This is a genomic window from Tardiphaga sp. 862_B3_N4_1, from assembly GCF_051811085.1.
GTDB classification, from domain to species: domain Bacteria; phylum Pseudomonadota; class Alphaproteobacteria; order Rhizobiales; family Xanthobacteraceae; genus Tardiphaga; species Tardiphaga robiniae.
The window spans coordinates 3128127-3183280 of sequence record NZ_JBPWQB010000001.1; the positions used below are offsets into that span (position 1 = coordinate 3128127).

Annotated in this window: 62 protein-coding genes and 1 tRNA gene (2 of these 63 cut by a window edge); 28 read left to right on the forward strand and 35 right to left on the reverse strand. The window is 62.0% G+C overall.

Annotated elements, in window-relative coordinates; genetic code table 11:
- Positions 1–57, reverse strand: partial view of a transglycosylase SLT domain-containing protein gene (locus tag AB8B02_RS14920; RefSeq protein WP_093762052.1) — the beginning only. Its footprint begins 933 nt before the window's first position; only the first 57 of its 990 coding nucleotides appear in the window; the start codon lies at positions 55–57; the stop codon falls past the left edge of the window.
- 226 nt (positions 58–283) lie between these two features.
- On the opposite strand from AB8B02_RS14920, the gene AB8B02_RS14925 reads away from it, so the two are divergent.
- The gene (locus AB8B02_RS14925) at positions 284–979 is read left to right on the forward strand and encodes a hypothetical protein (RefSeq protein WP_439064297.1); all 696 of its coding nucleotides are present in this window, start codon (positions 284–286) and stop codon (positions 977–979) included.
- An 18-nt stretch (positions 980–997) separates the two neighbouring features.
- On the opposite strand, the gene hisI is transcribed toward AB8B02_RS14925, so the two are convergent.
- Both hisI and folE read right to left on the reverse strand, forming a co-directional pair.
- On the reverse strand, positions 998–1438 hold the full coding sequence (gene hisI / locus AB8B02_RS14930) for a phosphoribosyl-AMP cyclohydrolase (protein ID WP_231080212.1): 441 nt from the start codon (positions 1436–1438) through the stop codon (positions 998–1000).
- A 103-nt stretch (positions 1439–1541) separates the two neighbouring features.
- Complete coding sequence (gene folE / locus AB8B02_RS14935) at positions 1542–2264, reverse strand: GTP cyclohydrolase I FolE (RefSeq protein ID WP_089264896.1); 723 nt, start codon at positions 2262–2264, stop codon at positions 1542–1544.
- A gap of 487 nt (positions 2265–2751) precedes the next feature.
- Here folE and AB8B02_RS14940 point away from each other — a divergent pair, with 487 nt between their 5' ends.
- Together AB8B02_RS14940 and AB8B02_RS14945 are read left to right on the forward strand one after the other, a co-directional pair.
- Positions 2752–3282 (forward strand): hypothetical protein, encoded by a 531-nt coding sequence (locus tag AB8B02_RS14940; protein ID WP_439064298.1) that lies wholly within the window; start codon positions 2752–2754, stop codon positions 3280–3282.
- Positions 3283–3621: 339 nt separating this feature from the next.
- Positions 3622–4086 (forward strand): iron-sulfur cluster assembly scaffold protein, encoded by a 465-nt coding sequence (locus tag AB8B02_RS14945; RefSeq protein WP_439064299.1) that lies wholly within the window; start codon positions 3622–3624, stop codon positions 4084–4086.
- A gap of 11 nt (positions 4087–4097) precedes the next feature.
- Here AB8B02_RS14945 and AB8B02_RS14950 read toward each other — a convergent pair whose 3' ends face one another.
- Entirely contained in the window at positions 4098–5036 is a 939-nt protein-coding gene (locus AB8B02_RS14950) for a hypothetical protein (protein ID WP_439064648.1), read from the reverse strand.
- 237 nt (positions 5037–5273) lie between these two features.
- Between AB8B02_RS14950 and yidD the strand changes: the two genes are divergently transcribed.
- Positions 5274–5612 carry a membrane protein insertion efficiency factor YidD gene (yidD, locus tag AB8B02_RS14955; protein WP_093762046.1) on the forward strand — a complete coding sequence of 113 codons (339 nt, stop codon included), beginning with the start codon at positions 5274–5276 and terminating at the stop codon, positions 5610–5612.
- Here yidD and AB8B02_RS14960 read toward each other — a convergent pair.
- Positions 5609–6055: a DUF3574 domain-containing protein gene (locus tag AB8B02_RS14960; RefSeq protein WP_439064300.1), complete on the reverse strand. Its 447-nt coding sequence runs from the start codon at positions 6053–6055 to the stop codon at positions 5609–5611. The genes yidD and AB8B02_RS14960 overlap by 4 nt on opposite strands.
- Positions 6056–6182: 127 nt before the next feature.
- Between AB8B02_RS14960 and AB8B02_RS14965 the strand changes: the two genes are divergently transcribed.
- Positions 6183–6509 carry a GrlR family regulatory protein gene (locus tag AB8B02_RS14965; RefSeq protein WP_093762042.1) on the forward strand — a complete coding sequence of 109 codons (327 nt, stop codon included), beginning with the start codon at positions 6183–6185 and terminating at the stop codon, positions 6507–6509.
- Here AB8B02_RS14965 and AB8B02_RS14970 read toward each other — a convergent pair.
- The gene (locus AB8B02_RS14970; RefSeq protein WP_439064649.1) at positions 6506–7630 is read right to left on the reverse strand and encodes an MFS transporter; all 1125 of its coding nucleotides are present in this window, start codon (positions 7628–7630) and stop codon (positions 6506–6508) included. The two genes, AB8B02_RS14965 and AB8B02_RS14970, sit on opposite strands and share 4 nt — an antisense overlap.
- Positions 7631–7827: 197 nt before the next feature.
- Between AB8B02_RS14970 and thrS the strand changes: the two genes are divergently transcribed.
- From thrS to AB8B02_RS14985, 3 genes are all read left to right on the forward strand, one after another.
- Entirely contained in the window at positions 7828–9861 is a 2034-nt protein-coding gene (gene thrS / locus AB8B02_RS14975) for a threonine--tRNA ligase (protein ID WP_439064301.1), read from the forward strand.
- A gap of 4 nt (positions 9862–9865) precedes the next feature.
- Entirely contained in the window at positions 9866–10078 is a 213-nt protein-coding gene (locus AB8B02_RS14980; protein WP_439064302.1) for a hypothetical protein, read from the forward strand.
- A gap of 124 nt (positions 10079–10202) precedes the next feature.
- Positions 10203–10769, forward strand: a complete 567-nt coding sequence (locus tag AB8B02_RS14985; protein ID WP_439064303.1) for a nitroreductase family protein — start codon at positions 10203–10205, stop codon at positions 10767–10769.
- Positions 10770–10776: 7 nt separating this feature from the next.
- Here AB8B02_RS14985 and AB8B02_RS14990 read toward each other — a convergent pair whose 3' ends face one another.
- Positions 10777–13245: a putative bifunctional diguanylate cyclase/phosphodiesterase gene (locus AB8B02_RS14990; RefSeq protein ID WP_439064304.1), complete on the reverse strand. Its 2469-nt coding sequence runs from the start codon at positions 13243–13245 to the stop codon at positions 10777–10779.
- A gap of 239 nt (positions 13246–13484) precedes the next feature.
- The gene (locus AB8B02_RS14995; RefSeq protein WP_439064650.1) at positions 13485–14495 is read right to left on the reverse strand and encodes a hypothetical protein; all 1011 of its coding nucleotides are present in this window, start codon (positions 14493–14495) and stop codon (positions 13485–13487) included.
- 287 nt (positions 14496–14782) lie between these two features.
- Here AB8B02_RS14995 and AB8B02_RS15000 point away from each other — a divergent pair, with 287 nt between their 5' ends.
- Positions 14783–15835 (forward strand): patatin-like phospholipase family protein, encoded by a 1053-nt coding sequence (locus tag AB8B02_RS15000; protein ID WP_170849844.1) that lies wholly within the window; start codon positions 14783–14785, stop codon positions 15833–15835.
- An 11-nt stretch (positions 15836–15846) separates the two neighbouring features.
- Here AB8B02_RS15000 and AB8B02_RS15005 read toward each other — a convergent pair whose 3' ends face one another.
- Both AB8B02_RS15005 and AB8B02_RS15010 read right to left on the reverse strand, forming a co-directional pair.
- On the reverse strand, positions 15847–16275 hold the full coding sequence (locus tag AB8B02_RS15005) for a CBS domain-containing protein (RefSeq protein ID WP_093762031.1): 429 nt from the start codon (positions 16273–16275) through the stop codon (positions 15847–15849).
- Between the two features lie 237 nt (positions 16276–16512).
- A complete protein-coding gene (locus AB8B02_RS15010) occupies positions 16513–17295 on the reverse strand; it encodes a rhomboid family intramembrane serine protease (protein ID WP_210269010.1) in 783 nt (260 codons plus the stop codon).
- A gap of 579 nt (positions 17296–17874) precedes the next feature.
- Between AB8B02_RS15010 and AB8B02_RS15015 the strand changes: the two genes are divergently transcribed.
- From AB8B02_RS15015 to AB8B02_RS15025, 3 genes are all read left to right on the forward strand, one after another.
- Positions 17875–18432: a PAS domain-containing protein gene (locus tag AB8B02_RS15015; protein WP_439064305.1), complete on the forward strand. Its 558-nt coding sequence runs from the start codon at positions 17875–17877 to the stop codon at positions 18430–18432.
- 149 nt (positions 18433–18581) lie between these two features.
- The gene (locus AB8B02_RS15020) at positions 18582–19196 is read left to right on the forward strand and encodes a PilZ domain-containing protein (protein WP_093762168.1); all 615 of its coding nucleotides are present in this window, start codon (positions 18582–18584) and stop codon (positions 19194–19196) included.
- 331 nt (positions 19197–19527) lie between these two features.
- On the forward strand, positions 19528–20151 hold the full coding sequence (locus AB8B02_RS15025; RefSeq protein WP_439064306.1) for a transglutaminase-like cysteine peptidase: 624 nt from the start codon (positions 19528–19530) through the stop codon (positions 20149–20151).
- A 249-nt stretch (positions 20152–20400) separates the two neighbouring features.
- Here the strand turns inward: AB8B02_RS15025 and AB8B02_RS15030 are convergent, their stop codons facing one another.
- The 3 genes from AB8B02_RS15030 to AB8B02_RS15040 all read right to left on the reverse strand — a co-directional run bounded on the left by AB8B02_RS15030 (position 20401) and on the right by AB8B02_RS15040 (position 21529).
- Complete coding sequence (locus tag AB8B02_RS15030) at positions 20401–20640, reverse strand: hypothetical protein (RefSeq protein WP_439064307.1); 240 nt, start codon at positions 20638–20640, stop codon at positions 20401–20403.
- A 65-nt stretch (positions 20641–20705) separates the two neighbouring features.
- The gene (locus AB8B02_RS15035; protein WP_309944835.1) at positions 20706–21077 is read right to left on the reverse strand and encodes a hypothetical protein; all 372 of its coding nucleotides are present in this window, start codon (positions 21075–21077) and stop codon (positions 20706–20708) included.
- 155 nt (positions 21078–21232) lie between these two features.
- On the reverse strand, positions 21233–21529 hold the full coding sequence (locus AB8B02_RS15040; RefSeq protein ID WP_175365517.1) for a hypothetical protein: 297 nt from the start codon (positions 21527–21529) through the stop codon (positions 21233–21235).
- Positions 21530–21637: 108 nt separating this feature from the next.
- Between AB8B02_RS15040 and AB8B02_RS15045 the strand changes: the two genes are divergently transcribed.
- Genes AB8B02_RS15045 through AB8B02_RS15055 form a run of 3 tightly spaced genes read left to right on the forward strand, consistent with a single transcriptional unit; the run spans position 21638 to position 22348 of the window.
- Positions 21638–21919 carry a hypothetical protein gene (locus tag AB8B02_RS15045; RefSeq protein WP_439064308.1) on the forward strand — a complete coding sequence of 94 codons (282 nt, stop codon included), beginning with the start codon at positions 21638–21640 and terminating at the stop codon, positions 21917–21919.
- Between the two features lie 8 nt (positions 21920–21927).
- Positions 21928–22206 carry a hypothetical protein gene (locus AB8B02_RS15050; RefSeq protein ID WP_439064309.1) on the forward strand — a complete coding sequence of 93 codons (279 nt, stop codon included), beginning with the start codon at positions 21928–21930 and terminating at the stop codon, positions 22204–22206.
- Positions 22175–22348, forward strand: coding sequence for a hypothetical protein (locus AB8B02_RS15055; RefSeq protein WP_170849843.1), 174 nt, complete (start codon positions 22175–22177; stop codon positions 22346–22348). Before AB8B02_RS15050 ends, AB8B02_RS15055 begins: the two co-directional genes overlap by 32 nt.
- A gap of 119 nt (positions 22349–22467) precedes the next feature.
- On the opposite strand, the gene AB8B02_RS15060 is transcribed toward AB8B02_RS15055, so the two are convergent.
- Together AB8B02_RS15060 and AB8B02_RS15065 are read right to left on the reverse strand one after the other, a co-directional pair.
- Positions 22468–22998, reverse strand: a complete 531-nt coding sequence (locus AB8B02_RS15060; RefSeq protein ID WP_089264916.1) for a gamma carbonic anhydrase family protein — start codon at positions 22996–22998, stop codon at positions 22468–22470.
- Between the two features lie 48 nt (positions 22999–23046).
- Positions 23047–23376, reverse strand: a complete 330-nt coding sequence (locus tag AB8B02_RS15065) for a DUF6949 family protein (RefSeq protein WP_093762015.1) — start codon at positions 23374–23376, stop codon at positions 23047–23049.
- Positions 23377–23605: 229 nt separating this feature from the next.
- On the opposite strand from AB8B02_RS15065, the gene AB8B02_RS15070 reads away from it, so the two are divergent.
- Complete coding sequence (locus tag AB8B02_RS15070; protein ID WP_439064310.1) at positions 23606–24313, forward strand: hypothetical protein; 708 nt, start codon at positions 23606–23608, stop codon at positions 24311–24313.
- 764 nt (positions 24314–25077) lie between these two features.
- On the opposite strand, the gene AB8B02_RS15075 is transcribed toward AB8B02_RS15070, so the two are convergent.
- From AB8B02_RS15075 to AB8B02_RS15085, 3 genes are read right to left on the reverse strand one after another with little or no spacing between them, the layout of a single operon-like run.
- On the reverse strand, positions 25078–25683 hold the full coding sequence (locus AB8B02_RS15075; protein ID WP_175365772.1) for a hypothetical protein: 606 nt from the start codon (positions 25681–25683) through the stop codon (positions 25078–25080).
- Positions 25684–25687: 4 nt separating this feature from the next.
- Positions 25688–26326, reverse strand: coding sequence for a hypothetical protein (locus AB8B02_RS15080; protein WP_439064311.1), 639 nt, complete (start codon positions 26324–26326; stop codon positions 25688–25690).
- Positions 26323–27084, reverse strand: a complete 762-nt coding sequence (locus AB8B02_RS15085; protein WP_244628575.1) for a MotA/TolQ/ExbB proton channel family protein — start codon at positions 27082–27084, stop codon at positions 26323–26325. Before AB8B02_RS15085 ends, AB8B02_RS15080 begins: the two co-directional genes overlap by 4 nt.
- 194 nt (positions 27085–27278) lie before the next feature.
- Here AB8B02_RS15085 and AB8B02_RS15090 point away from each other — a divergent pair, with 194 nt between their 5' ends.
- Positions 27279–28658 (forward strand): histidine kinase, encoded by a 1380-nt coding sequence (locus tag AB8B02_RS15090; RefSeq protein WP_439064312.1) that lies wholly within the window; start codon positions 27279–27281, stop codon positions 28656–28658.
- Positions 28655–29305: a response regulator gene (locus AB8B02_RS15095; RefSeq protein WP_439064313.1), complete on the forward strand. Its 651-nt coding sequence runs from the start codon at positions 28655–28657 to the stop codon at positions 29303–29305. Before AB8B02_RS15090 ends, AB8B02_RS15095 begins: the two co-directional genes overlap by 4 nt.
- A gap of 78 nt (positions 29306–29383) precedes the next feature.
- Here AB8B02_RS15095 and AB8B02_RS15100 read toward each other — a convergent pair whose 3' ends face one another.
- The 4 genes from AB8B02_RS15100 to AB8B02_RS15115 all read right to left on the reverse strand — a co-directional run bounded on the left by AB8B02_RS15100 (position 29384) and on the right by AB8B02_RS15115 (position 32862).
- Positions 29384–29602, reverse strand: coding sequence for a DUF3126 family protein (locus tag AB8B02_RS15100; protein WP_068736180.1), 219 nt, complete (start codon positions 29600–29602; stop codon positions 29384–29386).
- A gap of 174 nt (positions 29603–29776) precedes the next feature.
- On the reverse strand, positions 29777–30604 hold the full coding sequence (cysE, locus tag AB8B02_RS15105) for a serine O-acetyltransferase (protein ID WP_068736178.1): 828 nt from the start codon (positions 30602–30604) through the stop codon (positions 29777–29779).
- Positions 30605–30830: 226 nt separating this feature from the next.
- Positions 30831–31583, reverse strand: coding sequence for an alpha/beta fold hydrolase (locus tag AB8B02_RS15110; RefSeq protein ID WP_115029528.1), 753 nt, complete (start codon positions 31581–31583; stop codon positions 30831–30833).
- Between the two features lie 70 nt (positions 31584–31653).
- Positions 31654–32862, reverse strand: coding sequence for a hypothetical protein (locus AB8B02_RS15115; RefSeq protein WP_439064314.1), 1209 nt, complete (start codon positions 32860–32862; stop codon positions 31654–31656).
- 229 nt (positions 32863–33091) lie between these two features.
- Here AB8B02_RS15115 and AB8B02_RS15120 point away from each other — a divergent pair, with 229 nt between their 5' ends.
- Positions 33092–33337 carry a zinc-finger domain-containing protein gene (locus tag AB8B02_RS15120; RefSeq protein ID WP_089265655.1) on the forward strand — a complete coding sequence of 82 codons (246 nt, stop codon included), beginning with the start codon at positions 33092–33094 and terminating at the stop codon, positions 33335–33337.
- A 9-nt stretch (positions 33338–33346) separates the two neighbouring features.
- Entirely contained in the window at positions 33347–34513 is a 1167-nt protein-coding gene (locus tag AB8B02_RS15125; protein ID WP_439064315.1) for an FAD-dependent monooxygenase, read from the forward strand.
- 11 nt (positions 34514–34524) lie between these two features.
- Here AB8B02_RS15125 and AB8B02_RS15130 read toward each other — a convergent pair whose 3' ends face one another.
- From AB8B02_RS15130 to AB8B02_RS15175, 10 genes are all read right to left on the reverse strand, one after another.
- Positions 34525–34941 carry a twin-arginine translocation pathway signal gene (locus AB8B02_RS15130; protein WP_244558362.1) on the reverse strand — a complete coding sequence of 139 codons (417 nt, stop codon included), beginning with the start codon at positions 34939–34941 and terminating at the stop codon, positions 34525–34527.
- Positions 34942–35023: 82 nt separating this feature from the next.
- A tRNA-Leu gene (locus tag AB8B02_RS15135) sits at positions 35024–35110 on the reverse strand.
- A 77-nt stretch (positions 35111–35187) separates the two neighbouring features.
- Complete coding sequence (locus AB8B02_RS15140; protein WP_439064316.1) at positions 35188–35952, reverse strand: DeoR/GlpR family DNA-binding transcription regulator; 765 nt, start codon at positions 35950–35952, stop codon at positions 35188–35190.
- A gap of 148 nt (positions 35953–36100) precedes the next feature.
- Entirely contained in the window at positions 36101–37102 is a 1002-nt protein-coding gene (gene pdxA / locus AB8B02_RS15145) for a 4-hydroxythreonine-4-phosphate dehydrogenase PdxA (protein WP_439064317.1), read from the reverse strand.
- Positions 37099–38349 carry a four-carbon acid sugar kinase family protein gene (locus AB8B02_RS15150; protein ID WP_439064318.1) on the reverse strand — a complete coding sequence of 417 codons (1251 nt, stop codon included), beginning with the start codon at positions 38347–38349 and terminating at the stop codon, positions 37099–37101. Before AB8B02_RS15150 ends, pdxA begins: the two co-directional genes overlap by 4 nt.
- A 1-nt stretch (position 38350) precedes the next feature.
- Positions 38351–39379 carry a 2-keto-3-deoxygluconate permease gene (locus AB8B02_RS15155; protein WP_089264931.1) on the reverse strand — a complete coding sequence of 343 codons (1029 nt, stop codon included), beginning with the start codon at positions 39377–39379 and terminating at the stop codon, positions 38351–38353.
- Between the two features lie 287 nt (positions 39380–39666).
- Complete coding sequence (locus tag AB8B02_RS15160; protein ID WP_439064319.1) at positions 39667–40623, reverse strand: PDR/VanB family oxidoreductase; 957 nt, start codon at positions 40621–40623, stop codon at positions 39667–39669.
- Positions 40620–41141, reverse strand: coding sequence for an MOSC domain-containing protein (locus tag AB8B02_RS15165; protein ID WP_439064320.1), 522 nt, complete (start codon positions 41139–41141; stop codon positions 40620–40622). Before AB8B02_RS15165 ends, AB8B02_RS15160 begins: the two co-directional genes overlap by 4 nt.
- A gap of 87 nt (positions 41142–41228) precedes the next feature.
- Positions 41229–42485, reverse strand: coding sequence for an MFS transporter (locus AB8B02_RS15170; protein ID WP_439064651.1), 1257 nt, complete (start codon positions 42483–42485; stop codon positions 41229–41231).
- 221 nt (positions 42486–42706) lie between these two features.
- Entirely contained in the window at positions 42707–43054 is a 348-nt protein-coding gene (locus AB8B02_RS15175; protein WP_093756398.1) for a RidA family protein, read from the reverse strand.
- A 329-nt stretch (positions 43055–43383) separates the two neighbouring features.
- Here AB8B02_RS15175 and AB8B02_RS15180 point away from each other — a divergent pair, with 329 nt between their 5' ends.
- Entirely contained in the window at positions 43384–43941 is a 558-nt protein-coding gene (locus AB8B02_RS15180; RefSeq protein ID WP_120292626.1) for a cupin domain-containing protein, read from the forward strand.
- An 11-nt stretch (positions 43942–43952) separates the two neighbouring features.
- Here AB8B02_RS15180 and AB8B02_RS15185 read toward each other — a convergent pair whose 3' ends face one another.
- Complete coding sequence (locus tag AB8B02_RS15185) at positions 43953–44150, reverse strand: hypothetical protein (protein WP_439064321.1); 198 nt, start codon at positions 44148–44150, stop codon at positions 43953–43955.
- A 212-nt stretch (positions 44151–44362) separates the two neighbouring features.
- A complete protein-coding gene (locus AB8B02_RS15190) occupies positions 44363–45988 on the reverse strand; it encodes an ABC transporter substrate-binding protein (RefSeq protein WP_439064322.1) in 1626 nt (541 codons plus the stop codon).
- 169 nt (positions 45989–46157) lie between these two features.
- On the opposite strand from AB8B02_RS15190, the gene AB8B02_RS15195 reads away from it, so the two are divergent.
- The gene (locus AB8B02_RS15195; RefSeq protein WP_439064323.1) at positions 46158–46388 is read left to right on the forward strand and encodes a hypothetical protein; all 231 of its coding nucleotides are present in this window, start codon (positions 46158–46160) and stop codon (positions 46386–46388) included.
- Here the strand turns inward: AB8B02_RS15195 and AB8B02_RS15200 are convergent.
- Positions 46385–48004 (reverse strand): ABC transporter substrate-binding protein, encoded by a 1620-nt coding sequence (locus AB8B02_RS15200; RefSeq protein ID WP_439064652.1) that lies wholly within the window; start codon positions 48002–48004, stop codon positions 46385–46387. The two genes, AB8B02_RS15195 and AB8B02_RS15200, sit on opposite strands and share 4 nt — an antisense overlap.
- 330 nt (positions 48005–48334) lie before the next feature.
- Between AB8B02_RS15200 and AB8B02_RS15205 the strand changes: the two genes are divergently transcribed.
- The 6 genes from AB8B02_RS15205 to AB8B02_RS15230 all read left to right on the forward strand — a co-directional run.
- Positions 48335–49468, forward strand: a complete 1134-nt coding sequence (locus tag AB8B02_RS15205) for a M20/M25/M40 family metallo-hydrolase (protein ID WP_439064324.1) — start codon at positions 48335–48337, stop codon at positions 49466–49468.
- Positions 49469–49714: 246 nt separating this feature from the next.
- The gene (locus AB8B02_RS15210) at positions 49715–50656 is read left to right on the forward strand and encodes an ABC transporter permease (protein ID WP_093756403.1); all 942 of its coding nucleotides are present in this window, start codon (positions 49715–49717) and stop codon (positions 50654–50656) included.
- 13 nt (positions 50657–50669) lie between these two features.
- Positions 50670–51554, forward strand: a complete 885-nt coding sequence (locus AB8B02_RS15215) for an ABC transporter permease (RefSeq protein WP_089264943.1) — start codon at positions 50670–50672, stop codon at positions 51552–51554.
- On the forward strand, positions 51551–53236 hold the full coding sequence (locus tag AB8B02_RS15220) for an ABC transporter ATP-binding protein (protein WP_420878637.1): 1686 nt from the start codon (positions 51551–51553) through the stop codon (positions 53234–53236). The genes AB8B02_RS15215 and AB8B02_RS15220 overlap by 4 nt, the downstream gene beginning before the upstream one ends.
- Positions 53237–53266: 30 nt before the next feature.
- A complete protein-coding gene (locus AB8B02_RS15225) occupies positions 53267–54790 on the forward strand; it encodes a M81 family metallopeptidase (protein ID WP_439064325.1) in 1524 nt (507 codons plus the stop codon).
- Positions 54791–54802: 12 nt separating this feature from the next.
- Positions 54803–55154 carry the beginning of a M20 aminoacylase family protein gene (locus AB8B02_RS15230; protein ID WP_089264945.1) on the forward strand. 809 nt of this gene lie beyond the right edge of the window, so 352 of the gene's 1161 nt are visible here — the first part of the coding sequence; the start codon lies at positions 54803–54805; its stop codon lies beyond the right edge, outside the window.

Sequence of the window (55154 nt, forward strand, 5' to 3'; positions counted from 1 at the left end):
CACCTGACTGCGCGTTGACGAGAGTGCTGATGCGAGGTTGGTCGCGTCGACCGCCATAGTGTGGTGCCCCGCTGCCGCGACATGACCACCGGGAATCGTGCCCTGTCAGCCGTGCGGAAGCCGCGGACACAGTGGGACATTCATGGTTAACGAAACGCTAAGGCGGTTTTGGCGCCCAACACCTCCATCCATGGTTGAATATTTTACAGAGCATTAACGCGAGGGTGTTTCCGTATGTGTCTGACGGAGATTCGCTCCGTCGGCAGCGGGAATGGAGCTCACGATGGTTGCGGTCGCAAACGGCGCAAACGCGCATTCGACGTCGACCCAACAGTGGGACAAAGCGGCCCCCGCCGCCGTTGCGCCCGCCAAGCCATCCGTCTCATCCGACAAGCCTGCATCTGCGCCGACAGCCCCTGCCGCCTTCGTATCGCTGTCAGACCGCGCCAAGGCGATTATCGAAAAGGCCAAGGCCGATCAGGCCGCGACCGAGGGACTCACCGATACATTCGACGAAATGCTGACGAAGCGGACCGACGCCCTGGCCGACCGCCTCTCCAAAGCGTTCGAGAAAATGAACATCCCGCCGGAATATGCGACGCATATGAAGGTCGACAAATTCGGCAACGTGACTGCCGAAGGCCCCTGGAAGGCCAAGATAGAGAAGATGTTCAGCGACGATCCGGCGCTCGCTAAGGAGATGAAGGAAGTCTCGGGCCTGAATGCCCTGAAGGCGGCGCAAGCTTCGCTCGATCTCTATAACGAGCAGAAAAAATCGACCAATAGTGAAGCGAAACAGGCGGAAGCCTGGAAGAACTACAATATCCGTTCGATGAACATCCAGACCCTGTCTGGCGTCATGACCATGAAGGACGGCAAGCTCCGGTCGGCGGCGGTCGATTACATGAACATGATCGCCGATCCAACCGGCATCAGCGCCGCCAAATCCCGGCAGGATTTCGCCAGCCGGCTGGCGTGACCCAAGATCGGAGCCAGTTCAGCTTCCGTAGACCGACGCCGGATCGAACACCTTGTCCGCATCGATGAACGAGACCTTCGCTGCCCCGCCCTCGCCCTTGGTGATCGCGCGGTAGAAGCATGAGCGACGGCCGGTGTGGCAGGCGGCTCCGCCGATCTGCTCGACCTTGATCCAGATCGCATCCTGGTCGCAATCCATCCGCATCTCGACCACGCGCTGGGTCTTGCCCGAGCTCTCGCCCTTGCGCCATAGCGCCTTGCGCGAACGGCTATAATACCAGGCATCGCCGGTTTCGATAGTGTTGCGCAGCGCCTCTTCATTCATATGCGCCACCATCAACACGTCGCCATTCGCCACGTCGGTCGTCACGACGGTAACGAGACCGGCAGCGTCGAATTTCGGCGTGAGCACGAGGCCTTCTTCGAGATCATGGCTGTGCGCGTGCGATGTATTGGACACGGGAAAATCTCTCGCTGTGGTCGTCAAACGAAAATCGGGCGCCTGATGCGCCCGATAGTCTAGCAGCAAATCACGATCGTCGCGCGATCAGCGCGACGTGGGTTTAGCGCGACATGGACTGGATCATCGACATGAACCGCGCCTGCTCGGCAGGATTGTCGCGGAAATTGCCGGTGAAACGCGTGGTGAAAGTGCGCGAGCCTTCCTTGCGGATACCGCGGGCCGACATGCAGGTGTGCTCAGCCTCGACCATCACGGCAACGCCGCGCGGCTTCAGCACTTCATCGACCGCGGCAGCCAGCTGCGCGGTCAGATGCTCCTGAGTCTGCAGCCGATGGCCGAAGATATCCACGAGACGCGCCAGCTTGGAGAGACCGACGACACGCTCCACCGGTGTATAGGCAATATGCGCCTTGCCGTAGAACGGCATCATGTGATGCTCGCAATGGGAGACGAAGGCCATGTCGCGGATCAGCACGAAATCGTCATAGCCCGCGGTCTCGCCGAAGGTCCGATTCAGAACCTCGGCCGGGCACTGATGATAGCCCTGGAACAGCTCGTCATAGGCCTCGACCACGCGCCGCGGGGTGTCCATGAGGCCTTCACGCTGCGGATTCTCGCCGATATAGGCGAGCAACGTCTGCACGGCCTGCTCTGCCTCGGCGCGCGAGGGTCGCAGCTGGTCGGGATTTACCGCCGCAGCGAGAAATTCGGCGGGATCGAGCTCCGCCGGCCGGAATTCCTGCACTTTGCTCTCGGCAGATCTGACTTCAGAAGATTTGCCATCCGGGGATTTGCCGCGAAGCGGCTTGATCACAGCGTCCATCTTTACTCCGTTCGACCGGCCCCACGGGAGGCCGGAGTGTCACCGGGCAGACGGGGCGGCAAGGCCGCCGGACGCCTGAGTCCGTCAATAAAACATCGTCTTGCGACAATAACACCGAGGCCGCCGAACTGAATTCTCAAATTCCGGCGATCTGGAGAACGCCCGGCGCTCTGTTCGCCGGGCTCCGCCCTATATAGTGGACCATTACGACCGTTGCCAGCCATCAGGCTACCCACTCATCACATTTAAATCGTTGGTCTTTTTCCTATTATTCCCAGCACGCCATTCAAGGGCAATGCGGGCAGTTCCCATGTGAGCCTAGGGTGATGACCCGATACTTCAGAACGGCGCGGAGGAACAATCTTGGCAGCGCGCATCGCGTCAAACAGCTCCCCGCGCGACTCTTATGGAGGACGCTGGTTCGGAGGGAGGTGCGAGAAACAGCGCGAACGATCCGTAACCCAGGCATTGGTTGGAGGAAAAGGCGATGGCGGCATCCTGCAAGTATGAAATCAGCATTCTGAAACACGACGAGCAAGAAATCGTTCTTGCTACTCATCATCCCGCCATCGGCGAATTAACGCGCGACAAGCTGGAGAGCCTTCGTTCGAGGCTACAGGATTTTCATGGCAAGGAGCACACCCTAGCGCGGCACCGACAGCGCGAAGCAAGAGGAAAAGCCGAACCGAGGGGCAGCAGCTTTTCGGGAACAGCCGAGCATGCAACTCAGCGCAAGCAAGTCTTCGTTGCTGCTATAAAACGCGTTAGCAAGGAGCTAAAGCGCCTGCAGAACTTCGAAGCAAAAAAGGAACTCGGAGAGGCCGCCAGGCGCGCATTGGCGCTGCGCCGGGCACAGCAATTCTCTCGACCGCAGAATGATCTTCGCCCTGGTGAAGGAATGCGCTCCATCCCGAGCCGGCGCCGGAATATCAAGATTCCGCCTTCACGGATTGGGAGGGTGTCGCAGGCGAACAAGCGCGCGCAGGCTCGGCGCGACGTCAGCCGCGGAAGCGATTAAGCGGTGTGGAGGGATCCGAGATTCTTTTTTGTCCGTCCCAAGGACGAGCGCCGGCTGATCGGAGGCATCGAGCCTTTGGGTCTGTTCCCATCACAGATCGCATGTGATCCGATCGGCGTGCCTTCTTTCTGAAGATGTTGGGCGGTCGCTAGAGCGTCCCTACCTGACGGGGACGGCTGCGACGTGCAAAATCCGTGCGTCGCCAAAAACATAACTGCTCACAGACCATTGAAACTGCTGATCTTTTATTTCATGGAATGGACGCTATATAGAGTCGAGTTCCTCGCGCGCCAAAGACGTGATCCCGGTGACCGATGGTACAGTTAAGGTCCGAACCAGATGCTGAACGACATCTATAACAAGCGCATCATCGAGCTCGCCGGTAACATTCCCCGGCTGGGCCGCCTCCCTGCCCCCGATGCGTCAGCCACCGCCCATTCCAAGCTTTGCGGATCGACCGTCAAGATCGATCTCATGATGGATGCCGATGTGGTCACCGACTTCGCCCATGACGTGAAGGCCTGCGCCCTCGGCCAGGCCTCGTCGTCGATTATGGCGCGTCATGTGGTGGGCTCGACCGCCGGAGAATTGCGTGCGCTGCGCGAGACCGTGCGCAAGATGCTGAAGGAAAACGGCGCACCGCCATCGGACGGAAAGTGGGCAGATATCGCCCTGCTCGAACCGGTGCGCGACTACAAGGCGCGCCACGCCTCGACGCTTCTCACATTCGATGCGGTCGTGGACGCCATCGGGCAGATTGAAGCCAAGTCAAACGCCGGAGCCAGTCAGCCGACACCGGCGTAACGCCAGCGTGGCTATTTCCCTGACGGTGCCGATGCGACGCCGCCAGTCGGCACCGAGGCCTCGGCCGTCTTGGTCGACTTCGTCGAAGACACGACCGGCGCCGAAGCGACCGGGGTGTTTTCATTCTCCGGCCCGCTCACGAAACGATCCTGTACCGACTTCGGCACCAGTGATGCGACCGGCGCCTCCTGCTCGCGAGGCTCGGGCAACACATCACCGACACTATGGCTGGTGACCAGATTGGTCAGCTTCAATTCGGCTTCCGTAAGCCGATGCAGATCGTCCCACGGCGGCACGCTGAGCGACAATGACAAGAGATCGCCCGTGCCTCCCATCTCGAAGGTGTATTTGGCGAGACGGCCGATATCCCGCTCGACGATCATCAGATCGTTCGCCGTATAGCTCGCGGCCTTCGGATCGTCGGCCCGGTCGCCCATCCAGATTTGATGGACGCGTACAAGGGATTCCTCAGCCACATAGCGGGTCTTGCCCGCCAGCAGCAGAAACACGCACATGGACTCGCAATAGGCCTGCGGCACGACCGCCGGCTTCATGACGCCCGAGGACGATTGCAGGTCGACCGTGATACCGACTGTGGTGCGCAGACCAAGCTTGCGCCAGCGCCGGCCCATGGTGATGGCGTCATTGACCGAGCCGCCGCTGGAATCCAGCACCACTGTCGCGTCAGTCAGATCGCGGCCTTTGGAAAACTCGTCGAAATCCCTGACGGTGTCGCCGGTGACAATCCCCACCGCGCCGATCCAGCCACGGCAATTCGGCTCGCAGGCGACCCAGGTGAAGCGCATCGGGAGTTTGCGTTCTTCGAGAACGGCTGCAGCTTGGGCAGAGGACGCGACCGAAGCCAGCAGGCCGGCCGCGAGTCCGGGAAGAACGATGCAAAAGGCCGCGGCGCGAAACAGCGCCGAACTACCTGATCGAAGCGACCTCATACGTCCCAAGTCGGTTCCTTCCCCGCACTCTCATGAGCAATGGCAACGGCCCCAAACAACGCTCATGATTCTGTCACACGGGCGTTAAGTGAAAACCTAACGAGCTTCGCCGCAGCGTCCAGTTACTTTTGCTGCACTGCATGCAATAAATTGGCAGGTGTGTCTCCAATGCATAAGTAGATGGGTTCCATGCAAAGGAACCGGGCAAAACCCGGCTGATCTGATAGCAATCCGACCATGAAACATTCATCCATGTGCCCGAACTGCGTCGGTACTATTCAACGGCTGCCGCGCAATGCCGGTCGCGGCATGATCTGGATATACCGCCACACGCTGTCTCCGCTGGTCGGATACAATTGCCGTCATCTCCCGACCTGCTCGGTCTATGGCGACGAAGCGATCGAGCGCTACGGATTGTGGGCCGGCGGCTGGATGACACTGGCCCGGCTGCTCCGCTGCCAGCCATGGGGCACTTCGGGTATCGACAACGTGCCGGTCAAGCTGTCGCCCGATGCCCGTTGGTACACACCGTGGCGCTACGCGCGCTGGCGCGGTGTCAATGACGGCGCAAACTAGAAGCTTACGCAGACATTGCCGACCTTCGTGAGCACGGACTGCTGACTGAACTGCCGCTTATAGCTGTCCGCGATGGCAACGAGGTCGGCACGTTTCTGAGCGTCATCGGCGAAAGTGATCAGAACGACCTTTGCCCTTTCGCGGACATCAACATTACGCACGCCGTCGCGCCACTGCCCGTCTCCATCGATGACGGTGAGACCATCGGGAAAGCGGGGCGTGATTTCCCTTGCGACGAAATTTGCAAATGCAGATTCGCTGATACCAGGCCGATCGCCAATGTTGCGGCCGAAGATCATCTCCGCAGACACCATGATGCGCGACGGCGGCAGACAGGCTTGCGGCGACAGCCATGCACAGCCGCTCATCAGCACACTGACTGTTAATGTAGCAAGGCATGCGGAGAACAGTTGGCGGATATGTCGCGGCACGCCGAACCTCAAATTATCAAAGCTATTTTTACAAAATGCCTACTGGTGGGATTGTTGAATAACATTTGATACCATAGGGTGCCGCCACTTCATCTCGCCAAATTCATCTTCACTTAACATCACTGCCCGGGGCACTCAGGTGGAAGACGGCCTATACGAAGTACATTTTCATACTATTCATGGCACCGGGACCGGCGTCGTCTATGCAATCGGCGGAAAGCTGCGCGGCGGCAACTCCGCTTTCGCCTTCATGGGCAACTATCAAAACAGAGGCGAGACCATCTCTGTCAAGGTGTCATCGAAACGCTACAACCCGGATCAGAGCTTCAAGTCCGTGTTCGGCTTTGAAGGTGTCACACTGGCTTTGACCGGTCGCGTCAATGGCGACCTGCTCGATTTCGAAGGCAGTGCGCTACAATTGCCCGGCGTGCCGTTCAAGGCGCAACTGACCCGCATCTGCGACTAAGCGACACGTCCCGACATTTTACGGCTGAACGCGATGGCCACCAGTGCCGTCGTCAGGAAACCCATCGCGACAAACCCCGACGCGTGGAAGTATCCGCCGGCGAACAGCGCGCCACCGATGCCCGATCCAATCGCCTGGCCGACATAGAGCATCGATGTATTGAGCGAGACCGACGCCGCTCCGGCCGACGGTGCCGCCATGATCAAGCGGACCTGCTGCATCGAGGTGATGGCGCCGAAGCCGAGCCCCCAGATCGCGACGCCGAGCGCCATCGCGGGCAGATGGCCTGCGCCGAGCGTCCAGACCGTCATGCCAGCCAACACCAGCGATGTCGATAGAATGGAGGTCCTCAGCGGCCCCCAGCTATCGACGATCCGCGTCGCCGTCATGATGCCGAGAAAACCGCAGACGCCGTAGATCGCGAAGACGGATGCCGCTGCGTCGTGCCCTGCGCCCGCGAGACGTTCGAGCAGCGGCGCCATGAAGGTGAAAATCGAGAACTGCCCGGCGATCTGCAGCATGGTGATCGACAGCAACAACAGCACGAGCCGGTTGCGCGCCAGCGACGACCAAGTGCTGAGATCCACAGGCGCGCCGAACAGCCCGCGCGGTATCCGCCACACCAGCAACACGAGACTGATGCAACTCATTACGCCGACGCAGCCATAGACCTCGCGCCAGCCGAAGCGGCTGGCGATGAACGTCACCAGCGGCAGACCGACCGCAGCGGCGAGGGTCCAGCCGAGAAAGACGTAAGCGACGCTGCTACCCCGCTTCTCCGGCGGCACCAGCATGCCGACCACGCCTGCCGCCTGCGGAGTATACGGTGCCGCAGCGATGCACATCACCAGGCGGATAGCGAGCAGCACCGCATAGTTGGGCGCAAGGGCCGAAGCGAGATTGCACACGGCCACGACCGCGATGACGCCGATCAACATGTGCCGTCGCTCGATCCGGCTGGTCAGCCACGACATCAGGGGCGAGCAGATGCACAGCATCACTGCGCCGAAGGTGATCAAAAGCCCCGCCTCGCGGATCGTGACACCCAGCCCCGCCGACAGCTCGCCAAGCATCGCCGTCGGCCCCAGCAGGCCGATGCCGGTGACGAAATTGCCGATCATGAGTGCGGTGGGCGCGTAAGGGCGGGAGACTGTCAAGATATCGCATCTTATGGATGCAACTGCATGCAAGTCAAACCTGCAAGCCAAGCGTGCAAATCAGGTCAGCCAGACTGGTGTTGCAACGCCCGAATCGGCTGCTATACCGCTCGTCCGCTTACCTGCGCCCGTGTGCAGGAGTGAGCCACAGGAGAGAAGACATGACAGAGAATGAAGGCTCGGGATTCAAGTTCGGCCTCGCCAACCTCACCCCCGCCGAAACCAACAACATCACCGTTACTTTCCCGGACGGCGCCAAGCGCGAATTCGCCAAGGGCACGACCGGTTTCGAGATTGCCAAGGGCATCTCGCCGTCGCTGGCCAAGCGCACCGTTGCTATGGCGCTGGACGGCACCGTCTCGGATCTCTCCGATCCGATCGACGCCGACGCCAAGATCGATTTCATCAACCGCGACGACCCCCGCGCGCTGGAGCTGATCCGGCATGACGCGGCGCACGTGCTCGCCGAAGCCGTGCAGACGCTGTGGCCCGGCACCCAGGTGACCATCGGTCCGGTGATCGAGAACGGTTTCTATTACGACTTCTTCCGCAACGAGCCATTCACGCCCGAGGACTTCGGCGCGATTGAGAAGAAGATGCGCGAGATCATCGCGCGCGACAAACCGTTCACCAAGGACGTCTGGGATCGCGAGAAGACCAAGCAGGTATTCCGCGACAAGGGCGAAGCCTTCAAGGTCGAGCTGGTCGACGCCATTCCCGGCAACGAGCCGATCAAGATCTACTACCAGGGCGACTGGTTCGACCTCTGCCGCGGCCCGCATATGACGTCGGTCGGCAAGGTCGGCAACGCCTTCAAACTGATGAAGGTGGCCGGCGCCTATTGGCGCGGCGATAGCAACAATCCGATGCTCACGCGCATCTACGGCACGGCCTTCGCCAAGCAGGACGACCTCGACGCGTATCTGAAACAGATCGAGGAAGCGGAGAAGCGCGACCACCGTAAACTGGGTCGCGAACTCGATCTCTTCCACTTCCAGGAAGAAGGTCCGGGCGTCGTGTTCTGGCACCCCAAGGGCTGGACTATCTTCCAAGCGCTAATCGCCTATATGCGCCGCCGCCTCAATGGCGATTACAGCGAAGTCAATGCGCCGCAGATCCTCGACAAGGTGTTGTGGGAGACCTCAGGCCACTGGGAATGGTACCGCGAGAACATGTTCGCGGCGCAGTCCGCCGGCGACGAAGCCGAGGACAAGCGCTGGTTTGCGCTGAAGCCGATGAACTGCCCCGGCCATGTGCAGATCTTCAAGCATGGATTGAAGAGCTACCGCGACCTGCCATTGCGCCTCGCCGAATTTGGCGTCGTGCATCGCTATGAGCCGTCGGGCGCCATGCACGGCTTGATGCGCGTGCGCGGCTTCACCCAGGACGACGCCCATGTGTTCTGTACCGAGCAACAGCTCGCCGACGAATGCCTCAAGATCAACGATCTGATCCTGTCGACCTATTCCGACTTCGGCTTCGGCGACATCGTGGTCAAACTGTCGACGCGGCCGGAAAAGCGCGTCGGCACCGACGAGATGTGGGATCACGCCGAGCGCGTGATGGCCACCGTGCTGTCGGTGATCGAGAGCCAGTCCGGCGGTCGCATCAAGACCGAGATCAGCCCCGGCGAAGGCGCATTCTACGGACCGAAGTTCGAATATGTGCTGCGCGACGCCATCGGCCGCGACTGGCAGTGCGGCACCACGCAGGTCGACTTCAACCTGCCGGAGCGCTTCGGTGCGTTCTACATCGACGCCGACGGCTCGAAGAAGGCGCCGGTGATGGTGCATCGCGCGATCTGCGGCTCGATGGAGCGTTTCATTGGCATCCTGATCGAACACTTTGCCGGCAACTTCCCGCTCTGGCTGTCACCGGTGCAGGTGGTGGTCACAACGATCACCTCGGAAGGCGATGAATACGCCAAGGTCGTCGCCGCAGCCGCGCGCAAGGCCGGCCTCCGCGTCGAGATCGATCTGCGCAACGAGAAGATCAACTACAAGGTCCGCGAACACTCGCTGGCCAAGATCCCTGCTCTGCTCGTGGTCGGCAAGAAGGAAGCCGAAACCGGCCAGGTCTCGGTGCGCCGTCTCGGCAGCGATGGCCAAAAGGTGAGTTCGCTCGAAGAAGCCCTTGCCGCACTGGTCGACGAGGCGACACCGCCCGACGTGAAGCGCGCACTGGCAGAGGGCTGAGCCGATGAGCGACGATGAAGAGATCGAGATCGAGGCCTATCCGCTCCGATCCTATCAGGTGATCGCCGATCCCAACAGGCCGGACGTGGTCGCGCTGGCATTCGAGACTGAGCGTGGCCATAGCCTCTATCTGGCCTCGCGGGCCGTGCTGGAGGATCTGGGCCGTGATCTGCTGGACCGTGCCTCCAAGATGCCGGAGCACAAAAAGGTCAGCTAAGCGGATGCGCGCGGTCACAATCCGTCTAAATCAGCAAGGCCCGCCTCGTGGCGGGCCTTTTCGCGTGGTAAGCGGTCATTCAATTCCTGCAAATTCTGCGCATCCTCATCTGTGAGAACTGCCCGTGCCCGACATCATCGACTTCCTGAAGACCCGCCGCTCCGTCAAGCCGCGCGAAATGACCGGCTCCGGCCCCTCATCCGCCGAACTCGAAACCATCCTGACCATTGGGGCACGCGTGCCGGACCACGGCAAGCTGGCGCCATGGCGCTTCATCATTTTCGAGGGTGACGCCCGCAAACGCGCGGGCAACGTCATCGCCACCGTGTTCGCACGGAAGAATCCCGATGCACCGGTCGAGGAGATCGAGGCGCAGAAACACAAACTGACGGAGGCGCCGCTGGTGATCGGCGTGGTGAGCATCATCAAGCCGCATCCGAAGATTCCGTCATGGGAGCAGGAACTGTCCGCAGGCGCGAGCTGCATGAATATTGTATCGGCCGCTACAGCCATGGGTTATGGCGCCAACTGGCTGACCGGCTGGATGGTCTATGACCGCGACGTGCTCGAAGGCCTCGGCCTCGCCGCCAATGAAAGACTGGCCGGCTTCATCCATGTCGGCGGCAAGCCCGACAAGGTGATCGAGGACCGACCGCGGCCAGAACTCAAGGACGTCGTGACCCGGTTCTGAACCGGATTTACGCAGCCTGCGACGCCTGGCTACCAAACCGGCGCAACAGATTTTCGATTTCCGACGCCGGTTTGGCAGGGCTGAACAGAAAACCCTGCACCTCGTTGCAGCCTTCCGCGCGCAGCCAGTCCAGTTGATCGATCGTTTCGACCCCCTCGGCGGTCGTGGTGATGTTCATGCTGCGACCGAGTCCTGAGATCGCGCGTACGATGGCAACGCAATCCGGCCGCTCGATCAGATCTTTCACGAAAGACCGGTCGATCTTGATCTTGTCGAACGGAAAACTCCGCAGATAGCTCAGGCTGGAATAGCCGGTGCCGAAATCATCCATCGAGATGCGGACGCCCAGCGCGCGCAGTTGATGCAGGATCGCAAGATTGGCCTCGGTTTCCGCAAGAAACACCGACTCGGTGATTTCCAGCTCAAGACGATGCGGCGACAGGCCGGAATAAGCTAGCGCGGCAACCACGACCTGCACCAGGTTGCGGCTGCGGAACTGCACCGGCGAGAGATTGACCGCGACCTTGATATCGTCCGGCCACTTGGCAGCTTCGGCGCAGGCCTTGCGCAGCACCCACTCGCCGAGCGTGACGATGAGGCCGATATCCTCCGCGACCGGGATAAAATCGGCCGGCGAGATCATGCCCTTTTCGGGATGTTTCCAGCGCAGCAGCGCCTCGAATCCGGTGATGCGATCGGCGGTCAGATCGACCAGCGGCTGGTAATGCAGTTCGAAGTCGCCATCGGCGAAAGCGCTGCGCAGATCGAGCTCCATGTCGCGGCGCTTCTGCGCCTGGCGATCCATCTCGCGCTCGAAGAAGCGATGCACGCCGCCACCTTCGGACTTCGCGCGGTACAATGCCATATCGGCATTGCGCATCAGCTCTTCGCTGGTATCGCCATCGCCCGGTGACATGGCGATACCGATGCTGGCGCCGATCACGACCTCGACGCCGTTCATGTCATAGGGCGCGCTGATGATCTCGATCAGCCGCGCGGCAAAATCGTTGGCTTCGTTCGGCGTGATATCGGCTGCCAGCACCACGGCAAATTCGTCGCCGCCGAGCCGCGCCGCGAGATTGTTGCCACGCACCTCGGTGCGCATTCGTGTGGCGACCATCTTCAACAGCCGGTCACCCATGGGATGGCCGAAGGAATCATTTACATTCTTGAACAGGTCGAGATCGATGCACAGCACCGCGACATGCTTGCTCTGATCGTCGTGATCGAGCGCCTGGGCCAGACGCTCCTGATAAAAAACACGATTTGGCAAATCCGTCAGCGCATCGTGATGCGCCATATGCGCCACGCGCGCCTCGGCCTTGCGACGCTCGGTGATGTCGACGACAGCCACGAGGAAGCCGTCGCGACCTTCGAACATCACGCGGCGGCCATAGGTCAGCACCTCGATTTCGCTTCCATCGGCCTTCAGGTGGCGCCAGTTGCGATCCGACTGATAGATATCTCCGAGTTGCATTAACGCGCGCGTATGAAGCTCCCACTCGTCACGCGGCCAGATTTCCTTGAGCTGCATCCGGAGGAAAGTGGCGCGATCGTATCCGTAATGCGCGACAGCCGCGTCATTGACGCTGAGAAAATCCATCGTCTCGGCATCGAACACCCACATCGGCATCGGATTGCTGTCGAACAGCAGCCGGAACGAGGCCTCGCGGCGCTTAATGTCGGTGACGTCAGACACAGTCAGCGACACCAAGTCGCCAAAAGCGGTGGCGCTGAGCCGAAGGTTGCGATCATCGCTGTCGATTTCGAGCTGACCGCTCTGGCCATTGGCGATCATGGACAGCAGCCATTTCGTCACGCTCGGCAGCGACAATGCGTGACCGCCCGCGCTCAGCTTGCGCCACTGAAGGTCGGTGGGTGATACTTTCAGCAGGCGCGAAGCGCCCTGATTATGATGCACGATCTGGAAGTCGAATGCCTGGCTTGCGGAATCCCGGATTGCCGCAAGCGACACGATGCCTTCGTCCGTCGACGAGAAGATCGCATCGACCAGATTGTAACGGGTGCCCTGCTCATTGACATAGACGCCGACCAACCGGCCACCCCAGCGTGACGCTGTCGGCAGCGCCAGAATGTCATAGGTGTGGACGAGACCGTCACGCACGCAATGCGCCACCATCAGATGCGGCCTGTTGGCCTGCAACGCGCAGTTTGCGGCTTCCGTTAGCGCACGCACGCAATCAGGTGCCAGCACGTCGAGCGGAATGCCCCAGCGATCGTCACCCAACCACTGTTGCACATAGCGGCCGCTGCGTGACACTTCGAGCGTCTCACCTTCGACTTTCAGCAGGACGATGTGATCGGCCATCCGCCCAAGACTGCCGAGCATCACTTCTTCATAGCCGGGCAGAATCTGGCCGGGACGAACGGCCGCCCGCCATTTGCGTTGCAAGGCGGGAATGTCGTCGAACAACTTGACGTCCGGGCTTCCGGATAACTGTCTGGCCGCGATCACGACATCCCCTTCGGAACACTTGTAGCGATACGTGCTATTCGGACTATGGGGATTAACGTCATGTAAACGTTCCGCGACCGCGGAGGGCAACGACCTGCTATAACGCGACAAACTGGCACGATGGTTAGTTGGCGATTCAGGATCATGACACGCGCATGACAATTCATTCGCGTTTGAAGCGTGTTGTCTGCAACGAGATCTTTGTTCTGGAAGATTGTTGAGTAGCTTGCGAGCAGCAGTTAGCGCGCGATGACTTCGATCTCGCCGTCGACGCCGTTCACGACGTTGAAGGGGCGCTCGAACACCTTGCCTTCGTTCTTGGCGATGGCGCGATATTCGCCTTCTGCCAAAGTGACGCGCGGGAATGCGCCGATGGATTCCTTGATGACGTCGCCGGCCGGCGTGATCACCGACCATGCGGTGTTGGCCAGAGCCTCGCCGCCCTTGTCGCTCACCAGCTTCATGGTGATGACAGCCGCACGATGCGTGATGGTCACGTCGGTGAGCTTGCTCGCCTGCACGCGGATGTCGGAGCGCACCACCGAATTGGCGTCACCGTAATTCGAGATGATGTAGTAGGTGCCTTCCTGCAGCAACACGACATCGCCGGCAGGAACACTCGGCAGTAGCGGCGTGCGCTCGCCGCCTTCGAACTGGCTGCCTTTGTAGATCGAGAACGAGATCTGGTTCTGCGGGATCTTCGTGGTGCCGACGCGGCCCTCGATCCGCAATCCGCCGGCCGGCAGCACAAACGCTTCACGATCGGTCTCGGACTTGATGGTCACCGGACGAACAGCGCTCACAAGGCCCAGCGCCACATGCACCACATAGCTGCCCGGCGGCAGCACGATGTTCGGCGTGGCGCCGCGATCCTCGCGGATCAACTTGAAGGCACCAGTCTCGTCCGGCCTGTCGGAATAAACCCGCCAGACCAGACCGCTATTGATGACCGGCATATCCTTGCCATAGCGCGCCGTCAGCGCCAGCACGCCCTGTGCGGGGCCCGTTGGAGCAGCCTGGACCGGCGACGGCACAGGCGGGGCGACATTGGCAACCGGCGGTTGCGTCAGCGGCGCCGGCAACAAGGGGGTGGAAGCAGGACCGGACGGCGGCGCGAGGCTGATGGCCGGACCCGACGGGACATCCGGGATCGAGCCCGGCGGAACCGGTGCCGGACGGTCCGAAAAGAACTGCGCAGATGCGGTTTGGGGCAAGGCAACAGTCTGCAGCAGAGCGAGGCCCAGCACCATAGCCAGCCGTCCGCTCCGGCCGGATGTTCGCAAATCATGGCCCCATGCAGTCATGGTCATGCTTTTCACCCAAAACGCGACAAATTCAAGCCTTGACGCGGCTGTCCCGCCGCCAGACCCACAATCGCGTGAGGTTCCCCATGAACCGGCGCACCGGGCGGTAACGGGTCGCTCTGCAGTCACATTTGGTGCCTAAACCTCGCAAACGCGACATAAATCATGAATTAGCTACCGTCTGGAATGATGGCGCAGCTGCATTTAATATCGGCGGCGTCGAGGAGCTTAGTGTGCTGGAGATTTTGATGGGGCGCGGCCAGAATGGCGCGAACGGTCGCGACAAACCTGGTTTGGGAAGCGTTCGACGTCCGATCATCGGTCTGGCGCTGGGCGGGGGTGCGGCGCGCGGTTTCGCCCATATCGGGATCCTCCGCACTTTGCTCGCCCATGGCATCGTCCCGAACGTCGTGGTGGGCACCTCGATCGGTGCCGTAGTTGGCGGATCCTACGCCGCCGGCCACCTCGATACGCTCGAGGAATGGGCGCGCAGTCTGCAGCCCCGCAATATTCTCAGCTATCTCGACATTCGCCTGAACGGCTCAGGCCTGATCGGCGGCAACAAGCTGGCCGCACAGCTCGAAGCGTCGCTGGGCCATACGCTGATCGAAGATCTCCCGCTGAAATTCGCCAGCGTCGCCACCGAGGTGCGCACCGGCCATGAAATCTGGCTGACTCATGGTCGCCTGGTCGATGCAATGCGCGCGTCCTATGCGCTGCCGGGCATCTTCTCTCCGGTTCTGGTCGGCGATCGCTGGCTGGTCGACGGCGCGCTGGTCAATCCGGTGCCGGTATCGGCGGCGCGCGCGCTGGGCGCTGAGATTGTCATCGCAGCCAATCTCAGCAATGACGTGTTTGGCCATTCGACCACGATTTTCGACCATGGCACGGGACCTGAAATGGCCGAGCCCATCATCGAAGTCGAAGAGCCGAAGCGCGGTTTCAGCAAGTTCTTCTCGGCCGAGCGCACCATGAAGCGCGAATTCTTCGGCGGCGGCGGTCGACCGGGCATCTCTACCGTAATGGTCGATGCCTTCAACATCATGCAGGATCGCATCACCCGCGCGCGACTTGCCGGCGATCCGCCGGATCTCCTGATCGCCCCCCGCGTTGGCCGCATCGGCTGGTTCGATTTCCACCGCGCCGAAGAAATGATCACGCTCGGCGCGCGTGCCGCAGAACGCGCTGTCGAGTCCATTCAAGAAGCGATCGAAATCCTCGCCCCTGAAGTGGCAAACTCGCCTGCACCCGTCGTTGCGCAGAAGCCGACCACTTCGCAGAGTTGAGCGCGGCGGGCTCAGGCCGTCGCAATATATTCGCGCAGCGCTTCCTGTTCGCGCTCGAATTCGCGCAAGCGAAATTTGACGACGTCACCGATCGAGATCAGACCAACGACCTTCTCGTCCTCGATAACGGGCAGATGCCTGAATTTTCCGGTCGTCATCTTTTCCATGATTGCACCGACCGTATCGGCCGGTTTGCAGCCAATGACCTTGCGCGTCATCACGGCGCTCACGTCTTCATCCAGCGCCGAGGCGCCGCGTTCTCCGATCACCCGCACGATATCACGCTCAGACAGGATACCATCGATGTGGTGATGGCTCATCACCAGCACGGCACCTATTCTTCGCTGTGACAGCATCTGCACCACCGACGAGACCTTATCGTTCGGCGAGACGCTGATGATCTGGTGGCCTTTGGAATCGAGAATTGCACGTACCGTCATTGTCGCCTCCTAAGTCGACCATGCCCTTTGTCGGGCGCGGTCTTTCATTCTAGGGTCGTCAGACAGATGCAGTGTAACAGCGCAGTTCAACAGTCGTTCAGATGTGGTGATCGCACTGAAACACCGTTCGCGCCGGGAACGGGATCGGCCTCAAGGGCCGAACCTGCCAACGTGAGTCACCTGTCGAATACATAAGATGGATCAAATGCGTCGGCCTCGCAAGAAGCCGGTACGCGCTTAATGCAGGTCGGAGATGTCCGGAGACGATGTTTGCGAACCCGTGCGTTGCAACCTCGGAATAGGATCGAACAGCGAGAACAGCAGCAGCCCGGCGAAGAAGCCGCCGATATGCGCCTGCCACGCAACGCTCGCCCCTTCCGCGCCGATCGCAATCGAGCCGACACCGAAGATGATATTGACGCCGAACCAGACCGCCAGAAATCCGATCACGCGCGGATCGCGCAACGAACGCAACAAAGGAAGCGCCGGCACACGTGCCGCCTCATCGGCATCGCCGCGGTTGAACGACAGGAAGCTGCCGCGCACGAAGGCAAAACGGATGGCCGCGGCCATGGCGCCGGAGACCGAAGCCGAGGCGCCGATCATCGGTGCGAGTGCGTGTTCATGGGTAACCAGATGCGCGGCGGCGCCAGCCACAGCCGTCACCGCCATGAAGATGAAGAAGCGGACCGCGCCGAAGCGCCGCGCCAGCGCGCTGCCGAACGGCAGCAGCCACAACACATTGAAGCCGATATGGCTGAGATTGGCGTGCAACAGGGAGTAAGTGACGAAACTCCATACCTTTGCGCCATTGCCGCCGGGAAAAGGCATCGACAGCAGCGTCTGGTCGTAGCGCTTCGGAATGAAACCGAAGACCTCAATGGTCCAGTATTCCAGATCCACCGGCAGCAACATGCGGATAATGTGGATCACGGCAAGCAACCCGACATAGGCCGTCAGCGCCCCCGGCAGGGTCAGGATCGGTTCGCGCGGGGGAGCGGGGGAATCCAAGGTGTCCAAGGGGATAACGGCCTGTCAGCGGCTCTGGCGAGCGATGCCCCAGATAGTCGGCTTTGCCGGTACCGCGCAAGCTCAGGATCACCGCAGGACAGCAAACCCGCTTGAAAAGAAAAAGGGAGAGCCTCTGAGAAAGGCTCTCCCGGGTCCGTCTTGATCTTTTCCCGCGGATGGATGTCCCGGTGTGCCGGACGAGCCGACATCCCCACCCCTCCCCGCGTGACGACCAATTCTGTTTTCAGCCACCTGTTTATCTAAGCGCGTCACGAACTGCTGGAGACAGTCCGCTCCGCTCTGGAGTGAGCAGGAGACTACCGGCAATCCCCGCGTTGCCAAGCGCATGCTTAACTTAGAGTTAACGGCGAACTGGTCCACCCGCTCCGAAACCGGACGGTTAATGAGATCCTAACAATCATAGTAAACTTAACCTTAACGGCGGATACCCGCCCGAACGCGGTGGAAAACACGCCTTCGGCATGGACGCTGCAATGACTGATCTGCACAACATGTAGCGGCGAGCGATGGATGGATTCGGGACAGAAATGTCCCCGATCCACTGCAAGCCGGGTCAGGATCAGGCGAATGAAACATCCATCCAGCCGCGCGTTCTTCGCCTATTGGGACGACAAACGCGGTTTTGCGCGCGCCCCCGATCGGAGTGAGCTGGAACCCGGCCCCGTTCGCGAGTTGCTGGGCGACATCTTCGTGCTGTCCTATGACCAGCCCGTCGAATTCCCGTTCCGTGTGGCCGGCACAAGAGTTTGTGCCCTACTCGGCCGCGACCTGAAGAACCAGCCGTTTCCGTTGCTGTTCGCGCCCGAGTGTCGCGACGAGATCCGGGACATGATCACCGTCGTATCCGAGGAGCAGCTCGTCGCCGTCGCTGGCGTGACCGCAATGACCGAATTCGGTCTAAAGGCGCATCTGGAACTACTGTTGCTGCCATTCGCGACGCGCGCGCATTCCCCTATCAGCCTGACCGGCCTGCTGGCGCCCATGTACGAAGTCCGCGGCCGGCTCGGCGCATTCCAGCTGACGTCGTTTCGCTATCTCGCCCACCAGCCGCAGCGCTTTGCGCCGCGCGCCCTGCGCAAACTGCAGGTTGCCCGCGGCCTTATGGTCTATGAAGGGCTGCGCTGAGCAGCCTTCTACGGACGCTGCTCATTATAAGTGTCGCGCAGAACAATCACGCCAACTGGTTGCGCCAGTTCGGTATTTGCTAACGCGGCGTTAACCCTACGGGCCGTAGGGTCGGTCGAAACTCGACCAGCATGACCGGCACGACACTGATGGCGTTCGCGCAAACAAAATCGATTCTTCCGTCTGCAGAAGAACGCCGTCGCTTTCAGCGGGTGAAAGTGCACCTGCTTGGCCGCTATATGCTGCCGGATCGCCGCGAATTTCCGTGCCAGGTCATCAATATGTCGCCCGGCGGCCTCGCGCTGCTCGGTCCCGGCATCGGCAATGTGGGCGACCGCGTCATCGCCTATCTCGACCATATCGGCCGTGTCGAAGGTAAAATCACCCGGATCATCGACAACGGCTTCGCCATGACCGTGGGTGCGACACCGCGCAAACGCGACAAGCTGGCAGCCCAGCTGACCTGGCTGGCCAACCGCGACATTCTCAATCTGCCGGAAGACCGCCGCCACGACCGCATCGTGCCGCGCAACCCGATGGTGCTCCTCACCCTCGAGGATGGCGTCCAGATGAACGGCCGCATTATCGACCTGTCGCTGTCCGGCGCCGCCATCGCGGCAGAGAAACGTCCGCCGCTGAACTCGATTGTCATGCTCGGCCGAATCCAGTCCCGTGTGGTCCGCCATCTCGAAGAAGGCTTCGCTCTGGAGTTCTTCCACGAGCAGTTGGCAGAGACGCTCGAAGACAGCGTCAACGCCCGGTAAACGGCCGAACGCCCCCGATCCTCGTTTTTCAATGTCCTGAAGGCGCTATCCGCATCAGCGGATACCGTTGCGCGTCATCTGCACGCGATCGCGAGGGGTTAATTTCACGCCGCTTTGCGCACGCAAGTTCCTGAATTGCAGCATTCAAGCCATTAACGCGTACAATTTGAATCAAATACAATTAGCTAAAATTTGAATCGCATTCGATTCAAGTATAGTTCGAATTCGCCGCGCCTTTTACTTGTAATCGCTTCAATTGTACTTGAGCGATTTAGCGGCGACGAAAATCCTTTGTGCGAAACATGGTCCCAACAAGAAAACGGGGGCCACAATGTTTGGTAACAAGGGGCGATACTTCGGACTGGCCGTTTTAGCAGTCCTTCTTGGAGTGACTTCGTCGGCACGTGCCGGCAACGAAAAACTCTACGCAAGCCTGGGCGACAGCACACGCGCACCGATCGGCTGGGTCGAATTCTGTTCAGACAATCCGACCGACTGCCGCGGCGATGCGACGCAAGCACGTGATATCGTCATCACGCAGACTGCGTGGAAGGATCTGGTGCGGGTCAATCGCTGGGTCAACGAGACCATCAAGCCAATGACCGACATGGATCATTGGGGCGTGATCGAAAAGTGGTCGCTGCCATCAGACGGTTACGGTGACTGCGAAGACTATGTACTCCTGAAGCGCAAGATGCTGATCGAAGCAGGCTGGCCACGTGAGGCGCTGCTGATCACCGTGGTGCGTGACAAGAAGGGCGAAGGCCACGCGGTGCTCACGGTGAAGACGGACAAGGGCGAATACGTTCTGGACAACCAGAATGAGAACGTCCTCGCCTGGACCGAGACCGGCTACCGCTTCGTCAAACGCCAGTCACAGAGCGATCCGAATGTGTGGGTCTCGCTCGGCGACAACCGTCCTGCAGTGGCTACGGCCAGCGCGCGGGATCGCTAAACAACACGAATTCGAGACACGCGACCCGGTCACATCCCCACCCCTCCCCGTCCCAGACCGGATCGCGCGCGGCCAGCTCTCCCCCAAGAGCTGGCCGCAACTTTTTGGGGGTGATGCTCGCGCAGCTTCCGACAGGAAGCGGCCGACAATGGGTGGAAACAGATGCAGGCCTGGCTGACGAACTACAAAGTGCCTGGCTGATCCCGGACTGACGTCCAAGAAACACGAACCGACAAAAAAATCGCCGCGCTAGTCGCGACGATTTGCGTTTCGGTCGATGGTGCCGTCGGGCCGATAGCCGAAGCGCACGAGTGCAATCGCCGTCAACCGCTTTCCGAACCGGCGCTCGAACTCACAGAACATCCAGACGAAAGCCATCACCAGCGCAAAGACAGTGGTGACAAACAGTAGCGTGAGACTGGCAATGTCGAGGGTCATGGTCATCGTTTCGATTTTGCAAAACGCGTACCAGACAATCTGACCAGCCATGATGTGGCTCCAGCACAGCCATGCTGGAGCCGACGAGGTAATCAGGTGGCGTCGCTCAAGGCCAATCAGTCACAAACCTCGACACGACGCACCCGATATCCAGCCGGTGTCCGTACGCGCTTACGCGTTATGTAACATCCGCCTTCGTCATCATAACCGCCATAAGCGTAGGGGTACCCACCGTAATACGCATAGGGGCCGTAGCCGTAGTAACCGCCATAAAGGCCGGCGCCGGCGAGGCCAAATCCCAATCCTATTCCAGCACCGCGAAATCCACGGCCGAAGCCACCGCCGTGAAATCCGCCGCCATGGAAGCCTCCCCCGCCGTGAAAACCTCCACCACCATGCCCGCCGCCACCGCGTGCCGATGCGGCTGTCGGCGCGACCAGCGCGACTGCGGCAAGGGTCAACAGACCAAACACCAATTTGCGTAACATCAACTACACTCCGTCACGGGTCACTTCCAGCGCCGCCCTGTCAGATAGGTAGCTCTTTCGTTCGCGAACCGCCACGGTGCGACGATCAATAGCCGTCACTTGTTCGCGACTGTCGGTTACGGTGTGTTGCTGAACGCCTGTCGCGCAACGTTGCGCTAGCACCCCTTGCAGATGCTCTTCACCTTGCGATCGACGGCACGATCCTGCGCATCGACCGCTGCATCGCCTGTCGCCGGCTTGCCATCGGGCGACGCCTGTCCGGTCCCGCTCGCGCCTGCCGTGATCCCGGTCGCGGCGCGTCCACCGCTCGCATTCGCCGTGCCTGCACTATTGGTACCCGCAGCGCCACCGGTCGCGCCGCCACCTGCACTGCCGGATTGGGCGAACGCCGCGACTGAAGACAACAGGACGGTAGCCGTTGCAGCCGCGATGAGTTTCGAGGAATGCGCCATTGGAAATCTCCTTTGGCGTTCAACGAGACCAGCGGAAACGGGTTCCGTTGCGGGAACGAATTTGGCGCCGGCGGCTTGAATCCCTGACATTGCCGAGGAGAAGCCTGCGTGTCCTGGGACAAGCCGTTTCGCGAACCGATCGAATTGCCCGACGGCAACACGCTGGTGTCGCTGCGCGACGCCGGCGCTTACATCACACAGCTGTCACCATCTGAACACGATGCAAAGGAATGGCAAACCGCGATGCATTGCCTGATCGAGGCGGCTGACTACGGCGGCCCTGTCAGTTTCGCGCGGCTCGGCGTTGCACAGGCGCTGCATCGCCATCAGGAGAAAGTATTCGACCCGACGCGCGCGCGATCGCGCTGGCGCAGGCCGGGCCTCAGTTAGCAGATGTCATGCGCAAGCTGATCGACTTCGACGACGAGACCCTCGACAAGCTCATCCAGCTTGGCCGCGACCGCATGGCGACGACGCAAGAACTCGCGGATGAAGCCTTCGCCGACCTCCTGAAAAAGCACGGCGTTCCGATCGATCTCAAGGATGCGCTCCGCAAGAGCGTGAAAGCCGCCGGTCCATCATCGGCATCAAGCCGCAACACTGCGATGCGCCCCGCCCCATCACGTCCAGCAAGGAAGAAGGCCCATGCCAAACGATCCGCAAAAAGATCCATTTGAGGAAGGCGAGCGTGCCGCCAGCGAGGGCATTCCTGCCGAGGCCAATCCCTATCAGGACGGCACCGAGGAGCATTCGCTATGGAGCGCCGGCCACGAGCGCGTGGCCGGCGAAACAGAAGCCAATGAGTCCGAAGGGACGTGATCGCGGTGCGTGCGATCACAACGAGAGCCCTTTCGGTTCTGATAGAATCAGAACCGAGGCTCTGGCTTTTTGATGCGTTTTCTTGACGCGACCCGGTACCCGCTTCGCTCTAAAACGCTCTAGCCGATCTTCTTGAGACCTTTCTGGAAGCGCGGGCCGTTCGCCGCATAGAATCGCGCGGCGCTGCCCATCGCCGTCACCTGCTCCGGCGACAGCGTGCGAATGACGCGCGCCGGCGATCCGATGATCAGCGAATTCTCCGGAAACTCCTTGCCCTCGGTGATCACCGAGCCGGCGCCCACGATGCTGTTCTTGCCAATTTTTGCGCCGTTCATCACGATCGAGCCCATGCCGATCAGCGCGCCGTCTTCAATCGTGCAGCCGTGCAGGATGACATTGTGGCCGACGGTGCAGTTCTTGCCGATGGTCAGGGGAAAGCCCTTGTCGGTATGGCACGTGCAGTTGTCCTGCACATTGGAGCCTTCACCGATCTCGATCCATTCGTTGTCGCCGCGCAGCACCGCGCCGAACCAGACACTCGCCTGCTCCAGCAAACGAATCTTGCCGATCACATCGGCCGTGTCGGCGATGAAGTAATTTCCGCTGGCCGGAAGATCCGGTCCCTGCCCGTCGAGTTCGTAGATTGCCATGATTTAGTGGTCTCCCTTTGCGGGAGACACTGCCACGGATTCTTGCGCTTAGGCCAGTATGCCCAGCGCTTCCAGGGTCATCACGATCAAGGTGCCCGACATCAGGCTCCAGATGCCCGACAGCACCGTCGCGATCATCACGAACTGAATGCGATGCTGCTCGGCTGCACCGTTTCGGAGCGTGTTGCGCATGATGATGAAAGGCGCCGTGAAGACCAGCAGCGGCACGGCTGCGAAGGCTTCAGGGGACGGCCCCTGCTGCAGCAGGCTGAAGCTCGGGGGACGTTTGGCAAAGGCCTGATAGGCGCTTGCAATGGCGCCTGCGAGCGCGAAGCCAATGCATAGCTGGAAGAATGAATTCAACGCATCGGGGGACATCGAAGCTCTTTCACGGCACATACAAACACCGCCCTGCATCGCAAAATGCGAAGCTCGCCGCCAGCATAACGTTAATAAAGGGTTAACGGCACGGTCGGGAACCGCGCGCGGTGCATGGCTCCCGGATACCGCCTGCGGCGAGGCGCGCGAGGCCGTTAACCATCGGCTGGCATATTCGCGGTTGATTCGCCCACCCGGTACACCGTCCCAGTTCCAATTTAGCGTGCGCATGTCTCTGCTGTTTCCGACCCACCCGACGACGCGGCCGCGGCGCCGCCACCGCCGCAACCCCGTCGTACCGATGCTGATCGGTGCAGCGCTTGCAGCCCCCGCTATCGCAGTGGTGGCCTATCTGTTGTGGCCGACCTGGCAGAGCCAGAAGCCCGGCGATCCCGACCGCATCCCGGTGAGCGTGGGCGCCACACTGTTCAACGTCCCGACCCATGCGTTTCGCCGCAAGGTGCAGAAACATTCAGGGCCGCAGGAACGCGTCGATCTGAGCTATGTCTATCCATCGCTGGAAGCGAGCAACCTGCCGAGGCATGTCAGCGTCGAGAATTTCGATGAGAACGCGCAGCCGATCGATCGCATCTTCGTCTCGATCTCGGCGCATCACGATGCGACCTCGCCGGACACCCGCCTGCGCACGATCTATCCGCGCTATATCGACCGTGCGACATCAAGCGAAGACGGGCTGACCACGCAGCCATTCCGCGACAACTCGCCTTACAGCAATGAAGATCTCTATCTCGGCACGACGCCGGCGCTGGTGGCGCGCTGTACACGCGACGGCGCCACGCCCGGCATGTGCATGAGCGAACGACGCATCGGCGGCGCCGATCTCATCTTTCGCTTTCCACGTAGCTGGCTTGAGCAATGGCGCGATGTCGGTAACGCGATGGATCGACTGACGATCCAGCTCAGCGGGCTGCGCTGATCGCTCGCGGCGTCATTTGCGTCGATCATCGGATGCAATTGTCAAACAGCCATGCGCTCGCAGTCTCGCGGCGCCCATGGCGTCCGAGGTGTGAGCAGTCCCCTCAAAGGATGAGGGGTGGCGACGCGCCGTGAGGCGCAAGGGTGGTTTCTGTCGCGATCCGCTCCACCGGAACGCCGGCAAGCTGCAACCGCGCAACGCCTCACGGCGCGCCACCGCGGCGATTTCTGTCCCCGGGACCGTTCTTCCGGGCAAAGGCGCAGAGCTCCGCACTCCGCTGATCCCGACGGTTTCCCGCCGTTCACCAATGCCACGTCCAGCCAGCATGAGTGGCAGACCCCCGTAGTGGGGCCGGACGGTGACCCAAGGCCTCCCGAGTGCGCGGGGTACGTCACCCCACGCCCGCAGGCGCCGCAATCCAGATCCCGCTTCAAGACGCCTCATGAAGCGCCCCTCGCGAACCGGACAATTCGGACAATAATCCTTATAGGTATATTGTCAATAGAATGCAGGAAAAAATGTTTGGGCGCTGCCCCGCCCCAGCTCCGTCATTCCGGGGCGCGGGCGCGCCTTCGCGCACGTGAACCCGGAATCCCGACATGTTCAGCGCAAAACACAACGAGATTCCGGGTTCGCGTCCGGCAAGTGCCGGCCGCGCCCCGGAATGACGAGCAAGGACAAAGCCCCGGAATGACGTTAGAGCAAAACACTCTGAGATTCCCCGCCACCCCAAGCGAAGCTAACGTTCGCGATGGCCATCGCCGCTACGGCACATCTTTGGCTGGCAGGACGGGCACGGGCAGCGGGGCGAATGTGATGGACTGGGAGTCGCCGCGCATGAAAGCGGGGTCCAGCAGACCACCGCCGGACGGATCGCCGCCCGGCTCCCCGCTGGCGAACAGCGCACCTGGCGGGCCACCAGGTGGCAACTCGCCCTCGCCGGATCCGAATTGCGCGGCACGCCCGCCTTGCGGATGACCCGCGGCGATCTCAGTGCGCGCACGCTCGGCCTTGCGCGCGAGCGCGGTGGAGTAAGGCCGCCGATAGGCCCGCGGCGCCCCGCTCGGGAGATTGTCGTCGTCGAGGGCCTCGACCCACATGTGGATGGCACCGGGCTCGCCCTGGGCGATGTTGGGCTCGACGCTGCGCACCCACAACAACTGGAAGTTCGGCGGCAGCGGATCGTCCGCCGACCAGCCGAGCAGGCCCTGGGTGCGGAAGAACACCAGCACGTAAAACGCCGAAGTCACCGCCACCGCGCCGGCCTTCACCGGCCACGGCAGCCGCGTCCGCACCACCGCCAGCAACAGCAACAGGCCGAGCAGCGCGTAGCCGAATGACAGACCGAGAATGCTGGCTTGCAGGCTCATCGCTTCATCCGGCCTTGCGCTCCCTGTACCGCTTGTTCAGCATCCGCACGAGCGATGTCTGGTCGTGATTGACCTCCGTCACGTTGCCGGCCTTGTCCATGATGAAGCGCACCGCGGTTGTCTCGGCGCCGCCATGATCGACATTGACGGTGTCGTAGTGCACCACCTGTACTTTCGGATTCAACTTCTCGACCTTGACCGTCACCGGCACTGGCTGTCCGGTCAGCGCCGCGAAATGGTAGATGTTGACGATGTATTCGCCGGCCACGATGCCGCGCACGCTGACGATCTCCTGCCGGATCGGCGAGAGCACCTTCTGGCCATTGACCATGATGAAATCGTTGAGCCCGCCGCGATCATCGCGGTCGAGCACCATGAAGCCGGTCTCACGCCGCCGGTACCACACGATATTGCCGAGCGGGTCCTGCACGAACATGTCGATGTCGTCCGGGTGCTTGTCGGGCCAGCTCACCGTGATCATGAATTCCAGCTTGGGATCGACCTTGCCTTCGTCGTCCTTGGTCTTGATCGCCAGCAGCGCAATGAAGAACAGGAAGGCGATCACCTGCAGCGCCTTGAACAGCATGACGCCGAGCGGATCGAACGGCGCTTCCTTGCCAGAGAATTCAAACTCGTCGATCACTTCGCGTGCTCCGCTTCACGTTCGAGCAGCGACACGGCGTGGACGTCGATGACGCCGACGGCAAAGGCGAACAGTTTGGCGGTTGCGTCCTCCAGCATGTAATACTGGATGCGGATCAGGATCGAACCGATCAGCCCCGCCAGCGTGGTATACATCGCCACCGCCATGCCCTCGCTCATCAGGTTCATGGAGGCCTTGATGGCGCCCTGATTGCCGGTGTCGAGGCCGGCGATCGGCGCCAGCATCATGATGAAGCCAACTATCGTGCCGATCAGGCCGAGTTTCATCAGCGTGTCGCCGGCAAACCCGCCGAATCCGTTCGAGCCGCGCAAATTTCCGGCGAGACGACGCAGCAGCAGCGTCTGGTCGAGCCGTCGCCCGCTTTGCAGTGCGGACTTCACGGCCAGGTCGCGGATATGCGACGCCATCAGGCCTTTCGGTAACGCACCGACGCCGTCGATCGCGACACCGTCGCCGGCCACGACGATGCGTTGGCCGCCCTCCGCGAATAGCTCCGCTGCACCCCGCGCCGCGTCGGCTTCGCGCGACACTGCGATCAGGCGCCACAGGCAATGCAGCGATGCACCGAAATAGAGCAGTACGATCACCGACGAGATATAGGTGCGATCGACAGCAAGCATCTGCCGCACCAGGCCATAGTGCCAGAGCAGAACCGCAGCGAACAGACAGAGCCCGGTAAAGATCAACCAGTGCAGCAGCGGCGCGCGATCCGCCGGATCGAGATGATGCCGGCTCACCACATGTCCCTCCTGCTGGTTGTTTCACCGATCACGATCGGCGATTAGCTTCAATCTGCCGCCTGTACGACTGAGCCTCCAAGGGCATCGCACCCGCCACATACCGGGCAAATTGCCTAAACGATGCAGAACCGCTTGCCAGACCACGGCGCCTGCCGCTTTAATATCAATGTCTCACCGCGGGGAATGCGATCATGCGCCTGCTGATACATCTCGTTCTTCGTCTCGTCGCCGTGGTGCTGCTCTGTCTGGCCTGTACTATCGGATGGATTCTGGTCGATGCGCACCGCACCATCGAGGCCGACACCGCCGCCTCCGCCGACCGCGTCGCGACAACCCTGCAGAACCTGTACTGGCGCGAATTGCTGTGGCGCGATGGCACTTACCGCGATGCACTGCTGCCGCTGCCGGACTGGAAATCCATTGCTACCATGAAGGTGATCGCGCCAGGCGTGTGCATTGACTTCCGGCTCGGCAGCGCGCCGCCGTTCGACCTGTGCAGCCAGACCGAAGACATCGGCAGCCCGGCGCCATCATGGTTCGTCAGTCTCTACGGCGCGCTGTTCGGGCCACATGCCACGGAGACGCGGCCGCTTACCGTGCGGCAGCGCGATGCAGGCACGGTGCAAGCCCGTGTCGACCCCGCCGCCGCCGTGCGTCAGGCATGGCGGCAGGTGACCGTGATGGTCAGCATCGCCGCGGCGATGGCGCTGGGCATCAGTCTGCTCGCGATTCTCCTGATCGGCCATGCGCTGATGCCGGCCCGGAGCATCGTACGCGGCCTGCGCCGCCTCGAACATGGTGACCACCGCCATCGCCTGCCCGCTTTCGGCGCCACCGAATTCAGCCATATCGCCCGCGCCGTCAACGATCTCGCCGGCCGTCTCGCGGCCACCACTGCCGAACGCGTCGCGCTGACCAAGCGACTGTTTCAGGTACAGGAAGAAGAACGCCGCGCACTGGCGCGCGATCTGCACGACGAGTTCGGCCAGTGCCTCACCGCCACCGCGGCGCTCGCCGCAGCCATCGAGACCGGCGCCACGCCGTCCCGTCCCGATCTGGCCGACGATGCCCGCGCCGTCGCCCGCATCACCGGCCAAATGATGACGACGCTGCGCAGCGCGCTGGCGCGGCTGCGCTCGCAGGATCTCGAGGAACTGGGATTGCAGGCCAGCCTTGTGCAACTGGTGGCGCAGTGGAATGCGAGCACGACGCGACGCGCCGTGTTTCATCTCGACGTAACCGGCGATCTCACCGCCGTCCCCGCAGAAGCCGCCGTCAACATCTACCGCATCGCGCAGGAGTGCCTCACCAACGCCGCACGCCACGGCAAGCCGCAGCACGTCCATCTCCGCATCAACCATGGGGAAGAGGTCCGCGACGCCATCGCCGTCAGCGTCGAGGATGACGGCGGCGGCGACGCCACGCAGGCCCACACCGCCTCCGGTCACGGCATTCTCGGCATCCGCGAACGCATCGCAGCGCTTGGCGGCAGCCTGTCGATCGGCCCGGCGGCACACGGTATCCGCGTGGCCGCGGTGATTCCGCTGCAGCCACGACAAGCCGCGGCATGACCACCGTCAGCATCCTGCTGGTCGACGACCATCCGGTGGTGCGCGAAGGCTATCGCCGGCTACTGGAGCGGCAGGTCGGTTTTCGCGTCAGCGCCGAGGCCGAGGATGCCGCTGCGGCCTATCGCGCCTATCAGGCAGAGCGCCCGGACGTGGTGGTCATGGATCTGTCGCTGCCCGGCCCCGGCGGGCTGGAAGCGATCCGGCATATCCGGCAATGGGATCGCACCGCGCGCCTGCTGGTATTCACCATGCATGCGAGCGCCGCGTTCGCGCTGAAAGCGTTCGAGGCGGGCGCCTGCGGCTACATCACAAAGAGCAGCGCGCCGCACGAACTGGTGCGCGCCATCGCCACCGTCGCCCGCGGCGGACGCGCATTGAGCGAAGACATCGCGCGCGAAATCGCCAGCGAGCGGCTCGGCAACGAACGGTCGCTGGTGGAAGATCTCGGGCCGCGCGAAACGGAAATCCTGCGGCTGGTGGCGTCAGGCTGGACCACGGAGCAGATCGCGACGTCGCTCAATCTGAGCACCAAGACCGTGCAGAATTATCACTACCAGATCAAATCGAAGATCGGCGCGCGCACCGACGCGCACCTGGTCTGGCTTGCCACCGCCGCCGGCCTGGTCGCGCCGGACAACGCGGCCTAGCGTGTGATGTACAGAGCGCGACGACCCACGCAGTGCTTGCGCTGATCTCGCCGCCGGCAAGCGGGGCAAGGTGCCTCCTCAGCCGTTATCGACGAGGTCTTCTTCCAGGATCGCCATCTGGAACTGGAACGAGCGATCATCGTCTTCGTCATCGACGAACAGCACGCCGATAAATTCTTCGCCGATATAGACTTCGGCGGAGTCGTCCTTCTTCGGGCGCGGCACTACGCGGAGCTTCTGGTTGCCGAACACGCGCTTGAGATAGGCGTCGAGCTTTCTGACTTCCTGAACGTCCACAGGTGTCTCCAATGCAGTTGATGTCTGTTGAGCTGATGGAGAGAAGCTTTAATGCGAGATGGCGTCCACGGCTAGGCCGTTTCTCGAAAAATCACGCCATCCCACAAGTGAACGAAAACGCGTGCAATATCAGCGCTTGCAAATCGCAAGCCCAGAAGTCTCAGCCCCTGAAAATCAGAGCCCGATCGCGTTCAGCATCTGGTTCATGGTGCGCGACGGCTCCGAACAGCCGGCTTCGCCAACGATCTTCGCCGGCACGCCCGCCACAGTGACGTTGTGCGGCACTGGCTTGACGACAACGGAACCCGCGGCAATGCGCGCGCAATGGCCGACCTCGATATTGCCGAGAATCTTGGCGCCGGCGCCGATCAGCACGCCGTGGCGAATCTTCGGATGGCGGTCCTCGTTTTCCTTGCCGGTGCCGCCGAGCGTCACGCCGTGCAGGATCGACACGTCGTCTTCGATCACAGCGGTCTCGCCAACGACAAAGCCGGTCGCGTGATCGAGAAAGATTCCGCGGCCGATCTTGGCGGCAGGATTGATGTCGGTCTGGAAGGCGGCCGACGAGCGGCTCTGCAGATACCACGCAAAGTCCTTGCGGCCCTTTTTGTGGAGCCAATGCGCAAGACGATGCGCCTGGATGGCGTGGAAGCCCTTGAAGTACAGCAGCGGATCGATGAAGCGCGTGGTGGCGGGATCGCGGTCGAACACGGCGACGAGGTCGGCGCGGAACGCATTGCCAAGATCCGGCTCGTCGCGCAGCGCTTCGTCGAAGGTCTGGCGGATCAGGTCGCCGGACAGCGCTGCGTGATCGAGACGTTCAGCAACGCGGTGCACCACCGAATCTTCCAGACGGTTGTGATGCAGCACGGTCGAATAGATGAAGGATGCGAGTTCAGGCTCGCGATGGACGATGTCTTCCGCCTCGGAACGGATGCGATCCCAGATCGGATCCAGCGTTGCGAGTTTTGAATTCTGCGGATTGATGCTCTGCACGGCCATGGCGGACTCGCAATTCCCTGAATACGGCGTCGATTATAGCACAAGGCGCATCGCTGTCGCGACACGGCTCCTGCCATCGTGAACGGCGGCTTACCCGGCGATCGCCTGACAACACGTTGAAAACGCAGGCGTTTCCGGTGAAAGCCCCGTCCGCCCACAAACCGGGCGTGCATCAGAAGTGGGCGCTCATGTGATCAAAACAAGGTGCGCCCCTCGCCAATTGTCATCACGGCCGGCGCGACAGGAAATCCAGCACACCTTCCTTGTAGACGCGATCGCCGACCGCCCGCATGTGATCGCGGTTCGGAATATCCAGCACTTCGGAGCCGGCGATGACCTTCTGCAACTCCTGTGCGGAGCCGCTGATCTCGTCCGTCGTTCCCACAGCGATCAGCAGCGGCACCTTGATGGCGGCGGCTTCCTCATTCGTCATCAGCCGACGCGAGCCGCGCAGACAGGCTGCGAGCGCGCGGCGGTCCGAACGGGTCTGATCGGCGAAAGCGCGGAAGGTGCGGCCGACGGGATCGGTGACGTCGTCGAGCGAGTCCGCCTCGAGCGCGAGGGCGACATTCTCGCCGGGACCGCCGCCCTTGATGAGGCCGATGCCGAGACCGCCGAAGATCGCGCTGCGGATCAATTCCGGATGGCTGTAGGCGATATAGGCAGTGATGCGCGCGCCCATCGAATAGCCCATCATGTCAGTGCGCGCGATGCCGAGATGCGCGAGCAGCGCGCGCACGTCCGCGGCCATCGCGCCGATGCTGTATTGTTCGGAATCGTAGAGCTTGCTGGAATCGCCATGGCCGCGATTGTCGAGCGCAATGACGCGGCGATTGTGCTTCTTCAATTCCGACACCCAGGTCGGATAGACCCAGTTGACGTTCTTGCTCGACGCAAAGCCGTGCACGAGGACGATCGGATCGCCCTCGCCTTCATCGAGATAAGCAATTTCGACAGCGCCGTTGTGAAAGCTCGGCATCCAGAATTCCGTTACGATTGAGAGATGGGGTGATTGAGAGAATGAATGGTGGTGATGGGAAGCGCTCAGTTTACCCGTGGACGAGCACCGGCGCCAGTGAGTGAGCCGGCGCGGGATGGCGGAGAGCCATGTCCCTGAGTAATGCGTCCTTGCGTGAGATGTCCTGCAGCAGAGCGTCCTGCCGTACCGCAAGCTCGCGGCGCGCACGTCTGGCCTTGGAGCGCTGCAGCCACGACCAGGTGATGCGTTCCGTGGTTGCCTTGATCGACACGACAAATCCGAGCAGCGCGAACAGCGCCCAGAACACCCACATCGAGAGATTGAATGCGCCCGCCGCCAGCAGCAGCGCACCACGGCCGAACATCTTCATGATGGCGCGAGTCTGACCGCCTTTGACTTCGGCGAGTCGCGCCGCGCGCGTGACGTCTTTCGGGCTCTGGGCGATACGCAGCGTATCGAGTGCACCGCGCGTGCCGGCCTTCTCGCCGACACGACCGACATCCCCGGCGAGACGCACGATGCCGCCGGCCTTCTCGGTGCGGAACGCCGCCTTCACCGCAGTGATGGTTTGCCCCGGCCGCAGGATCGACGCATCGGCCACCGCGGCGCGCAGCATCGGCCCGTCCACCACGCCGCGCGCCGAGCGCGCCGCCCAGGTGGTGAGTCCCTCGCCGATCCGCCCGACCTTGCGCGCATCCTTCACCAGTGTGAGGCCCGCGCGCACCGGCGCGACGCCGCCAACGCTGACATAGGTCGCTGCGGTCACAGCGAGACCTGCGGCAGCAAGGCCGAGAATGAGGTGATCGGTATCCTCACCCATCGCCATGTGCTTGCCTTCGCGCACCACGTCGCGAATATCGCCGAACACAAAGAGATCGCCGGCGACAGTGCCGGACAGGCTGCCGACATCATCGGCAGTGCCGGTGACAAAGCCAGTCGCAAAGCGGCTGGCGAAATGGGAGGCGGAATTCTCGTCCGCAACCGCCTCGGTCACGCGCCTGGCGAGATCGTCCGGCAGTTGAACATGTCTGGCAGCCGCAACATCAGCAAAGCTTTTGGCGAGGTCGGCATCCCTGGCCGCGAGCGCGTCCTCGATATTGCGGGCGAGCACCGCGGGATCCTTCCGCAATGCAGAGCTGAGTTGCGCATCGGCCAGAGCGACGGGGTCATCCTGCGCGGCGAGCACGGCGCCGGCGTCGCGCGCATGCGGCAGCAACAGCAGGCCGGCGGTCGCGCAGACCGCTACCCCCGTCAAAGCTGTGTCGAGCCGGAACCACATGGCGGGAAACCCTATCCTTGCACCTCTTTAGAAATGGTGCGTCACATCGTGGACACAACTGCCCCGACGAAAGAAGGGCTATTCGGAGACACCCGAATTGTGTCGAATTTGTACGGATGAATGACCCCTGCGCGGTCTAGGAATCATGGTTCCGGACCAGTATGGTGCGCCGCACTGAATGGCGCGCCGGCTCATACGCCCGCGGCTGTTGCGAGCAAAGGTAGAGAAGATGTCCGACCACGTGGTTCCGCACTTTCACAATGACGCCGGCGTTCCGATCATCGAGATCGGCTCGCAGGAATTCATGTGCGTGGGTGCAAATCCGCCGTTCGATCATCCGCATGTCTTCCTCGACCTCGGCAACGACAACGAGATCATCTGCCCGTATTGCTCGACCCTGTATCGCTTTGCCGCCGATCTCGGCGCCGGCCAGTCACGTCCGCCGGAATGCGTGGTGAAAGACAAGGTTGCCTGATTTCCGGCCGTGACGGCGCCGCGCACCATCGTCATCGCTGGTGCGGGCATCGGCGGACTGACGGCCGCACTCGCGCTAGCCGCCCGGGGCTTTCGCGTCCTCATCTGTGAGAAGACCGGGCGGCTCGAAGAAGCCGGCGCCGGACTGCAGCTCTCGCCCAATGCGACCCGCATCCTGATCGGCCTCGGCCTGCAACCGCGCCTTGCGCCCCATGTCGCGACGCCGGCCAGTGTGAGCATCATGACCGCGCGCAGCGGCGGCGAAGTGATCCGCCTGCCACTCGGCAGCGCCCGCGATGACGCACCCTACTGGCTGGTGCATCGCGCCGATCTGCAATCGGCATTGCTCGGCGCGGTCATCGCGCATCCCGACATTGAACTGCGCCTCAGTTGTCCCGTGGACAACCTCCGCGCCACGCCCGCCGGTATCATCGTCAACGGCGAGTCGGTGCTGGCCTTGATCGGCGCCGATGGCGCGTGGTCTTTCGTGCGACGGCAACTGTTTCCCGAAACGCAGCCGCACTTCTCCGGTCTCATCGCCTGGCGTGGGACGCTGGAAACGAGCCGGCTGAAAAGCGACCTGGTCCCCCATGGCGTCCAGCTCTGGATGGGGCCGAAAGGCCATCTCGTTGTCTATCCGGTGTCATCGGGCGAGCGGATCAACATGGTCGCCATCATGCCCGGCGCCGCGATGCAGCTGGGCAGCAGCGACATCGGCGACGCCAGCGAGATCCGCCAACATTTTGCAGCGTCGCGCTGGCCCGCCAATGCACGCGCCATGATCGAGAGCGTCGATAACTGGCGGCGCTGGCCGCTGTTCACGATGCCGGACGGCGGCATGTGGCACGAGGGATCCGTGGCGCTGCTCGGCGATGCCGCCCATGCGATGCTGCCTTTCGCCGCGCAAGGCGCGGGCATGGCCATCGAGGATGCGGCGGTGCTGGCGGAGTGCCTTGCCGCCGCTGGCCACGATGCCGCAGCGATCGCGCCCGCATTGGCGCGCTACGCCGCGCTACGCCAGCCACGCGTCGGCCTGATACAGCGCACCGCCCGGCAATCCGGCCAGATTTATCATCTGCGTGGCCCCATGGCGCTGGCGCGCGACCTCGCCATGCGCGCGCTCGGTGCAGAGCGTCTACAGGCGCGGCAGGATTGGATCTATGACTGGAAACTCTGATCCTGACAGGCTCAGGAGCGGGCGCCAGCGCGCTTGCGCGGCGTAATGGGTTCTGACGCTGCCGGCGCTTTCGGCGGACTGGCCACACACTTGCTCTTCTGCCAGTTCTCTTCCGCCAGCTTGGCCTGCGCCCGCGTGGAGATGTAATCGTTGCGATAAGCGAGTTCGCTGACCACCGCTCCACCCGTGCCGGTCTGCGCCTTGTCGATCAGCCCCTGCAATTCGGCCGTCCGCGTCGCAAGCGTCTTGCGCTCGGTCTCAAGCTGCGGGCAATCATAAAGGTCATATTTCGCAGGATCGACGAAAGCGCCCGACACCATGCCATCGCCCATGCTGGCGCAGCCGCCGAGATAGCCGGCCAGAACGAGCAATGACGCCATCGCAGCAGCGCGCATCGGCAGGCGGGAACGGGAAGGACAAACGATCATCGGGACTTTCTAGCCGGGCAGGATTGACGTTGCGTAAAGCAGCCGCCGGTGGCCGGATTGAGGCTGAAGTTCCCCTGAAGGCTGGTGCGGACGGCGGGAATCGAACCCGCACGACGTTGCCATCGAGGGATTTTAAGTCCCTTGCGTCTACCAGTTCCGCCACGTCCGCGCTGGCACCTACTTAGCCGGTTTTCGCCGCAAGTCGATCCCATATCCGCCTGGCGCCAGAACACGCATAAAGTCCCGCTACGCCCCCGCCACGACGATATGCGCCCCTGCATGCTCCATCAGCTTGCGCTGCTCCGCCGAGGCGCCAGCGCCCGTCACCAGCGTCCAGCGCGGCGGGAACGGCGCCCAGGCGTCCTGTTCGGCGCGGCCGAGCTTGCCGGCGTCGGCGAGCACGATGACCTCCTTGGCCTGCTGCATCATCAGGGACTTCAAGGCGACCTGATCGAGGTCGGCCTCGCACAACCCGCGACCGCTCACGACACCGTCGGCGCTCATGATGGCGCGGTCGGCGGTGAGACGCCGCAGTCCCTCACTGGCCAGAGGTCCCATGGTGCTCATGCTGGTCGAGCGCAGCGCGCCGCCCAGCACCACGAGTTCGATGGAAGGCGCCTTGGCGAGAAACGGCAGCAGCGCGATATTGTTGGTGATGATGCGCAGGCGGCGCTGCAGCAGCAGCTTGCCGAAAGCGGCGACCGTCGATCCCGCATCGAGGATCAGCGTGTCGCCGTCCTCGATCAGGTCGATCGCGGCCCGCGCGATGGCCTGCTTCTCCTTGCCCTGGACCGAGAAGCGCTGGTCGAGTGTGGTCTCTGCGACATGGCCGGTGAGAATCGCGCCACCGTAAGTGCGGCGCACCGCGTTGTTCTTCGAGAGATGCTGCAGGTCGCGCCGCACGGTGGACCCGGACACACCAAAGCGCCGTGCGAGATCGTCGACATCGATCTCGCCGGCGTTCAGGGCGTCCAACAGGCGTGAGCGACGTTCCTTATTGCGCATCGACATCGAACCTCAGCCAATCAAGCTGGTATTTACCAGCGTTTCGTCATGGCCGGGCAGCGCGAAGCGAGCTTCGCTTGACGTCCCGGCCGTCCACGTCTTCGAAGTAACAAGACGTGGATGCCCGGCACAAGGCCGGGCATGACGGAGATTGTCAGGCCGCCCTGGATCCCGGTGCGAGATCCACCGCCTGCCGCAAGGCCTCGAGAAGGCTGCGCTCGTCGGCGATACCCTTGCCGGCGATGTCGAAGGCGGTGCCGTGATCGACCGAGGTACGGATGACAGGAAGGCCGACCGTGATGTTCACGCCGGATTCCAGGCCCAGCACCTTGATCGGGCCATGGCCCTGATCGTGATACATCGCGACCACCATGTCGTAGTCGCCGCGCCCTGCGAGGAAGAACAGCGTGTCGGCCGGCAGCGGACCGCGCACGTCCCAGCCCTTCTTCTGGCAGACTTCGACGGCCGGCGTGATCTTCTCGGCTTCCTCGCCGTAGCCAAACAGGCCGTTCTCGCCGGCATGCGGATTGATCGCGCAAACGCCGATCTTCGGATTCTTGATGCCGGCCTTGACCAGCACTTCATGGCCACGCGTGATGACGCGCTCGACCAGGCCGGGCTCGATCTTCTTGATGGCATCGATCAGGCCGATATGCGTCGTGACATGAATCACGCGCAGCTTTGGCGACACCAGCATCATCGACACTTCAGGCGTGCCCGTCAGATGCGCGAGCAGTTCGGTATGTCCAGGATATTTGTGGCCAGCCGCATGCAGCGCTTCCTTGGAGAGCGGTGCGGTGCAGATACCTTGGGCGATGCCGGCCTGAACGATCTCGACGGCCTTCTCGATGAAGCGGTAGGCCGCCTCGCCTGCGATCGGGGAGTTCTGCCCGAACGGCAGGTCTTCGGGCACGATCTTCAAATCCACGCACTGCACCGCGCCGGAGGCGAAATTCGCAGCCTTTGCATCGCTGAGCGAGTCGACGCCGATCCTGGCGCCGACGATCTCGCCGGCCTTGCGCAGGCGATTGGCATCGCCGATCACTAGCGGATTGCACATCGCGAGCATTTCCGGATGCGCGAAGGCTTTCATGATCACTTCGGGGCCGATGCCTGCGGGATCGCCCATGGTGATCGCAATGGTCGGACGGGTCATGTGAAGCTTCCTTGAGTTCGGACGGTGTGAAGACGTTCGCGAATTTTGATCAGGCTGTTCTCGTCGCCAAAGGCGCCGGCCTTGGTGGCGATCGGCACGGACAATGCGCCGAGCGTAAGCCCGAGCGAAACGCCGGGCTCGATCTCGTCGGCCAGACGGATTCCGTTGACACCGAACCGCGACAGCAGCGCCGCGGCAGTCTCGCCACCGGTGGCCGCAAAGGCGCCGATGCTGGACGCCACGGGCATCAGCGCATCGGCAAGATTCTGCGCGAGCTGCGGGCCGAGCGACATTTTCGGATTGTCATCCATCACGATCTCGACCAGGACATCGCCGCCTGCGATCAAGCCTTCGGTCACGCGCGCGGCCAACGCCGCCTGCCCTGCCTTGTCGCCAAGCAAGACTTCAGGTGTGACAGGCAGATGCGTGACGGTGCCGCTGGCGACCAGCTTGCGCGCTGCGGAGCGCGACGCACCGGCGAGCGAGCCGACAACGATCAATGTGCCATATGTGCTGGGTGGAATTTCCAGCTTCTCGGCAGCACTGGTGTCATCAAGCGCAGCCAGCGCGTGCGCAAGGCCCGCGCTGCCGATGAACACTGTCGCCGGTGAAATCTTCAGGCTGGCTTCGGCGATCAGATGCAGATCGTGCTCGGTCTCCGCATCGCAGATCGCAACGACGCTGTCGCCGGACGCGATACGCGCAAGGTGAGTCTCGAGATGCCCACCGCGGATGATTTCGAGCAACACCTTCTCGCTGCGAATACCAGCCGATGCCAATACATCAGCGATGTCGGCATTATCGTAGGTGTGATCGCGCTTCCAGACCTCGGCTTCCTCAAGCGGACGACCATTGACGACGACGCGGCCATTGATCGTGGTGCGGTTCGTCGCGGGAAAGGCCGGCGCGAAGATGCCGAAGGCCGAACCCGACTGCGCTTTGAGATGCGCCAGCGCAGCCGCCGTCTCGGAAGCTGGCTGACCGCGCAGCGTGGAGTCGATCTTCTTGAACAGGAGCCGATCCGGCTCCATCAACTGTTGCAACACGTCGGCGTGCCGACGCGCAGCGGCCTCGGCCGTGAGGCCGCGGCTCGCTGCATCATAGGAGATAACCGGATGCTGGCGATCCCCGGCGCTTGCGACGTCGCCCCAAGTCACGGCAGCCGCAAGGCCCCGGCGACCGAAGGCGATGGCGCAGTCCGCTGCACCGGTGAGATCATCGGCGAGGATCAGCCAGCGACCCGCCATCTTAGCGCCCAGCCACTGGTGCGGGTGATGCGACGCTCGGCGCGGCAGGCGTCGTCGCCTCCGCTTCCGGCTCGACATCACGGCCGACGATGCCGGCAACCCACGAGGTCAGGATCGGCGTCAGGATCGCCGTCACGACCACGCAGGCCGCGATGAGGATGGTCGCCGGGCCGGCAGCAGCCGCATAGGCCGGATTGGCCGCAGCGACGATCGCAGGCACGGCCGCCGCATTGCCGGCGGTCGATGCCGCTGCGACACCCGCAACGCCGTTGCCGCCGGTGAGACGGTCAACGAAGAACAGCGGGATGCCGGTCACGATCACGACGGCAACGCCCATGCCGACGCCAAGCAGACCCGCCTGCCAGACCTGCGTCAGGTTCAGGCCGGTGCCGAGCGCGAAGGCGAAGAACGGGATCATCACAGGCACGGCCTTGCTGAGGAAGTCGCGCAGCTCGCGATCGAGATTACCAAGGATCATGCCGGCCACCAGCGGCAGGATCGCGCCGACGAGCGCGGGCCACTGGAACGACGACAGACCGGCAACGCCAAGCGTCACCATGGTGAGGAACGGACCGCTTTCCAGCGTCATGATGCTGTAGGCACCGACGTCGCGCGGACGGCCATACTGGCCCATCAGCGCCATGTAGAGACCGCCATTGGTGTCGTTCATGGCGGCGACGATCGCCAGCGTCGACACGCCTGCGAAGATGCCGGCGGTGACCGGCGCTTCACCGAGGAAGCGGCCGAAGATCAGGCCGAGGATGATGGCGGTGCCAACCTTCACGATCATCAGGGCGCCGCCCTTCTTGACGATATAGGGGGTCGCCTTGAAGTCGATGCTCGCACCCATGCACACATAGAACACGGCGAGAATGCTGAGAGCGCCGCCGGAGAACAGCGCGCCGGTGAAGGAGCCGAAGAATTTCGGGGTGTTGGGGGCAAAGGTCGCGAACAGCGCGCCGATCAGCAGCGGCACGGTCATCATGCCGCCCGGCACCTTCTCAATCGCCCGCTTAATTGGAATCTGCATGGTCTATTTCCTTCCCGCGCCGTGCGCATCACTGATTATTCTGCGCAATTTTCCTCAGGAGCCCCTGCGCACACCGCCCGATATGCGCAAATTACGCAGACATCAAACACTTTTTGCGCACTTTGCGCAATTTCTAAAAATTAGTTAAGCGGTCAAGGTATGTTTGTAGGCCATCCAAAGCGGGCGGTTCGCTGACCGGAACGTCGGGCGTTGCGATGCGCTGCATGAAACGCAAACAGGCGGCAACGGTGCATCCGTTGCCGCCTGTTTGGCCGTCAGATCGGACGTCAGAGATCGAGAACCAGACGATCCCCAGCGGAACCCGCCACGCAGACCAGCAGGCTGCGTTCGCGTTCCGCCGGCGACAGCACGCGGTCGCGATGCACCGGCTGCCCTTCCAGCCAGTCCACCTTGCAGGAGCCGCAGATGCCGCCGCAGCAGGATGCCGGCACGTCGATGCCGATATCTGTCAGCGCCGACAGCATGGTCTGTCCTGCAGCCACGGTGATTTCCCGGTTCGATTTTGCGAGCGCGAGCACATAGGGCTTGGCGTCGGGATCGACCGGCAGCGGCGGCGGCACGAAGCGCTCGATATGAACGCGATCGGCGGGCCAGTCGCGTGATGCCTGTTCGAAGTCGTCGATCATGCCGTCGGGGCCGCAGCAGGCAAGCGCGACATCCGACAGCGGCCGGCCGACCAGTGCCGCGATATCCGGGCGTTGCCCGCTCGACGTGTCGTGAATCACCACATGACCGGACTTGCGCAGCGGCGCGAGCAGATCGGCGAGTGGCGGCTCACCGCGCGCAATCATGTGCAGCATGAATTTCGAACGGCCCATGCGCTTGAGCCAGGCCGCCGCCGACAAGAACGGCGTCACGCCTATGCCGCCACCGATGAAGGTGAAGCGCGTCACATCCGCAGATAGATCGAGCCCGCCGCGCGGCAGCGTCACGCCGATGGTGTCGCCGACCTTGACCGCGTCATGCAGCACGATCGAACCGCCCCGCCCTTCGGCCTCGCGCTTCACTGCCACGACATAGCGCTTGTCGTCGGCGGGATCGTTGCAGAGCGAATAAGTCCGCACCAATCCACCGGGCAGATGCAGATCGATATGCGCACCCGGCCGAAATGGCGGCAGCTCCCAGTGATCGGGATCGACCAGCGAGAACAGTTTGATGCCCGGGCCCCCGTCCTCGATCTGCTCGACGATCGTCCTGACTTTGGTGATCGGCACCGCGGTCATTGCACATTCCGCACGGCATCGCCGACGCGCACGGTGCCACCCTGCAGGATCTTGCAGTTGAGGCCAGAGCGGTTGATCAGCGGATCGAAGATCGCCTTGCCGGTGATCTCCTCGATATGCCGGCACGGGATCGACAAACGCGTCGATTCCAGCAGCGTTTCGCCGAGCCAGAACTGGCGACCGACCAGATGCGTCAGCGGCACGCCGGATACGGTGACATTGCGCCGATGTTCCTCGGGACCCAGATCGATATTGTGATCGCGCTTGAGCGCTACCAGCGTCTCATATTCGAACAGCGTGACCTGGCGCCCTTCTTCAGGCTTGTGCGAATAGAAGCCCCCCTCGCGGCCGATCATGTAGCGATCGCCCTCGATGCCCTTGCCGGCGACCAGCGTGAGCTCAGGCATTTCGCGCATCGGCAGGAATGCGCGCGGCGTGATGTGGAGATAGCGCACCACGCCGGTCCATGACGGGACCACGGAGCCGGGTGCAGGTTTGGCAGTCAACGTATCGAGCATCGCTCATATCCCTTCTGCGGAAATCATCATCGCAGTCATTGATAGGCAGGCATATGGGGCGGCAGCCGTACTGCCGCCCCGTTGCCGTCAGGTCAGTTCCTTGTTCGCCATTTCCGGCGCAAAGGACGTCGCGATGGCGGTGATGCAGGCGCAGAAGATCAGGAACACCGACACCGGCCAGGTCGCACCGGCCCACGTCATGAGCGACGCCGCGATGAGTGGGCTGAGACCGCCCGAGATGGCCGCACCGACCTGGAAGCCGAGCGACGCACCGCTATAGCGCAGCTTCGCGGTGAACAGCTCCGAGTACCAGGGCGCGCCGATGCCGAACATCACCATCTGGCCGAACGAGATCGCGACAACGATGGTGAGGATCACGATGGTCGGATCGCGCGTATCCAGCAGCCAGAACATCGGGAATGCGAAAGCCGCGCAAAAGAGGCAGCTCGCATAGAACATCGCCTTGCGCCCGACCTTGTCCGACAGCCAGCCGAAGAACGGGATCGAGAACAGTGCAACGAAGGATGCGATGAAGGCGCCGTTCAGCACCAGCCCGCGCGACAGGCCGAGCTTCGACGTCGCATAGGACATGATGAACACGCCGGCGATCGAGGCATAAGCGATCTCCGAGATCTTCAGACCGACGGCCGTGAAGAACGGACGGCGGTGATACTTGAAGATTTCAACGATCGGCATCTTGGCAACTTCATTCTTGGCCTTCAGCGCGCGGAACGCGGGGGTCTCTTCCATGCTCATGCGGATCCAGAGGCCAACGCCAACCAGAAGGATCGAGATCAGGAACGGAATGCGCCAGCCATAGCTCATGAAGTCTTCTTCGGGCAGTTGCGAGACCAGCGCGAACATGCCGATGGCCGCGAGATTGCCGACGGGATTGCCGACCTGCACCATGCTGCCCAGGAAGCCGCGTTTATGCGTGGGACAATTCTCGACCACCATCAGAACCGCGCCACCCCATTCGCCGCCAAGGCCGATGCCCTGCAGGAAGCGCAGCGCGATGAGCAGGATCGGTGCCGCGATTCCAATTTGTGCATAGGTCGGCAGCAGACCGATGGCGAATGTGCCGAGACCCATCACCATGATTGTAATCGCCAGCATCGCCTTGCGGCCGACGCGGTCGCCATAGTGACCGAAGATCGCCGCACCGAGCGGACGCGCAAGGAAGCCGACCGCATAGGTACCGAAGGCTGCGATAGTTGCGAGTGCCGGATCGCCGGCAGCGAAGAACACCTTGTTGAACACCAGCGCGGTTGCCGCGCCGTAGATCAGGAAGTCATACCACTCGACGGCGGTGCCGATCACACTGGACCAGACGATCTTGCGCATGGCCGCATCGTCGGGATTCTCCGCCGTGGCGGTGACTGTATTGAATTCTTCTGCGACGGTCATGTTCACTCCTTCAAAAGACATGTTCAGTTTCAGGCGCGCGGGCTCGTTCTGTGCCGCGACATCTCGCGGCGCAGTCCGGGTCTTCTCGTGAACTTTCGCTGTTGCTTCAGTCGCCCCAGCGCAGGCGGTGGTGATGCCTAAGGAATGGCAGCGATTCCCTAGAGAATCGCAGCAATGGCTGCGATCTCGACTCTGATCGAGGGATTGGCGAGCCGCGCTTCGACACAGGCGCGTGCAGGCGATGCGCCTGCCGGCACCCACTCATCCCAGACCGTATTGAAAGCCGCGAAATCCGCGATGTTGGGCAACCACACCGTCGCGCTCAGGATCGATGACTTGTCGGTGCCGGCTTCGCCGAGCAGTGCATCGATCTTGGCGAGCACTTCGGCGGCCTGCGCTTCGACACCGACAGACAGATCGTCCGGCACTTGCCCTGCGAGATAAACGAGACCACCATGCACCGTGGCCATGCTGAGCCGCTTGCCGGGCTTCAAACGCTTGATCATCTATCTGCCTTCGTGTCGTTTTCTGAGGACATATTCCCGTCATCAAAATCCAACAGGTTTACTGAGAGAAATCAACGTCATGAAAATCGGCATCTGATGCCTAAATCGGCAAAAGGCAGCAGATGCACATAACACAGGCGTAAAATAGCCATTTCCCGACACTTTTGCCTAAATTATCCTTGCCCGTGCTGGAAATATCTGCAGCAATGTTTTCCTGTAGAAACACTCCGGCATCGCTCTGGAGCTCTTTCAAAGAGATCAGCGAGACGGCCCTTCCACCATCGCCGCGCGCACTCTAAAAGAATAAGCACCTCATCAGGAGATCGACGTTGCTCGACGTCAGCAAGAATGCGGTTGGCTTCAACCTGCGCCAGCTACGCACCACCAAGGGACTGACGCTGGATCAGCTCGCCACCCAGAGCGAACTGACGCGCGGCTATATCTCCCTCGTCGAGCGCGGCCTGAAAACGCCGTCGGTCAATGCGCTGCTGCGCCTCGCCGCAGCGCTCGATGTCAACGTCACCTATCTGTTCGACCCCAACCCAACGCCGGCCCCGCGCTACACGCTGTTCCGGCAGGACGAACAGCAAACGCCCATGCAGGACGACGGCGTCGATCTGCTGGCGCTGGCTGCGGGACGCACACGCAAGATGATGGAGCCGTTCCTGATCCGGCCGCCGCTGAAATTCGCGCCGCGCGCATCGCACGCGGGCGAGGAATTCCTGTTCGTCATATCAGGCAAGATGGCGATCAAGATCGAGGACGAAGAGATCGTCCTGAAGAAAGGCGACTGCCTGTACTTTTCCGGCGAGACCCCGCACTGGGTGCGCAGCATCGGCAAGCCCAAGGCCGACGTGCTGCTGGTCGTGTCCGCCGCCTCGCCCTAGCGCTGAGTTTCCTAGACGCGTTCAATTCTTCCGCTGAAAAGCGCGCGCGGCGCGACCTTCTTGCGCAAGGCCTGTGCCTGCATTTTGCAGACGCACATCGGCTCGCCCCTGCGCGTGGTGCTTTTGCAGGGATAACCATAAGCAAATTCAATCAACGCATCGACGTCATGGGCCATGATCGCCTGCTCAACGCGCTCGTCATACGTCATGTGGCCATCTCTTCTTGCTAGCGGCTGCTGGCTGGGCTTTGCGCTTCGTTCCCACAGGCATGTCGAACAGATTGGGCGTGGGCGAGAGCAACTTTAAATCTGTTTATACCAACACCGCAGGACGGGCAAAGCCTGCCTCAAAACAAAAGCGCCGGCCTGATCACTCGGGCCGGCGCTCTCTTATTCAAACCTGCCCGCCGCAGCGGCGCCGGTTACTCCTTCTTGTCGATGTTCCAGAACACCGGAGTGGCGGCGCCCGGCAGCACGCCGGTCAGCGACTTCCGCCATATGCTGGGGATCCGGTATTCGCCAAGCGGCAGATACGCGACCTGCTCGAGCGCACGGGCCTGGACTTCCGCAGCGGCAGCCTTCTGTTCCGCAGGCGTCGCTGCGCGCGCATACTTGTCGCGCAGTTCTTCGATCTTGGCGTCCTCGAACCATCCGAACCAGCCGCCATTCTTGCCGCGGCCCGACGTCGAGACGTTGGAAACCGGGTTGAGAATGTCAGCAGCGACCCAATTGGTGAAGAACATGTTCCAGCCACCCTCCTTGACGGGCTTCTGGCTGGCGCGGCGCGTCACCACGGTTTGCCAGTCGGTGGCTTGCACTTCGACCTTGAAGCCGGCATCGCGCAGAAGCTGCGCTGCAACGATCGGCTGCGCCTTCAGCGACGACACATCGGTGGGCGCCATGATGACCACGGGCGTGCCATCATAACCGGATTCGGCCAGCGCCTTCTTGGCTTCCGCCATGCCGCTGCCCTTGACCATGGTTTCCGAACCGACGTCGGTATCATTCGGCGTGCCGCAGCCGAACATGGCACCGCAGATCTTCATGTAGTCGGGATTACCGACCAGCGCATCGAGCACCGGCTTCTGGTTCATCGCGAGGAATGCCGCGCGGCGAACCTTGACGTTGTCGAAGGGAGGCAACAGGAAGTTCATACGGCCCAGCGTCTGGTAACCGAGCTCGTTCAGAACCTCGATCTTGAGGTCCTTGTCCTTGACGAGAATCGGCAGCAGGTCGTAGGGACCGTTCTCCATGAAATCGATGTCGCCGGACTGCAGTGCGTTCACCGCCGTCTGCGCATCGGGCATCGTGACCCATTCGACGCGGTCGACCTTGACGACCTTGCCACCGGCCGCCCAGCTCGCAGGCTCGGAGCGCGGCACGTAGTCCTTGTTCTTCTCATAGACCGCCTTCACGCCCGGCTGGAATTCAGCCTGCACGAACTTGAACGGACCCGAACCGATCTGCTCTGGAATGGCCTTGCCGGCGGGCGTCTCGGCGAGACGCTTCGGCATCATGAACGGCACCAGCGAGGACGGCTTGGCAATCGAGTCGAGCACGAGGCCATAGGGCTCTTTCAGCGTCAGCACGATGGTCTTGGCGTCTGGCGCCTCGATGCTCTTGGTGAAGTCCATGAGCTTCTGGCCCATGCCGTCGTTACGACCCCAGCGTTGCAGCGATGCGGCGCAATCTTCCGCGGTCACCGGCTTGCCGTCGTGCCACTTCAGGCCGTCGCGCAGCGTGAAGGTGTAGACCATCTTGTCATCGGAGACTTTGTACTCCGCCATCTGCGGCTGGACTTTGAAGTTTGCGTCCATCGCCAGCAACGTGTCGTAAACCATGTAACCGTGATCGCGCACGATATAGGCGGTGGTGATGCCCGGATCGAGCACGCGCAGATCCGAGTGCATCACCGCAGTGATGGTCTTGCCGGCAGCATGCGCGGGCGACGACAGCACCGGCAGCGCGAGCGCAATGGCTACCGCCAGACCTGGTAGCGTCAATTTCGTGAAGGCCGCAGAACGCTGCCAACGTGACATGTAGGACATTCGATCTCTCCTGACTTGAAACTGACCATCGGTCGATGATTGCTTGTGCAACGCGATAGAAATTTAGGCGCTACCACGCATTGCCTTTATCTTTTAGACATCAAAGACTTGCATCAAGCATGATGCGCGTCAATCGCGATTTCGACGCGCGACATCCACATGCTGTAGAATGCATTCCAATGCACATCATCAATTTGCAAAGGGGATTGCCTGCTGCTGCCAAGTCACGCACGCAGTCAACGGCATGCTCGACCCCGCTGCACGCGACATGACAATCACGGGTGCGACCATCGAACGCATCGCTCGTGGAGAGGTCATTCGCAAAAACAAAAACGCCGGCCTGATCACTCAGGCCGGCGTTTGTTATTTCATACGGACCGCCGCAGCGGTGCCGGGTTAGTCCTTCTTGTCGATGTTCCAGAACATCGGAATCGCAGCGCCCTGGGTGACGCCGGTCAGCGAGGTGCGCCAGATGCTCGGCACCTTGTATTCGCCGAGCGGGATGTAGATCACCTTGTCGTAGATCTCCTTCTGGATCTCGGCGGCGAGCTTCTTCTGCTCTTCCGGCGTGGTCGCCCGCGCATATTTGTCGCGCAGAACTTCCAGCTCGGCATCTTCGCTCCAGCCGAACCAGCCGCCATTGCTCTTGCCGCGGCCGGAGGTCGCGACATTGCTGATGGGATTGAGAATGTCGGCGCCGACCCAGTTCGAGAAGAACATGTTCCAGCCGCCTTCCTTGACGGGCTTCTGGCTCGGACGACGGCTAAGCACCGTCTGCCAATCGGTGGCCTGCACTTCGACCTTGAAGCCGGCATTGCGGAGCAGTTGCGCGGCAACGATCGGCTGAGCCTTGAGCGTCGTCACATCGGTCGGCGCCATGATCACCACCGGGGTGCCGTCATAACCGGCCTCGGCAAGCAGCTTCTTGGCTTCCTCGACGCCATTGCCCTTCACCAGGCTTTCCGAACCGACATCCGTCGCATTCGGCGTGTCGCAACCAAACACCGCGCCGCAGACCTTGTAATATTTGGGATCGCCGACCAGCGCATCCAGCACCGGCTTCTGGCTCATTGCCAAAAACGCGGCACGGCGAATCTTCGGATTGTCGAAGGGCGGGTTAAGGAAGTTCATGCGGCCGAAGGTCTGGAAGCCCAGAGGGTTGAGCACTTCGATCTTGAGCTCCGGATCCTTCGCCAGGACCGGCAGCAGGTCGTAGGGACCATTTTCCATGAAGTCGATGTCACCCGACTGCAGCGCATTCACCGCGGTCTGTGCATCGGGCATGGTGATCCATTCGACGCGATCGACCTTTACCACCTTGCCGCCGGCCTGCCAGTCGGTCGGCTCGGAGCGCGGCTTGTACTCCTTGAACTTCTCGTAGACGGCCTTCACGCCGGGCTGGAATTCCGACTGCACGAATTTGAACGGACCCGAACCGACCTGCTCGGCGATCGCCTTGCCGGCGGGCGTCTCAGCCAGACGCTTTGGCATCATGAACGGCACCAGCGACGATGGCTTGGCGATCGAATCCAGAACGAGGCCGTAGGGCTCCTTTAGCGTCAGCACGATGGTCTTGGCGTCGGGCGCCTCAATGCTCTTGGTGAAATCCATGAGCTTCTGGCCCATGCCGTCATTGCGGCCCCAGCGCTGCAGCGACGCGGCGCAGTCTTCGGCGGTGACCGGCTTGCCGTCATGCCACAGCAGGCCGTCGCGCAGGGTAAATGTATAGACAAGCTTGTCGTCGGAGACCTTCCAGTCGGCCATCTGCGGCTTGATCTCGTATTTCGAGTTCATGCCGAGCAGCGTGTCGTAAACCATGTAGCCGTGGTCGCGGACGATATAACCGGTGGTGATACCGGGATCGATCACACGCAGATCGGAATGCATCACTGCAGTGATGGTCTTACCTGCAGCATGCGCGGGCGACGACAGCACCGGCAGCGCGAGCGCAACGACGACCGCCAGACCGGGCAGCGCAAATTTCGTGAAGGCCGCAGAATGCTGCCAACGTGACATGTAGGACACTCAATCTCTCCTGACTGGAATCTGACCATCGATCGATGATCGATTATGCAACGCGATAGAATTTTAGGCGCCTTCGCGTATTGCCTTTATCATTTAGGCTTCAAGGACTTGGCATCAAGCGTGATGCGCGTCAATCGCGTTTTCCACGCGATACATCCACACGGTGTAGAATGCATTGCAATGCACATTGTCGATTTGCAAAGGCGATTGCGCTGCTGCTAAGTCATGCGCGAACTCTCGCCGACAAACTCTCGCAATGTGCGCAGGCACGGAGCGCCTTGATCATCCGTGACGAAATTCTCATCCAAGAGGAATGACTTGATGAACCCCGCCGAACTCCCGTTTGATCTCGAGAACATGTTGCAGGGCCTGCGCATCTGGGTCGAATGCGAGAGCCCCACATGGGACGCAAATGCGGTCAACGGCATGCTCGACCTCGCTGCACGCGACATGGCAATCATGGGTGCGACCATCGAGCGCATCGCGGGACGTCAGGGATTCGGCGGCTGCATCCGCGCCCGTTTTCCACATCCGAAATTCGGCGAACCCGGCATCCTGATCGCGGGCCACATGGATACCGTTCACCCGGTTGGCACCATCGAAAAGCTGAAGTGGCGCCGCGATGGCGAGCGCTGCTACGGCCCGGCGATCTGCGACATGAAGGGCGGCAATTATCTGTCGCTGGAAGCCATCCGCCAGCTCGCACGTATCTCCTATACGACGCCGCTACCGATCACCGTGCTGTTCACGCCCGACGAGGAAGTCGGCACGCCATCGACCCGCGACATCATCGAAGCTGAAGCCGCGCGGAACAAATACGTGCTGGTGCCGGAGCCCGGTAGTGCGGGCAACGGTGTCACCACTGGCCGCTATGCGATCGCCCGCTTCAATCTCGAAACCATCGGCCGGCCCAGCCATTCGGGCGCGACGCTGTCGAACGGCCGCTCCGCGATTCGCGAAATGGCGAAGAAGATCGTGCAGATCGACGAGATGACCGGACCGGACTGCACGTTCAGCGTCGGCATCGTGCATGGCGGACAATGGGTCAACTGCGTTGCCTCGTCATGCACCGGCGAAGCGCTGAGCATGGCCAAGCGTCAGGAAGATCTCGATGCCGGCGTCCAGCGCATGCTCGCTCTCTCAGGTACCGAGAATGACGTGACCTTCAACGTCACCCGCGGCGTCACCCGCCCGGTGTGGGAACCGAACGCGGCGACCATGGCGCTGTTCGAGAAAGCCAAGGCCATCAATGGTCGCCTCGGCCTGCCCGAACTGACCCATGGCAGCAAGGGTGGCGGTTCGGATGGTAATTTTACCGGCGCGATGGGCATCCCGACCCTCGACGGGCTCGGCGTTCATGGCGCCGATATGCACACGCTCAACGAATATATCGTCGCGCAGAGCCTTGTTGATCGTGGCCGCCTGATGGCGGGATTGCTGGCAACCCTCGATTGATGCAACGTCGCCCGGTTTGCACATGCATCGCATGGCGCAAATCGGGCGGTGGCACAGGACTTGCTACCTTTACGTTTAAGTTTAGCGAACTTCGGGTTGAGGCAAGTTGCGACGGTGAATCAGCGTTTCTCGAAAAATCTGTGTTTCTCGCGGACAATGACGACCAAGAGCAGCGAGCCCGTGACGTTTCCGGTTGACCGACGCGGTCCAGTTACGTTCGATCAACACCACCAATAGGAAAGCGCCATGCTCGGATACCTCATTCGCCGAATTCTAGCGGCCATACCCGTTATGGGCGTGGTGGCCCTGTTTGTCTTCCTGCTGCTTCGGCTGACGCCCGGCGATCCTGCCGCGATCATCGCCGGCGATAACGCGACGGCCGAGCAGCTCGACCGCATCCGGACGCAGCTCGGCCTCAACGAACCGCTCTACACGCAGTTTTTCAGCTGGGTCTGGCGGCTGCTGCACGGTGACTTCGGCACCTCGCTGATCTCCAACGTGCCTGTGCTGCAGATGGTCAACCAGCGCATCGAGCCCTCTTTGAGCATTGCATTAAGCGTGATGCTGGTTTCGATCCTTGTTGCGATCCCGCTCGGCGTCATCGCCGCATGGAAACACGGCACATGGATCGATCGTTTCGTGATGGCGCTGTCGGTGATCGGCTTCTCCGTGCCGGTGTTCGTGATCGGTTACGTGCTGGTCCAGGTGTTCGCGATCGAACTGCGCTGGTTTCCGGTGCAGGGTTTCCGCAGCATCTCGCGTGGCTTCGGGCCGTTCTTTGAGCGCATCACGCTGCCGACCATCGCGCTGTCCTTTGTCTATGTCGCGCTAATCGCGCGCATGACCCGCGCGGCAATGCTCGGAGTGCTCGGCGAAGACTATGTCCGCACCGCGCGCGCCAAGGGCATCAACGAGAGCGGTGTGCTGTTCCGCCACGCGCTGCGTAACGCCGCCGTGCCGGTCATCACGGTGATCGGTACCGGCTTCGCACTGCTGATCTCCGGCGTCGTCGTCACCGAAAGCGTGTTCAACCTGCCCGGCATCGGTCGCTTGACGGTCGACGCCGTGCTGGCGCGGGATTTTCCCGTGATCCAGGCCATGATCCTTTTGACCTCGGGCGTTTATGTCGGGGTCAATTTGCTTATCGACCTTGCCTACGCACTGCTCGATCCCAGAATTCGTTACTAGGAATCTGTATCTGATGGCGATCGAATCCCTTCCCAACCCGGCCCTCCCCTCCCGCAGCGGTCCGTCGCTCGGCTTTCTCACCGCGACGCCGATTATCGCCTTGGCGACGATTTGCCTGACGCTGGTGATCCTGTCGGCGATTTTCGCACCGTGGCTGACGTCGCACGATCCGCAATTGCTGGCACCCGCCTTGCGGCTGAAGCCGGCCAGTTCGGAATATCTGCTCGGCACCGACGCTTACGGCCGCGACGTGCTGGCGCGCATCCTCTATGGCGGTCGCATCTCGCTCCTGATCGGCCTCGGCGCCGCCGTCACCAGTATTGTCATCGGCCTCTTCATCGGCCTGTTCTCGGGCTTTTTCAAATTGGCCGACGCTGTGATGATGCGTGTCATGGACGGCCTGATGGCAATGCCCGGCGTGCTGCTGGCCATCGCCGTCGTGTCGCTGTCAGGCGCCACCCTGACGACGGTGCTGATTGCGATCACTATTCCGGAAATCCCCCGTGTCGCGCGACTGGTGCGTTCCGTGGTGCTGTCGGCACGTGAGGAGCCCTATGTGGAGGCGGCGATCTCGCTCGGCTCCAGCATGCCGAAGATCATGTTGAAGCATCTGATGCCCAACACGGTGGCGCCGCTGATCGTCCAGGGCACCTTCATCGCCGCATCCGCCATTCTCACCGAGGCGATCCTGTCGTTCCTCGGCGCCGGCATCAGCCCGGAAACCCCCACCTGGGGGAATATCATGGCCGAGGGTCGCGCCTTCTTCCAGGTCAAGCCATCGCTGATCTTCTGGCCGGGATTACTGCTCTCGATTGCCATCCTCTCCGTCAATCTGATCGGCGACGCTGCCCGCGATGCGCTCGATCCCCGCATGAAACAGCGTGAGGCCGGCAAGTGAGTGAACTCGTGAACCCCACCGTGAATACCCGCCCCATCGCACTGGAAATTGAAAACCTCGTCGTCGGCGTCGGCAAGAGCGGCACCGGCAAGAAGATCATCGACGGCATTTCTCTCCAGGTGCGCCAGGGCGAAACGCTCTGTGTGGTCGGCGAAAGTGGTTCCGGCAAGTCGGTTACCTCGCTCTCCACCATGGGCCTGCTGCCGCGAGATTCACTCAAAGCCATCGGCGGCAGCATTAAGTTGGTCGGCGAAGATGTGCTGCAAGCCAGCGACCGGCGGCTGCGCGAGCTCCGCGCCACCACCATGGCGATGATCTTCCAGGAACCGATGACGGCGCTCAATCCAGTCGTCCCCGTTGGCAAGCAGATCGACGAAGTACTACGCACCCACACCAGTCTCGGCGCCAGCGCCCGCCGTGCGCGCATTCTCGACATGATGGAGCAAGTGCGGCTTCCCGATGTGAAGCGCATCTTCGCGTCCTATCCGCACCGCCTGTCGGGCGGCCAGCGCCAGCGCATCATGATCGCCATGGCGCTCGTGCTGGAGCCGAAACTGCTGATCGCCGATGAGCCAACGACAGCGCTCGACGTCACCACCCAGGCGCAGATCCTCAAGCTGATGCGCGACCTTCAGAAGGATCACGGCACCGCCGTGCTGTTCATCACTCACGACATGGGCGTGGTGGCCGACATCGCCGACCGCGTCGCCGTGATGCGTAATGGACGCCTGGTGGAAACCGGAGCATTGAAGGATATTCTGAGCGCGCCCACGCAGGACTATACTCGTAACCTGCTGTCGTCGGTGCCGAGCCTCATTCCCCGCGCGGCCCGCGAGGAAGCAGGCTTCAATCCAGTCGTGCTCGAGGCCAATGAGCTCGGCAAGGTCTATCGCGAACGTTCCATGTTCGGGAAACCACGCGAAGTCCACGCAGCCCAGGACGTCACGCTGACACTGCGCAAGGGCCGCACGCTCGGCATCGTCGGCGAAAGCGGCTCCGGCAAATCGACCGTGGCGCGCTGTATCGTCCGACTGATCGATCCCACCTCGGGCGGCATCCGTCTCGCCGGACGCGAAATCTCCGACCTGTCACGTCACGCGTTGCAGCCGCACCGCAAGAAGATACAGATCGTCTTCCAGGACCCCTATCGTTCGCTCAATCCGCGCATCACCATCGGCGAGTCCATTTGCGAAGGTCCGATCAATTTCGGCACCAAACATTCGGTGGCAATGGCCAGAGCGCGTGAACTGCTCGAACTGGTCGGTCTTCCACCTGACGCAGTGTCGCGCTATCCGCACCAGTTCTCCGGCGGCCAGCGCCAGCGCATCGCCATTGCGCGCGCGCTTGCCCTCGATCCGGAAGTTCTGGTGGCCGACGAAGCCGTCTCGGCCCTCGACGTCTCAGTGCAGGCCCAGGTGCTGCGGCTGCTCGATGACATCCAGACCCGGCTCGGCATCGCCATCCTGTTCATCACCCACGATCTGCGCGTCGCCGCCCAGATTTGCGATGACGTTGCCGTGATGCAGCACGGCCGGGTGGTGGAACAGGGCCCGGCGGCGGAAGTCCTCGCAAATCCGCAACAGCCCTATACGCGCCAGCTGCTTGACGCGGCACCCGGACGAGGATGGGATTTCGCCAACTTCCGCGCGGTCGATGGCAGCACCACCGTGCCGGCGGCCTGAGCCCATACCGAAACTGACCCTGGATTCTGAATGACCCGTATCGCTGTCGGCGGCTTTCTGCACGAGACGAACACGTTTGCGCCGACCAAGGCGACCTATGAGGCCTTTGTACATGGCGGTGGCTGGCCGTCGATGACGCATGGCGCCGACGTCCTCAAGGTCATGCGTGGCATCAATGTCGGCCTCGCCGGCTTTATCGAGGAAGCCGAGGCACGCGGCTGGGAGCTGATCCCGACCATCGCCTGCGGCGCGAGCCCTTCGGCGCATGTCACCAGGGACGCGTTCGAGCGCATTGTCGGCGAGATGATTGACGGCATCAGGGCAGCGCTGCCCCTCGATGCGGTCTATCTCGATCTGCACGGCGCCATGGTCACCGAACATCTCGACGACGGCGAAGGCGAAATCGCGCGGCGCGTGCGCGAGGTGATCGGGCCGGACATTCCGTTCGTGGTCAGCCTCGACCTGCATGGCAACATCTCGCCGGAAACGGTCGAATATACCGACGCGCTAATCGCCTATCGCACCTATCCCCATGTGGACATGGCCGACACCGGCCGCGCCTGCGCACGCCACATGGACTTGCTGCTGGCCGGCAATCGCTTCGCCAAGGCATTCCGGCAATTGCCGTTCCTGATTCCGATCAGCTGGCAATGCACCAATGACGAGCCGACCAGGAGCATCTATCTGAAGCTGGCCGCGCTGGAACACGACCAGGTGCCGACGCTGTCGTTCTGCCCGGGCTTTCCTGCCGCCGATTTCCCGCATTGCTGCCCGAGCGTGTTCGCCTATGGCGTGACGCGGGCCGATGCCGACGCCGCAGCGGACACCATCGTCAAGCTGGTGATGGGCCACGAAGACGATTTCGACGGCAAGATCTACAGGCCGGATGAAGGCGTGTTGCATGCCATGGAATTGGCGAAGACCCTCACCAAGCCGGTCGTCATTGCCGACACCCAGGACAATCCCGGCGCCGGCGGCGACAGCGACACCACCGGCATGCTGCGCGCGCTGGTGAAGAACAAGGCGATCAAGGCCGCCCATGGCGTGATCTACGATCCCGCTGCAGCGAAGGCTGCCCATCAGGCCGGCGAAGGCGCTACGGTCAAACTCTCCATCGGCGGCAAGTCGGGCATCCCCGGCGATGCGCCTTACGAGAACACGTTCGTGGTCGAGAAACTGTCGGACGGCAAGTTCGTCGCCAACGGCCCCTATTATGGCGGTCGCGACATGGATATGGGCCTCTCGGCCTGTCTGCGTATCGACGACGTCCGCGTCGTCATCTCCTCGCACAAGGCCCAGCTCGCCGACCAGTCGATGTATCGCTATGTCGGTATCGAGCCGACTGAGCAGAACATTCTCGTCAACAAGAGCTCGGTGCATTTCCGCGCCGACTTCGAGCCGATCGCCGGCAAGCTGCTGATCTGCGCCGCGCCCGGCGCGATGCCGGCGGATACGTCCGTGCTGCCCTGGAAGCATTTGCGCCCGGGCATCCGGCTGAAGCCGAATGGCGAACCATTTACGCCCCAGACCTCATCACCTGCCCTCGTGCCGTGAACGGATAGACCCATGCCCACACTCGAACGTATCGACGCCTTCGCCGACGAACTCACCGCCATCCGCCGCGACCTGCACGCGCATCCGGAAATCGGCTTCGAGGAAGTCCGCACCTCCGGCATCGTCGCCGACAAGCTGACCTCCTGGGGTGTCGAAGTGCATCGCGGCTTAGGGGGTACCGGCGTCGTCGGCGTGCTGAAGGGCAAAGGCTCGGGCACCAAGCGCATCGGCCTGCGCGCCGACATGGACGCGCTGCCGATGGAAGAAAACACCAATCTCGCCTGGCGCTCCACCATTCCGGGCCGTTTTCACGGCTGCGGTCATGATGGCCACACCACCATGCTGCTCGGCACCGCTCGCTATC

What these genes read in the sequence shown, in the direction of transcription:
- AB8B02_RS15200 (WP_439064652.1), bottom strand. Translation starts at nt 48,004, where the DNA reads ATGTCACGTTGGCAGCATTCTGCGGCCTTCACGAAATTTGCGCTGCCC.
- AB8B02_RS15190 (WP_439064322.1), bottom strand. Translation starts at nt 45,988, where the DNA reads ATGTCCTACATGTCACGTTGGCAGCGTTCTGCGGCCTTCACGAAATTG.
- AB8B02_RS14925 (WP_439064297.1), top strand. Translation starts at nt 284, where the DNA reads ATGGTTGCGGTCGCAAACGGCGCAAACGCGCATTCGACGTCGACCCAA.
- AB8B02_RS15115 (WP_439064314.1), bottom strand. Translation starts at nt 32,862, where the DNA reads ATGTGGTTCCGGCTCGACACAGCTTTGACGGGGGTAGCGGTCTGCGCG.
- AB8B02_RS15195 (WP_439064323.1), top strand. Translation starts at nt 46,158, where the DNA reads ATGCATTCCAATGCACATCATCAATTTGCAAAGGGGATTGCCTGCTGC.
- AB8B02_RS15005 (WP_093762031.1), bottom strand. Translation starts at nt 16,275, where the DNA reads ATGACGGTACGTGCAATTCTCGATTCCAAAGGCCACCAGATCATCAGC.
- AB8B02_RS15130 (WP_244558362.1), bottom strand. Translation starts at nt 34,941, where the DNA reads ATGATCGTTTGTCCTTCCCGTTCCCGCCTGCCGATGCGCGCTGCTGCG.
- AB8B02_RS15215 (WP_089264943.1), top strand. Translation starts at nt 50,670, where the DNA reads ATGGCGATCGAATCCCTTCCCAACCCGGCCCTCCCCTCCCGCAGCGGT.
- AB8B02_RS15155 (WP_089264931.1), bottom strand. Translation starts at nt 39,379, where the DNA reads ATGCAGATTCCAATTAAGCGGGCGATTGAGAAGGTGCCGGGCGGCATG.
- pdxA (WP_439064317.1), bottom strand. Translation starts at nt 37,102, where the DNA reads ATGACCCGTCCGACCATTGCGATCACCATGGGCGATCCCGCAGGCATC.
- AB8B02_RS15070 (WP_439064310.1), top strand. Translation starts at nt 23,606, where the DNA reads ATGTCTCTGCTGTTTCCGACCCACCCGACGACGCGGCCGCGGCGCCGC.
- AB8B02_RS15140 (WP_439064316.1), bottom strand. Translation starts at nt 35,952, where the DNA reads ATGTCGATGCGCAATAAGGAACGTCGCTCACGCCTGTTGGACGCCCTG.
- cysE (WP_068736178.1), bottom strand. Translation starts at nt 30,604, where the DNA reads ATGGCCGTGCAGAGCATCAATCCGCAGAATTCAAAACTCGCAACGCTG.
- yidD (WP_093762046.1), top strand. Translation starts at nt 5,274, where the DNA reads ATGAAACATTCATCCATGTGCCCGAACTGCGTCGGTACTATTCAACGG.
- AB8B02_RS15095 (WP_439064313.1), top strand. Translation starts at nt 28,655, where the DNA reads ATGACCACCGTCAGCATCCTGCTGGTCGACGACCATCCGGTGGTGCGC.
- AB8B02_RS15185 (WP_439064321.1), bottom strand. Translation starts at nt 44,150, where the DNA reads ATGACGTATGACGAGCGCGTTGAGCAGGCGATCATGGCCCATGACGTC.
- AB8B02_RS15055 (WP_170849843.1), top strand. Translation starts at nt 22,175, where the DNA reads ATGCCAAACGATCCGCAAAAAGATCCATTTGAGGAAGGCGAGCGTGCC.
- AB8B02_RS14945 (WP_439064299.1), top strand. Translation starts at nt 3,622, where the DNA reads ATGCTGAACGACATCTATAACAAGCGCATCATCGAGCTCGCCGGTAAC.
- AB8B02_RS14940 (WP_439064298.1), top strand. Translation starts at nt 2,752, where the DNA reads ATGGCGGCATCCTGCAAGTATGAAATCAGCATTCTGAAACACGACGAG.
- AB8B02_RS15175 (WP_093756398.1), bottom strand. Translation starts at nt 43,054, where the DNA reads ATGATCAAGCGTTTGAAGCCCGGCAAGCGGCTCAGCATGGCCACGGTG.
- AB8B02_RS14980 (WP_439064302.1), top strand. Translation starts at nt 9,866, where the DNA reads ATGAGCGACGATGAAGAGATCGAGATCGAGGCCTATCCGCTCCGATCC.
- AB8B02_RS15035 (WP_309944835.1), bottom strand. Translation starts at nt 21,077, where the DNA reads ATGTTACGCAAATTGGTGTTTGGTCTGTTGACCCTTGCCGCAGTCGCG.
- AB8B02_RS15020 (WP_093762168.1), top strand. Translation starts at nt 18,582, where the DNA reads ATGGCGTTCGCGCAAACAAAATCGATTCTTCCGTCTGCAGAAGAACGC.
- AB8B02_RS15015 (WP_439064305.1), top strand. Translation starts at nt 17,875, where the DNA reads ATGAAACATCCATCCAGCCGCGCGTTCTTCGCCTATTGGGACGACAAA.
- AB8B02_RS15065 (WP_093762015.1), bottom strand. Translation starts at nt 23,376, where the DNA reads ATGTCCCCCGATGCGTTGAATTCATTCTTCCAGCTATGCATTGGCTTC.
- AB8B02_RS15210 (WP_093756403.1), top strand. Translation starts at nt 49,715, where the DNA reads ATGCTCGGATACCTCATTCGCCGAATTCTAGCGGCCATACCCGTTATG.
- AB8B02_RS15040 (WP_175365517.1), bottom strand. Translation starts at nt 21,529, where the DNA reads ATGGCGCATTCCTCGAAACTCATCGCGGCTGCAACGGCTACCGTCCTG.
- AB8B02_RS15110 (WP_115029528.1), bottom strand. Translation starts at nt 31,583, where the DNA reads ATGCCGAGCTTTCACAACGGCGCTGTCGAAATTGCTTATCTCGATGAA.
- AB8B02_RS14995 (WP_439064650.1), bottom strand. Translation starts at nt 14,495, where the DNA reads ATGGTGCTGGGCCTCGCTCTGCTGCAGACTGTTGCCTTGCCCCAAACC.
- AB8B02_RS14950 (WP_439064648.1), bottom strand. Translation starts at nt 5,036, where the DNA reads ATGAGGTCGCTTCGATCAGGTAGTTCGGCGCTGTTTCGCGCCGCGGCC.
- AB8B02_RS15050 (WP_439064309.1), top strand. Translation starts at nt 21,928, where the DNA reads ATGCGCAAGCTGATCGACTTCGACGACGAGACCCTCGACAAGCTCATC.
- AB8B02_RS15025 (WP_439064306.1), top strand. Translation starts at nt 19,528, where the DNA reads ATGTTTGGTAACAAGGGGCGATACTTCGGACTGGCCGTTTTAGCAGTC.
- AB8B02_RS15090 (WP_439064312.1), top strand. Translation starts at nt 27,279, where the DNA reads ATGCGCCTGCTGATACATCTCGTTCTTCGTCTCGTCGCCGTGGTGCTG.
- AB8B02_RS15150 (WP_439064318.1), bottom strand. Translation starts at nt 38,349, where the DNA reads ATGGCGGGTCGCTGGCTGATCCTCGCCGATGATCTCACCGGTGCAGCG.
- AB8B02_RS15060 (WP_089264916.1), bottom strand. Translation starts at nt 22,998, where the DNA reads ATGGCAATCTACGAACTCGACGGGCAGGGACCGGATCTTCCGGCCAGC.
- thrS (WP_439064301.1), top strand. Translation starts at nt 7,828, where the DNA reads ATGACAGAGAATGAAGGCTCGGGATTCAAGTTCGGCCTCGCCAACCTC.
- AB8B02_RS15120 (WP_089265655.1), top strand. Translation starts at nt 33,092, where the DNA reads ATGTCCGACCACGTGGTTCCGCACTTTCACAATGACGCCGGCGTTCCG.
- AB8B02_RS15160 (WP_439064319.1), bottom strand. Translation starts at nt 40,623, where the DNA reads ATGACCGCGGTGCCGATCACCAAAGTCAGGACGATCGTCGAGCAGATC.
- AB8B02_RS15075 (WP_175365772.1), bottom strand. Translation starts at nt 25,683, where the DNA reads ATGAGCCTGCAAGCCAGCATTCTCGGTCTGTCATTCGGCTACGCGCTG.
- AB8B02_RS15225 (WP_439064325.1), top strand. Translation starts at nt 53,267, where the DNA reads ATGACCCGTATCGCTGTCGGCGGCTTTCTGCACGAGACGAACACGTTT.
- AB8B02_RS15205 (WP_439064324.1), top strand. Translation starts at nt 48,335, where the DNA reads ATGAACCCCGCCGAACTCCCGTTTGATCTCGAGAACATGTTGCAGGGC.
- AB8B02_RS14970 (WP_439064649.1), bottom strand. Translation starts at nt 7,630, where the DNA reads ATGATCGGCAATTTCGTCACCGGCATCGGCCTGCTGGGGCCGACGGCG.
- AB8B02_RS15165 (WP_439064320.1), bottom strand. Translation starts at nt 41,141, where the DNA reads ATGCTCGATACGTTGACTGCCAAACCTGCACCCGGCTCCGTGGTCCCG.
- AB8B02_RS15030 (WP_439064307.1), bottom strand. Translation starts at nt 20,640, where the DNA reads ATGGCTGGTCAGATTGTCTGGTACGCGTTTTGCAAAATCGAAACGATG.
- AB8B02_RS15170 (WP_439064651.1), bottom strand. Translation starts at nt 42,485, where the DNA reads ATGCGCAAGATCGTCTGGTCCAGTGTGATCGGCACCGCCGTCGAGTGG.
- folE (WP_089264896.1), bottom strand. Translation starts at nt 2,264, where the DNA reads ATGGACGCTGTGATCAAGCCGCTTCGCGGCAAATCCCCGGATGGCAAA.